General features: G+C 61.4%; 58 protein-coding genes (1 of these 58 only partly in view). 16 read left to right on the forward strand and 42 right to left on the reverse strand.

Annotated features, from left to right (window positions below):
- The first annotated feature begins 134 nt into the window (after window positions 1-134).
- The 3 genes from AMK05_RS30765 (at window position 135) to AMK05_RS30775 (ending at window position 3,332) form a co-directional block, all read left to right on the forward strand.
- On the forward strand, window positions 135-1,244 hold the full coding sequence (locus tag AMK05_RS30765; RefSeq protein ID WP_064843992.1) for a LacI family DNA-binding transcriptional regulator: 1,110 nt from the start codon (window positions 135-137) through the stop codon (window positions 1,242-1,244).
- Window positions 1,245-1,404: 160 nt separating this feature from the next.
- On the forward strand, window positions 1,405-1,842 hold the full coding sequence (locus AMK05_RS30770; protein WP_064843994.1) for a DUF2231 domain-containing protein: 438 nt from the start codon (window positions 1,405-1,407) through the stop codon (window positions 1,840-1,842).
- Entirely contained in the window at window positions 1,842-3,332 is a 1,491-nt protein-coding gene (locus AMK05_RS30775; RefSeq protein ID WP_082935804.1) for a PQQ-dependent sugar dehydrogenase, read from the forward strand. Before AMK05_RS30770 ends, AMK05_RS30775 begins: the two co-directional genes overlap by 1 nt.
- Window positions 3,333-3,512: 180 nt before the next feature.
- Here the strand turns inward: AMK05_RS30775 and AMK05_RS30780 are convergent, their stop codons facing one another.
- From AMK05_RS30780 to AMK05_RS30805, 6 genes are read right to left on the reverse strand one after another with little or no spacing between them, the layout of a single operon-like run.
- Window positions 3,513-4,394 carry an alpha/beta hydrolase gene (locus AMK05_RS30780; RefSeq protein ID WP_064844974.1) on the reverse strand — a complete coding sequence of 294 codons (882 nt, stop codon included), beginning with the start codon at window positions 4,392-4,394 and terminating at the stop codon, window positions 3,513-3,515.
- Window positions 4,395-4,435: 41 nt separating this feature from the next.
- Window positions 4,436-5,593: a glutathionylspermidine synthase family protein gene (locus AMK05_RS30785; RefSeq protein WP_064843996.1), complete on the reverse strand. Its 1,158-nt coding sequence runs from the start codon at window positions 5,591-5,593 to the stop codon at window positions 4,436-4,438.
- 1 nt (window position 5,594) lies between these two features.
- The gene (locus tag AMK05_RS30790) at window positions 5,595-6,188 is read right to left on the reverse strand and encodes a DUF1190 domain-containing protein (RefSeq protein ID WP_064843999.1); all 594 of its coding nucleotides are present in this window, start codon (window positions 6,186-6,188) and stop codon (window positions 5,595-5,597) included.
- 13 nt (window positions 6,189-6,201) lie between these two features.
- Window positions 6,202-6,603 carry a DUF350 domain-containing protein gene (locus AMK05_RS30795; protein WP_054185218.1) on the reverse strand — a complete coding sequence of 134 codons (402 nt, stop codon included), beginning with the start codon at window positions 6,601-6,603 and terminating at the stop codon, window positions 6,202-6,204.
- A gap of 33 nt (window positions 6,604-6,636) precedes the next feature.
- Entirely contained in the window at window positions 6,637-7,296 is a 660-nt protein-coding gene (locus AMK05_RS30800) for a YjfK family protein (RefSeq protein WP_064844002.1), read from the reverse strand.
- Window positions 7,293-8,348 (reverse strand): ion channel, encoded by a 1,056-nt coding sequence (locus AMK05_RS30805; RefSeq protein WP_064844005.1) that lies wholly within the window; start codon window positions 8,346-8,348, stop codon window positions 7,293-7,295. The genes AMK05_RS30800 and AMK05_RS30805 overlap by 4 nt, the downstream gene beginning before the upstream one ends.
- Window positions 8,349-8,453: 105 nt before the next feature.
- On the opposite strand from AMK05_RS30805, the gene AMK05_RS30810 reads away from it, so the two are divergent.
- The 4 genes from AMK05_RS30810 (at window position 8,454) to AMK05_RS30825 (ending at window position 10,504) form a co-directional block, all read left to right on the forward strand.
- Window positions 8,454-8,900: a YjfI family protein gene (locus AMK05_RS30810; protein WP_064844007.1), complete on the forward strand. Its 447-nt coding sequence runs from the start codon at window positions 8,454-8,456 to the stop codon at window positions 8,898-8,900.
- A complete protein-coding gene (locus AMK05_RS30815) occupies window positions 8,897-9,631 on the forward strand; it encodes a PspA/IM30 family protein (RefSeq protein ID WP_064844009.1) in 735 nt (244 codons plus the stop codon). Before AMK05_RS30810 ends, AMK05_RS30815 begins: the two co-directional genes overlap by 4 nt.
- A 244-nt stretch (window positions 9,632-9,875) precedes the next feature.
- On the forward strand, window positions 9,876-10,133 hold the full coding sequence (locus AMK05_RS30820; protein ID WP_064844010.1) for a ribbon-helix-helix domain-containing protein: 258 nt from the start codon (window positions 9,876-9,878) through the stop codon (window positions 10,131-10,133).
- Window positions 10,133-10,504 (forward strand): type II toxin-antitoxin system RelE/ParE family toxin, encoded by a 372-nt coding sequence (locus AMK05_RS30825; protein ID WP_064844012.1) that lies wholly within the window; start codon window positions 10,133-10,135, stop codon window positions 10,502-10,504. The genes AMK05_RS30820 and AMK05_RS30825 overlap by 1 nt, the downstream gene beginning before the upstream one ends.
- A gap of 139 nt (window positions 10,505-10,643) precedes the next feature.
- Here the strand turns inward: AMK05_RS30825 and AMK05_RS30830 are convergent, their stop codons facing one another.
- The 10 genes from AMK05_RS30830 to AMK05_RS30875 all read right to left on the reverse strand — a co-directional run bounded on the left by AMK05_RS30830 (window position 10,644) and on the right by AMK05_RS30875 (window position 19,618).
- Window positions 10,644-11,369, reverse strand: coding sequence for an amino acid ABC transporter ATP-binding protein (locus AMK05_RS30830; protein WP_064844014.1), 726 nt, complete (start codon window positions 11,367-11,369; stop codon window positions 10,644-10,646).
- Window positions 11,347-12,006 carry an amino acid ABC transporter permease gene (locus tag AMK05_RS30835; RefSeq protein WP_064844016.1) on the reverse strand — a complete coding sequence of 220 codons (660 nt, stop codon included), beginning with the start codon at window positions 12,004-12,006 and terminating at the stop codon, window positions 11,347-11,349. Before AMK05_RS30835 ends, AMK05_RS30830 begins: the two co-directional genes overlap by 23 nt.
- The gene (locus tag AMK05_RS30840; RefSeq protein ID WP_064844018.1) at window positions 12,003-12,674 is read right to left on the reverse strand and encodes an amino acid ABC transporter permease; all 672 of its coding nucleotides are present in this window, start codon (window positions 12,672-12,674) and stop codon (window positions 12,003-12,005) included. The genes AMK05_RS30835 and AMK05_RS30840 overlap by 4 nt, the downstream gene beginning before the upstream one ends.
- A 79-nt stretch (window positions 12,675-12,753) precedes the next feature.
- Window positions 12,754-13,539: a transporter substrate-binding domain-containing protein gene (locus AMK05_RS30845; protein ID WP_064844020.1), complete on the reverse strand. Its 786-nt coding sequence runs from the start codon at window positions 13,537-13,539 to the stop codon at window positions 12,754-12,756.
- Entirely contained in the window at window positions 13,533-14,285 is a 753-nt protein-coding gene (locus AMK05_RS30850) for a GntR family transcriptional regulator (RefSeq protein WP_064844022.1), read from the reverse strand. The genes AMK05_RS30845 and AMK05_RS30850 overlap by 7 nt, the downstream gene beginning before the upstream one ends.
- A gap of 202 nt (window positions 14,286-14,487) precedes the next feature.
- Window positions 14,488-15,258 (reverse strand): amino acid ABC transporter ATP-binding protein, encoded by a 771-nt coding sequence (locus AMK05_RS30855; protein WP_064844024.1) that lies wholly within the window; start codon window positions 15,256-15,258, stop codon window positions 14,488-14,490.
- A 10-nt stretch (window positions 15,259-15,268) separates the two neighbouring features.
- Window positions 15,269-15,928, reverse strand: a complete 660-nt coding sequence (locus tag AMK05_RS30860) for an amino acid ABC transporter permease (protein ID WP_003591527.1) — start codon at window positions 15,926-15,928, stop codon at window positions 15,269-15,271.
- A 4-nt stretch (window positions 15,929-15,932) separates the two neighbouring features.
- On the reverse strand, window positions 15,933-16,595 hold the full coding sequence (locus tag AMK05_RS30865) for an amino acid ABC transporter permease (protein ID WP_064844026.1): 663 nt from the start codon (window positions 16,593-16,595) through the stop codon (window positions 15,933-15,935).
- Window positions 16,596-16,661: 66 nt separating this feature from the next.
- Window positions 16,662-17,501 carry a transporter substrate-binding domain-containing protein gene (locus AMK05_RS30870; protein WP_064844028.1) on the reverse strand — a complete coding sequence of 280 codons (840 nt, stop codon included), beginning with the start codon at window positions 17,499-17,501 and terminating at the stop codon, window positions 16,662-16,664.
- Window positions 17,502-17,866: 365 nt separating this feature from the next.
- The gene (locus AMK05_RS30875) at window positions 17,867-19,618 is read right to left on the reverse strand and encodes a methyl-accepting chemotaxis protein (RefSeq protein WP_064844030.1); all 1,752 of its coding nucleotides are present in this window, start codon (window positions 19,616-19,618) and stop codon (window positions 17,867-17,869) included.
- 454 nt (window positions 19,619-20,072) lie between these two features.
- Between AMK05_RS30875 and AMK05_RS30880 the strand changes: the two genes are divergently transcribed.
- Complete coding sequence (locus tag AMK05_RS30880) at window positions 20,073-21,890, forward strand: methyl-accepting chemotaxis protein (protein ID WP_064844032.1); 1,818 nt, start codon at window positions 20,073-20,075, stop codon at window positions 21,888-21,890.
- A 24-nt stretch (window positions 21,891-21,914) separates the two neighbouring features.
- On the opposite strand, the gene doeB is transcribed toward AMK05_RS30880, so the two are convergent.
- The 10 genes from doeB to ehuR form a co-directional block, all read right to left on the reverse strand.
- A complete protein-coding gene (doeB, locus tag AMK05_RS30885; protein ID WP_064844035.1) occupies window positions 21,915-22,922 on the reverse strand; it encodes a N(2)-acetyl-L-2,4-diaminobutanoate deacetylase DoeB in 1,008 nt (335 codons plus the stop codon).
- A gap of 7 nt (window positions 22,923-22,929) precedes the next feature.
- Entirely contained in the window at window positions 22,930-24,111 is a 1,182-nt protein-coding gene (gene doeA / locus AMK05_RS30890; protein WP_064844037.1) for an ectoine hydrolase DoeA, read from the reverse strand.
- Between the two features lie 28 nt (window positions 24,112-24,139).
- The gene (gene eutC / locus AMK05_RS30895) at window positions 24,140-25,132 is read right to left on the reverse strand and encodes an ectoine utilization protein EutC (protein WP_064844039.1); all 993 of its coding nucleotides are present in this window, start codon (window positions 25,130-25,132) and stop codon (window positions 24,140-24,142) included.
- Window positions 25,129-26,130 (reverse strand): hydroxyectoine utilization dehydratase EutB, encoded by a 1,002-nt coding sequence (eutB, locus tag AMK05_RS30900; protein WP_064844041.1) that lies wholly within the window; start codon window positions 26,128-26,130, stop codon window positions 25,129-25,131. Before eutB ends, eutC begins: the two co-directional genes overlap by 4 nt.
- Before the next feature lie 4 nt (window positions 26,131-26,134).
- Window positions 26,135-26,914: an ectoine utilization protein EutA gene (eutA, locus tag AMK05_RS30905; RefSeq protein WP_064844043.1), complete on the reverse strand. Its 780-nt coding sequence runs from the start codon at window positions 26,912-26,914 to the stop codon at window positions 26,135-26,137.
- A 1-nt stretch (window position 26,915) separates the two neighbouring features.
- Window positions 26,916-27,575: an ectoine/hydroxyectoine ABC transporter permease subunit EhuD gene (gene ehuD, locus AMK05_RS30910; protein ID WP_064844045.1), complete on the reverse strand. Its 660-nt coding sequence runs from the start codon at window positions 27,573-27,575 to the stop codon at window positions 26,916-26,918.
- Window positions 27,576-27,579: 4 nt separating this feature from the next.
- Window positions 27,580-28,239 carry an ectoine/hydroxyectoine ABC transporter permease subunit EhuC gene (gene ehuC / locus AMK05_RS30915; protein WP_064844048.1) on the reverse strand — a complete coding sequence of 220 codons (660 nt, stop codon included), beginning with the start codon at window positions 28,237-28,239 and terminating at the stop codon, window positions 27,580-27,582.
- 75 nt (window positions 28,240-28,314) lie between these two features.
- Complete coding sequence (gene ehuB / locus AMK05_RS30920; protein ID WP_064844050.1) at window positions 28,315-29,163, reverse strand: ectoine/hydroxyectoine ABC transporter substrate-binding protein EhuB; 849 nt, start codon at window positions 29,161-29,163, stop codon at window positions 28,315-28,317.
- A 59-nt stretch (window positions 29,164-29,222) separates the two neighbouring features.
- Window positions 29,223-30,008, reverse strand: coding sequence for an ectoine/hydroxyectoine ABC transporter ATP-binding protein EhuA (gene ehuA / locus AMK05_RS30925; protein WP_064844052.1), 786 nt, complete (start codon window positions 30,006-30,008; stop codon window positions 29,223-29,225).
- 122 nt (window positions 30,009-30,130) lie between these two features.
- Window positions 30,131-31,516, reverse strand: a complete 1,386-nt coding sequence (gene ehuR, locus AMK05_RS30930) for a MocR-like ectoine utilization transcription factor EhuR (protein ID WP_064844976.1) — start codon at window positions 31,514-31,516, stop codon at window positions 30,131-30,133.
- Window positions 31,517-31,617: 101 nt separating this feature from the next.
- On the opposite strand from ehuR, the gene AMK05_RS30935 reads away from it, so the two are divergent.
- Window positions 31,618-32,115: an Lrp/AsnC family transcriptional regulator gene (locus AMK05_RS30935; RefSeq protein WP_064844054.1), complete on the forward strand. Its 498-nt coding sequence runs from the start codon at window positions 31,618-31,620 to the stop codon at window positions 32,113-32,115.
- Between the two features lie 179 nt (window positions 32,116-32,294).
- Here the strand turns inward: AMK05_RS30935 and AMK05_RS30940 are convergent, their stop codons facing one another.
- From AMK05_RS30940 to AMK05_RS30980, 9 genes are all read right to left on the reverse strand, one after another.
- Window positions 32,295-33,038: an amino acid ABC transporter ATP-binding protein gene (locus tag AMK05_RS30940; protein ID WP_064844056.1), complete on the reverse strand. Its 744-nt coding sequence runs from the start codon at window positions 33,036-33,038 to the stop codon at window positions 32,295-32,297.
- Window positions 33,035-34,009, reverse strand: a complete 975-nt coding sequence (locus AMK05_RS30945) for an amino acid ABC transporter permease (protein WP_064844058.1) — start codon at window positions 34,007-34,009, stop codon at window positions 33,035-33,037. The genes AMK05_RS30940 and AMK05_RS30945 overlap by 4 nt, the downstream gene beginning before the upstream one ends.
- A 61-nt stretch (window positions 34,010-34,070) precedes the next feature.
- Window positions 34,071-34,904 carry a transporter substrate-binding domain-containing protein gene (locus AMK05_RS30950; protein WP_064844061.1) on the reverse strand — a complete coding sequence of 278 codons (834 nt, stop codon included), beginning with the start codon at window positions 34,902-34,904 and terminating at the stop codon, window positions 34,071-34,073.
- 143 nt (window positions 34,905-35,047) lie between these two features.
- Window positions 35,048-35,437, reverse strand: coding sequence for a carboxymuconolactone decarboxylase family protein (locus AMK05_RS30955; protein ID WP_064844063.1), 390 nt, complete (start codon window positions 35,435-35,437; stop codon window positions 35,048-35,050).
- On the reverse strand, window positions 35,430-36,239 hold the full coding sequence (locus tag AMK05_RS30960; protein ID WP_064844065.1) for an alpha/beta fold hydrolase: 810 nt from the start codon (window positions 36,237-36,239) through the stop codon (window positions 35,430-35,432). The genes AMK05_RS30955 and AMK05_RS30960 overlap by 8 nt, the downstream gene beginning before the upstream one ends.
- A 2-nt stretch (window positions 36,240-36,241) precedes the next feature.
- On the reverse strand, window positions 36,242-37,324 hold the full coding sequence (locus AMK05_RS30965; protein WP_064844067.1) for an LLM class flavin-dependent oxidoreductase: 1,083 nt from the start codon (window positions 37,322-37,324) through the stop codon (window positions 36,242-36,244).
- A 38-nt stretch (window positions 37,325-37,362) separates the two neighbouring features.
- On the reverse strand, window positions 37,363-38,877 hold the full coding sequence (locus AMK05_RS30970) for an aldehyde dehydrogenase (RefSeq protein WP_064844069.1): 1,515 nt from the start codon (window positions 38,875-38,877) through the stop codon (window positions 37,363-37,365).
- Between the two features lies 1 nt (window position 38,878).
- Window positions 38,879-39,871, reverse strand: coding sequence for a flavin reductase (locus AMK05_RS30975; RefSeq protein WP_064844071.1), 993 nt, complete (start codon window positions 39,869-39,871; stop codon window positions 38,879-38,881).
- Window positions 39,872-40,034: 163 nt separating this feature from the next.
- Entirely contained in the window at window positions 40,035-41,837 is a 1,803-nt protein-coding gene (locus tag AMK05_RS30980; RefSeq protein WP_064844073.1) for a helix-turn-helix domain-containing protein, read from the reverse strand.
- 307 nt (window positions 41,838-42,144) lie between these two features.
- Between AMK05_RS30980 and AMK05_RS30985 the strand changes: the two genes are divergently transcribed.
- The 6 genes from AMK05_RS30985 (at window position 42,145) to AMK05_RS31010 (ending at window position 47,914) form a co-directional block, all read left to right on the forward strand.
- Window positions 42,145-42,747, forward strand: a complete 603-nt coding sequence (locus AMK05_RS30985; protein WP_064844075.1) for an amino acid synthesis family protein — start codon at window positions 42,145-42,147, stop codon at window positions 42,745-42,747.
- Between the two features lie 33 nt (window positions 42,748-42,780).
- Window positions 42,781-43,263, forward strand: coding sequence for an Lrp/AsnC family transcriptional regulator (locus tag AMK05_RS30990; protein ID WP_064844078.1), 483 nt, complete (start codon window positions 42,781-42,783; stop codon window positions 43,261-43,263).
- Between the two features lie 225 nt (window positions 43,264-43,488).
- Window positions 43,489-44,985 (forward strand): NAD-dependent succinate-semialdehyde dehydrogenase, encoded by a 1,497-nt coding sequence (locus AMK05_RS30995; protein WP_064844081.1) that lies wholly within the window; start codon window positions 43,489-43,491, stop codon window positions 44,983-44,985.
- A gap of 26 nt (window positions 44,986-45,011) precedes the next feature.
- Window positions 45,012-46,391: an aspartate aminotransferase family protein gene (locus tag AMK05_RS31000; protein WP_064844083.1), complete on the forward strand. Its 1,380-nt coding sequence runs from the start codon at window positions 45,012-45,014 to the stop codon at window positions 46,389-46,391.
- Between the two features lie 14 nt (window positions 46,392-46,405).
- Window positions 46,406-47,479: an alcohol dehydrogenase family protein gene (locus AMK05_RS31005; protein WP_064844085.1), complete on the forward strand. Its 1,074-nt coding sequence runs from the start codon at window positions 46,406-46,408 to the stop codon at window positions 47,477-47,479.
- A gap of 42 nt (window positions 47,480-47,521) precedes the next feature.
- Window positions 47,522-47,914: a DUF4112 domain-containing protein gene (locus tag AMK05_RS31010; protein WP_064844087.1), complete on the forward strand. Its 393-nt coding sequence runs from the start codon at window positions 47,522-47,524 to the stop codon at window positions 47,912-47,914.
- 47 nt (window positions 47,915-47,961) lie between these two features.
- Here AMK05_RS31010 and AMK05_RS31015 read toward each other — a convergent pair whose 3' ends face one another.
- The 6 genes from AMK05_RS31015 to AMK05_RS31040 all read right to left on the reverse strand — a co-directional run bounded on the left by AMK05_RS31015 (window position 47,962) and on the right by AMK05_RS31040 (window position 54,138).
- Entirely contained in the window at window positions 47,962-48,999 is a 1,038-nt protein-coding gene (locus AMK05_RS31015; RefSeq protein WP_064844090.1) for a Gfo/Idh/MocA family protein, read from the reverse strand.
- 104 nt (window positions 49,000-49,103) lie between these two features.
- The gene (locus AMK05_RS31020) at window positions 49,104-49,889 is read right to left on the reverse strand and encodes a ThuA domain-containing protein (RefSeq protein ID WP_064844093.1); all 786 of its coding nucleotides are present in this window, start codon (window positions 49,887-49,889) and stop codon (window positions 49,104-49,106) included.
- A gap of 62 nt (window positions 49,890-49,951) precedes the next feature.
- On the reverse strand, window positions 49,952-50,977 hold the full coding sequence (locus AMK05_RS31025; protein ID WP_064844095.1) for an ABC transporter ATP-binding protein: 1,026 nt from the start codon (window positions 50,975-50,977) through the stop codon (window positions 49,952-49,954).
- Window positions 50,978-50,989: 12 nt separating this feature from the next.
- Window positions 50,990-51,820 (reverse strand): carbohydrate ABC transporter permease, encoded by an 831-nt coding sequence (locus AMK05_RS31030; protein ID WP_064844097.1) that lies wholly within the window; start codon window positions 51,818-51,820, stop codon window positions 50,990-50,992.
- Window positions 51,820-52,806, reverse strand: a complete 987-nt coding sequence (locus tag AMK05_RS31035) for a carbohydrate ABC transporter permease (protein WP_064844099.1) — start codon at window positions 52,804-52,806, stop codon at window positions 51,820-51,822. The genes AMK05_RS31030 and AMK05_RS31035 overlap by 1 nt, the downstream gene beginning before the upstream one ends.
- Before the next feature lie 66 nt (window positions 52,807-52,872).
- On the reverse strand, window positions 52,873-54,138 hold the full coding sequence (locus AMK05_RS31040; RefSeq protein ID WP_064844102.1) for an ABC transporter substrate-binding protein: 1,266 nt from the start codon (window positions 54,136-54,138) through the stop codon (window positions 52,873-52,875).
- 269 nt (window positions 54,139-54,407) lie between these two features.
- Between AMK05_RS31040 and AMK05_RS31045 the strand changes: the two genes are divergently transcribed.
- Window positions 54,408-55,421, forward strand: coding sequence for a substrate-binding domain-containing protein (locus tag AMK05_RS31045; RefSeq protein WP_064844104.1), 1,014 nt, complete (start codon window positions 54,408-54,410; stop codon window positions 55,419-55,421).
- A 37-nt stretch (window positions 55,422-55,458) separates the two neighbouring features.
- On the opposite strand, the gene AMK05_RS31050 is transcribed toward AMK05_RS31045, so the two are convergent.
- Window positions 55,459-55,595, reverse strand: partial view of an ROK family protein gene (locus AMK05_RS31050; protein WP_064844106.1) — the end only. 829 nt of this gene lie beyond the right edge of the window; the window shows 137 of its 966 coding nt (coding positions 830-966); the start codon falls outside the window, past its right edge — the gene reads right to left on this strand; it ends in the stop codon at window positions 55,459-55,461.

Below are 55,595 nucleotides of genomic sequence, written 5' to 3' on the forward strand. Positions count from 1 at the left end.
CAGAATGCAATTTTGTACTGGCAATAGTCAGTAATCAGGTGAAATTGCAGCAGTTGATGCAATTGCCAGCGCTTTCAGATAGATGCTAATAGTAATTACCAAAACAGCGAACCCAAGCGAGACAGTTTTCGCGAATGCGACAAGCCAAGACCCATAAGAGCAATAAGTCCGCCGTGGACAAGCCTGCCCGCGTGACCATGATGGATATTGCCGCGGCGGCCGGCTGTTCGCAGGCGGCAGTCTCCTTCGTTCTCAACGACACACCCGGAACCCGTATCTCGCAGCAGACTCGCGACCGCGTATGGGAGGCGGCGCGGGCGCTCGGCTATACCGGGACGACTTATACAGCGAAGGCCTCTTATTCGGGACTGGACAATGTGATCGGTTTTGCGGTGGATCAGCTTGCCACCAGCCCGGAAGCGATCGTTGCGATCGAAGGCGCGCGGCAAGCCTCCTGGAACGCCGGCAATGTCTTGTTAGTCGCCCAAACGCTCAGTGATCCCATCATGGAGCCGAGAGCCATCCAGGCGTTGACGAGCGGCGGCATATCGGCGCTCATCTATATGACGATCTATACCCGCCAGGTCGAGCTTCCCTCCTATATCGGCAAGCTCAACATCCCGACGGTCCTCTTGAATTGTTATACGGCGGACCATGCTTTTCCAGCCGTCGTGCCAAGCGAGATCGCGGGAGGCCAGAGTTCCACCCGGCATCTAATCACGCACGGACACCATCGCATCGCGACGATCACCGGCGAAATCTGGATGCAGGCCGCGCAGGACCGGCTGACGGGATATCGCCGGGCGCTGGCGACCGCCGATATCCCCTTCGATCCGGAATTGGTCATCGAAGGCGACTGGTCAGCCGGCGCCGGCTATGCCGCCACGATGAAACTGCTTGCGCTGAAAGAGCCGCCGACCGCGATCTTCTGCCAGAACGACCGCACCGCCATCGGCTGCTACGAAGCGCTCAAGGATGCAGGGCTTCGCATTCCCCAGGACATGTCGGTGGTGGGTTATGACGACGAGGAAATTTCACGGCATCTCGTCCCCCCGCTGACCACTTCGGTCCTTCCGCATCTTGCCATGGGGCAATGGGCGATCGAACACCTCAACCCGGAAACCATGCCCGGCAAGCGCTATCCAATTGCCAAGCTCGAATGCTCGCTCGTCAAGCGCCATTCCGTCGCCGCGCCGCGGGCCGCGGCGCAGCAGATCCTCGATGGCGTTCACGCCTCGCCGTAGGATCGTCTCGCCCCGCGGCCCTGTATCGGTCACGCAGGAACGGCCAGCCGACCATACTTCGCCTAGGCCGTGCCACAGTCGTTCCACGAATACGGAACCATCTCCTGCCGCGGCGGTTTGGTAGGCACTCTCCAAGCACTTTGCCCCATGGAGCATGCTCATGGCTATACTTTCCTCCAGGGATAGAGACGCGGCCGCCTACCCGCTACAGTCGCTCTTTGTGCCTTTTCCCTTCGTCTGCTTTACGCTCGCACTCGCGACCGATATCGCTTTCTGGCGGAGCGGCAATTTGATGTGGCAGAATTTTTCCGCTTGGCTGCTATTCGCCGGACTGGTGTTCGGTGGGTTTGCGATTCTGGCCGGATTAATGGATCTGCTGCGTCCGCGCACCCGCCCGCTGCGGCCTCCCGTCCTGTCTGCCCTCCTCTACCTGATCATACTGGCACTCGCCTTTGCCAATAGCCTTGTCCATGCGGGCGACGGTTGGACGGCCGTGGTGCCTTATGGACTGATGCTCTCGGCTGCGACTTTTCTGTTCTGCCTCGTGGCTGCAGCCGTTTCTGCCCACAAATATGCCAGACTGGCCTGGAGGATATGATGATGAAGCCCCAGATCCTCGGCGCTTCCGTTCTGTCGTTATCAGTGGCCGTGAGCCTTGCGGCTTACGCGCAGAGCGGAAATTTTGATATTTCTCAGCAAATCGGACCAAACCCGGTCCTCCCGGATCCGGCTTTCTCCCTGCTTCCGGACCTAAAGGTGGCGGAGGTCGTCGGGTGGAAGGATGGCGAGGCGCCGGCCGCGCCGGAAGGCTTGACGGTCACGGCCTATGCCAAGGGCCTCGCCAACCCTCGGACGGTCCATACCTTGCCGAATGGCGACGTGCTGGTGATCCAGTCCCGCGGACCGTCTGTCGAACCGACCTCACGGCCGAAGGATTTCATCCGTGGCTGGATTATGTCCATCTCCCATGGCGATGTTGGTGAGAAGAAAGAAAGCAACATCATCACATTGCTGCGTGACACCAACCGCGACGGCACGGTGGACGAGACGCACGATCTCCTGAAGAAGCTGGATTCGCCGTTCGGCGTGGCGTGGATCGACAACACTCTTTATGTCGCTTCAACAGGTGCCATCCTCGCCTACCCCTACGAACTTGGGCAGAATGAAATCTCAGCCCAACCGAAGCTCCTGACCCCGCTTCCAGGTGGTCCGATCGATCACCATTGGACAAAGGATCTGGCGCTCAGTCCGGATGGAAAAATGCTTTACGTCTCGGTCGGCTCTAACTCAAACATTGTCGAGAACGGCCTTGAAGCCGAAAAGGGACGCGCGGCGATCTGGCAGGTCGATCGACAAAGCGGCGCAGCGCGCGTCTTCGCTTCCGGTTTGCGCAATCCGAACGGCCTGACCTTCAACCCCGAGACGGGCGCGCTGTGGACCGTCGTCAACGAGTGGGACGAACTTGGTCCGAACCTTGTTCCTGATTACATGACCTCGGTGAAGGAAGACGGCTTCTACGGCTGGCCTTGGAGCTATTATGGCCAACATGTCGATGCGCGTGTGCATCCGCCGCGGCCGGACATGGTCGATAAGGCGATCCCGCCGGACTATGCTCTGTCAAGCCACGTCGCGGCGCTCGGACTGACCTTCTCGATGAATTCGGCGCTTCCAACCGCCTATGCCAATGGCGCCTTCATCGGCGAGCACGGCAGTTGGAACAGGGACAGCTTCAACGGCTACAAGGTGGTGTACGTGCCATTCGAAAACGGCAAGCCATCCGGCAAGGCGCAGGATGTGGTAACGGGCTTCATCCAGGGTGACCAGGCAAAAGGACGGCCGGTCGGCGTCGGGATCGATGGGACCGGAGCCCTCCTGGTTGCCGATGACGCCGGCAATACTGTTTGGCGCATTGCTTCCTCCGACGGCAAAATCTCGCCGCAGCCAATCGGCACGGACCAGCTGTCGGCAAATCCGCAGGCCTCGACTGATGCGACCGGCAATCTGAATCCGGGTATTGGAACAGAAAAGACGAGTTCGACAGCGCAATCTCCTGCGCAAATGCAGATCGCCCCCGCTTCAGGACCTTAGAGCATGTCCGCTTATTTTCCGCTGGGCCGACAGATGAGGAGTCCGTCGGCCGAACTACCCTAACCGACCAAGATCGCAGCAAGATCCGCGGCGGTTCGTTCGTGAGCCCAGCCATGGAAAGTTTTCGATACGGGGCATTCCGAGTAACGGAGCCGATCGATGAAGTCTTTACAGAGAGCGTCACCTGACGTCCAATCCGTCGACGGCAAACGCGATGCTGACCGCACGGTTCACAGCCGCAGCAAGAACCGACATGTGGGTCTCGCCGGCATAAAGTTCGAACTCGGCACGCAATCCGTCGGCCGTGCTGCTCAATCGCTCCGCCATCTCCTGCGCCAAAAGGACCGTCCGCTCCGTCTTCCTCTTCTCCAGGCGTAGGGCGGCATCCTCGTTGCGATACTGAAAGGGCGCCAACTCGTCGCCCTCATATTCGCCGGCGGACAAATGCAAGAAGGCCGCATTTCTCGGAATGAGTTGACGTCGCGCCTCATTGTTGAGGATTTCACTGTTCTCCCAATAGATGGTCGGGCTGGCCGCGATCCAGTTGGCAAACAGACCTGGACGCTCGAACAGGGCATAAAGGGTAAAGAGGCCGCCGAAGGAATGGCCGAAAAGCGATCGGCGCTGCGGATCCAGGGTCACCATCTCCGCAATCCGGGGGATCAACTCGTTCTCGATGAAATCCACCAGTTTACCGGTCCCTCCGATGACCACCGGGGGGCCGCCCTCAACGAAGGGCGGATAAGATTTGACCGGTGGAGGACCGAGGTCCCAAGACCGGCGGAGCGCATCATAGGGCTCGTCGGTGGGATAGCCGATCGCCGCGATCACCCCCCAACCGACATTCGTTCCCGTGGGATAAGGCGCCTGCGTGACCAGACTGGCAGCCGCGAAGGGGAAAGTAGCGTTGCCGTCGGTCATCACCAGAAGCGGCCATCCTGCCGGCGGCGGCGTCTGCGCCGGAATCGACAGGAATATGCGATAGGGCTCGCCGCCTGCAGCCGGAGCCAGATCGAAAAAGCAGGTTCCGGGCATTGAATAGGCGCCGACGGGATCAGTCATGAGAACGGTTTCTGATGTTTGCATAAGAGGATCTGTCCCTCTCAATCGATAATGACGTGCGGCACGAAACGCGACAGGTTGGCGGTAATGCGCGAGCGGTCTTCGCGCACGGCAAGGCCGCAGGCGCGATCACCGACGACCCAGCTGCCGAGCACGGCGAAGCCGCCTTCGCTTTCGAAAAGCGGGGCATAGGCCTGGACGACGAAGCCTTCGTCGCCGTAATCGCCGGGAGCGGAAACAAATTCCCGGCCATCGCGGAATATCGTGACGTTCTCGCCCTCGCGTGACAGCAGCGGTTTGCGCACATAATCCGTCAAGGCAGAAGCCGCCGGGTCGTCGGCGAAATAGCTCGCCAGCAGGTTGGGGTGATTGGGGTGGCGCTGCCAGAGCAGAGGCAGAAGCCCCTTGTTGGAGAGCACGGCCTTCCAGGCGGGCTCGATGAAGACATCGCCGGAGCGCGCGAGTTCGCGGGCGAACGGCTCGCGCAGCATGAATTCCCAGGGGTAGAGCTTGAAGCAGCGGTCGATCACGCGATCCTGCAGGTCGGTATAGCGGCCCTCCGCATCGATGCCGATCTCGCCTATGTCGAGAAGCTCGACGCGATGACCGGCCTGCACTGCGCAGTCCATCAAATAAACGGTCGTGCCTCGATCCTCCTCATTGTCGGTCATCACGGCGAAGTGGAAGATCGGCCCTTTCGGAAATTGCTCGAACGCCTCGACAAGGCTTTCCTGCAGGGAATTATACTGATCCGCATCATTGGGCAGGGCACCCAAAGCCATCTGGTCGGTCAGCCAATTGTATTGGAAATAGGCTGTCTCGAACACCGAGGTCGGGGTATCGGCATTATATTCGAGCAACTTGGCCGGACCGGTGCCGTCATAGGCAAGATCGAACCGGCCGTAGAGGTGCCGGTCGCGGCGCTGCCAGGAGCGCTGCACCACATCGCGTAGATCCTCCGGAATGGCCAGCCGGTCGAGCGCCTCTTCGCTCCCAACGATATCACCGACCATATCCATGCACATGTCGTGCAATTCCTGGCTCGGCTCTTCGATCTGCGTCTCGATCTCATCGAGCGTAAACGTATAGGCGGCATCGTCGAGCCAGTAGGGCTCGCCATACATGACGTGAAAACCGAAGCCGACGGCCCGCGCCTTGTCACGCCAGTCGGGACGGGCCGGAAGGGTGATACGCTTCATGTCAACCGCCGAAACTGAACGACGAACGCCCCCCGAAGCCCTGACGGGCGACGGTGCGGGTGTTGACGTTGACAGGCTTGACGCTCTGGCGCGAGGGCGCGGTCACACTGTCGCTGCCCGCCCCGCCCGAGCGAACCGTCGTTGTCAACGTCTGCCCTGCGCGATTGCGATAAATCGGCGTCGAACCGTAGTAGTAGCCGTTCGCCTCCTGGCGCCGGCGATAATCGGAATAGTCGGTGATGTTGTTCAGTGCCGAAGACAGCATGTAGCCTGCCAGGAACGGCGTGAAGAAGCTGCCGCTATTGTTGGGAACTGAATTGGCCGGCTGTTCCGTGCATTGGCCCACGCCGTATTCGGCCTCGCAGGCCGCCATGCCGTTGAAACGTGGCGCGGTGGCGAGATGAGCCCGCATGGCATCCTGATAGCCGGCCTGGCAGACCTGCCGGTCCATGCCTGAGGTCACGCATTGGTCGACGGAGGTGAACATGACCTCCGAAGGCGTCTGGTCGCCGCAACCGGATAGCGCCAGGGTCGAGGCAGCGATAGTGCCAAGGGCGAGGAAAGGTCGTCTGTGCCCGCTCTTACGTCTGCGCATCGTTCCCCTCCCCTCAATAGGTCATGCAGGCGGCATTGAGAATACCGATGACCAGTGCGATGCCGCCGCCCCATATGCCCGCGGCGATATTGTCGGCCGTGATCTTCTCATGCAGGTCCGGCATGGTGAAATTCGCTATATAGAAAGCAAGGATCTGCGCCAGAATGCCGATCGCCGCCCAGATGATGTAGTCGATGATGCTGACCGAATTGGCCGCAGCCGACGCCAGCGGCAGGCTGAAACCGACAAGCGCGCCAAGGAATGCCGTGACGGCGGCGAGATTGCCGGCACGAATGAGCTCGACTTCCTTTTGCGGCGTCAGGAATGTGTAGATCACCGCGAAAACAGCGTAGGCGCCAAGACCGATGGCGAAATAACCAAGGAAGGCAGGCAGACCCGCCACGTAATCGAGCATTGAAAAACTCCTCCGTCAGAAATTGATAGGGTGTCAGACGCGGCGGACATCGGCGGGAGCCAGTCCGTAACCGATCAGAAATTCCACCGAGCTTCCCGCCTGGCTTTGTCCGAGGTCGAGGTCGCGCTCGACGTTGATCAGCAGCATTTCGCGGGTCGAGCCAAGCGGGCGATAATACAGCATGCAGGTCTGGTGAATGGAGCGCTGCACGTCGCCGTCGTCGACCTTTTCGACAAATTCCACCAGTTGCGCGCGTTCCGGCCCTTCGCCCCAGAAGCGGCTATAAAGGATACCGTCGGCATCGTAGGATGGCTGGCCGATCAGGCCGCCCGGCCCGGTCCAGCGGTGCCATTCGCTCTGCCCGGCAGGCACGACGCTGTCCCAGGATTGATAAAAGCTGATGTCGTCGACGGCGGCGCCCGGCTGGCCCGACGCCGACATCACCTGGATCATCCGGTGGTCTTCATCGTAGTAACGTGACAGAACCGTTGCGGCATCGAGCGAAATCTCGCCATAGCCGGCGATTATGAAGGGGCCGCTCCGCGGCAGCGGCATGGCCGGCTCGCCCCCTAAAGCCTCCGCCTCGAGGGAGAGGAAATCGATCTCCAGAGCTCCACCGATGGCGGCGCCCAAGGGGCCGAGTTCTCTGGGCAAGGGCTTTTCGTTCTTGTCTCTGCCGAACCAGCCGATCATGATGCGTCTCCCATTCGAGCCCAAGCGATGGCAGCGGGATCTAGCCGCATTCCACTGATGTAGTAAAGGGTCTCGCCGCCCCGCATCAGCACCTCGTCCCGGCAATTGAGGTCGGTGATGCCCTGGCTCATCAAGCCCACCAGTGTCACGTGATGCTCACGCTTGAGGCTTAAAAACACGTCTCCGTAGAGCAGCGGCCGTTGCAAAGGCGGCACCGGCAGCGAAAAGGCCGTGTCGGTGGAGGCAGCCGACAGCAGCCGTGCGGTGATCTCCGAAGAGCCCGGATCGCGGGCTGCACGCGACAGCAGCTCCTCGGCGAGCGAACCCACCGCCTCGACGCGCGGCCGGAGCTGTTTGACCATCTGGGCTGTGCGGTCATCGGCGAAATAAGCGACGATATGGGCATTGGGCGCATGGTCTTCCGCAATCAGCACGGCGGCCAACGTCTCGTCGTCATTTGCTCCGCGCGCGATGATCGCGCGGGCCTGCGCTACCCCGGCCCGCATCAGAGCGTCTGCATCGGCGAGCCGCTCGGTTCTGATATAGTCGGCGTAGTCGCTGGCGGGATTTTCGGAAAGCTCCTTGGCAACCAGAACGCTCATCGGTTCGTTGGCCTGCCGTTCGGCATGCAGCAGCCGCAGCGTCTGATGTGTCTGCCCCTCCTGCCAACCGAGGACGATGATATGGCCGGTGCGTTCGCTGTAGTCACCCAATCCGCGCATACGGTTCCTCCAGATCGTGCCGATCGTTGTCAACAATTTGCCAAGAACGGCGGTGAAGATGGCAATGCCGCCGGGAAGAACGAACAGGACAGCAATGATCCGGCCAAATCCCGATTTGGGGGAAAGATCTCCATAGCCGACAGTCGTTGCGGTCACCATATAGTAGTAAATAAAATCGATCGGATTGCCGACGAGATCGCCTTCGCCGACCAGCACAAAGAGCAGGTAGGAGGCGGCCAGGTGGATCACGAGAAGAATAAAAAGGGCCGACCAGGCCAATTCGCTGAGCGAGAGATATACACGCCGCAGTAATGAAGCGATAAATGGCACCCGATTCGCCCCCGTTCCCGATGCGTAACCTAGCGAAATTTATTTAGCGCGCCACCCCTTTAAGTGGCATATCGAATACCCAGATATTTTTCGAAATTCTAACCGATGGAGGACTTTTTGGAGACCTGGAACCTGACCACCTTAACGCGCCTGTTCGCCGCCGATCCGGAGGCACTCGGCGATGTCGACGTCGCCGTGCCCGAACAGGGCGACGTGATATGCGTCACCCTCAAGGAAAAAGGCGATCTCGACGTCTTCGTCGCGGTGAGCGGTGAGCGCGACATCCTTGTCAGCGCCGTTCTGTTGCCGTGCAAGGACGTACCCAATCGCCAGGCCTTCGAACGCATGGTGCTTAAGACGCACAAATTCGTGCCGCTTTCCAGCTTCGGCATCACCACCATCGACGGTGAGGAATGGTATGAATTGTTCGGTTCGCTGTCGGCACATTCGCCGGCCGACACGGTGGTCGAAGAGGTGGCGATTCTGGCGGCCAATGCCGTCGATGCGGCACATATGATTGAAGAATGGAAAAGCGGGGAGATTGCAGCGTGAGCACCTGGGGAAAGATTTTCACCGCCATTCGCGGCGGCATCAACGAGGCAGCGGAAGCCGCCGCCGACAACCAGTCGATGCGCATTCTCGACCAGGAAATCCGCGACGCCGAACAGTCGCTGCGCCGGGCGCGATCCGATCTGGCCGGCATCATGGCTTCCAACAAGAGCGTCATGCGCCGGCTTGAAGAAAACCGCGCCAAGGAGACCAAGGATACCGACAGCGCTCGCGCTGCGATCTCGGCGGGCCGTACGGATCTCGCCCAGGGTCTGGCGCAGCGCATCGCCACCAGCCGTGCCGAAGTGCAGCGCGACCAGGAAGAGCTCGATCGGCTGCTCCCCCGCCAGCAACAGATGCTGCGCACGATCCAGGACACCGAAGCCCGCATTGCGCAGATGAAGCGCGAGGTGGAGAACGTCAAAGCCAACGAGTCGCTGCTGCGCGCTCAGTCGGCGATCGCCCACAACCAGTCGGGCATCAACACCCGTCTCGGCAGCGCCGTCGAAAGTCTCGAACGCATCAAGAAACGCCAGGAAGTCACTGCCGGCCGCATCGAAGCCGGTGCCGAGCTCGCCGCACTGGAAAATGGCGGCGATCTCGATCGTCAGCTGCGCGAAGCCGGCATTGGCGGCTCCAGCCATTCGGCCGACGACATTCTGGCTCAATTGATGCTGCCGAGACAGCAGGCCGAGCCCGTCCTGCTGCCCGCCCCCACCGGCAAGAAAGACTGACAATCCCTGGGAACGGCAGCCTTGCCTGCCGTTCCCAGCACGTCTGCGGATTCGAGCGCGGGCTTGTTGGTTCTGGCAGCGGGAGGAGTTTATCGTCGTTATCGCGGCTGGATGCCCTTGTCAGACGGCTTCCCGTATCTTTTGGCGAGTTCCTACCTGCAAGTGATCCATCCCTCAATGTCAAATATTGACATTGAGGGATGGATACAGAACAATTTATTCAGAAATTTGAGGAGGGCACGGCATGACCAGCAGCCTGCATGTGAGCTTGCCCGATGAAATGCGCGCCTTCGTCGATATGCGCGCCAACGGGAAGAACCAGTACACAACGCCGAGTGAATATGTGCGTGCCCTTATTCGCGAAGATATGGCACGCGAAGAGGACCGCCGCTATGCCATTCGCTCGCTGCTGCGGGCGGAAGACGAATTCCGGCGCGGAGAGCTGCTGCCCCTTTCGGCACTGGATGCCGTCGACGCGGAACTGGATGAAGAATTGCGCTAGTGGCTCCGCGCATTCTCATCCTGCCGACCGCACTTGATAACTATCGGCTGGCGATCCGTGAAACGACACGCAAATGGTCCCCCGAACAGGCAAAGGTGTACGGCCGCCTGCTGCGGACGGGATTTGAAGACATTCCCGAAGCCTATGCCCGCATGAGGACAAAGAGCGACGAGCGCGTCGGGAATTCGCTCTTCCGATTGCACAAAATCGAGCACCATTACGCAGTCTACATTGTCGCTGACGATGCAACCTTCGTCATTGCCGCAGTCTTGCACGAGCGGATGGATATTCCCGCACAGTTGCGGACAACCGAACGAGTGACCGACAGAGAGTATGAAGCGTTGATGGGATATCCTCGGTCGAAGTCCTGAGCACGGTCGACATGAGCAGCCCACCGGACACAATAGTCTGGCATTCGCGGCCTCTTCCTCGTCTTCTTCCGCACGGGAAAGCCGCGCGCCATCCCCGACGACGACGCCGGCGGGCATAAGCGAGAGTATGTCGTCGTTTCTAATTGACGCCGAGAAACTGCTTCAGCTCTGCGGTCTGCGGATTGGCGAAGACCTCCTCCGGCCGGCCCACCTCGTGGACCCTGCCCTGATGCATGAAGACGACCCGGCTGCAGACGTCGCGGGCGAACTTCATCTCGTGGGTGACCATCAGCAGCGTCATCCCTTCCGCGGCAAGCTCGCGCACGACGGCCAGAACCTCGGCGACCAGTTCCGGGTCGAGCGCCGAGGTGATTTCGTCGCAAAGAAGGGCTGCCGGCTGCATGGCGAGCGCGCGGGCGATGGCGACGCGCTGCTGCTGGCCGCCCGAGAGTTCGTCGGGATAGGCGTCGAACCTGTGACCCAGCCCCACCCGCTCCAGCATCTTGCGGGCGATGGCCTCGGCTTCGGCCTTCGGGGTCTTCTTGACCACCGTCTGCGACAGCATGACGTTGCCGCCCGCCGTCAGGTGCGGGAAGAGGTTGAACTGCTGAAAGATCATGCCGATCTTGAGGCGCAGGGCCTTCAGATGCACTTCGTCATCGAGGAGCTGCGCGCCGGCCACGGAAATGGAGCCGTCGGTGATGGTCTCCAGGCCGTTGATGCAGCGAAGCAGGGTCGATTTGCCCGAACCGCTTTTGCCGATGATGGCGATGACCTCGCCGGCCTGCACATCGAGATTGATGCCTTTCAGCACCTCGGTGGCGCCGAAGCTCTTGCGAACTTCAGTGATTTCGATGAGCGACATTGAGCTTCCTTTCCAGGATCTGGCTGCTTTTCGACAAAGGCCAGCAGAGGGCGAAGTAAATAAGGGCGACGAGGCCGTAGACAGTGAAGGGCTGGAAGGTGGCGTTGGTGACCACGGTGCCGGCTTTCGACAGTTCGACGAAGCCGATGATCGAGGTCAGCGCCGTTCCCTTGACGATCTGGACGGAGAAGCCGACCGTCGGCGGTATGGCGACCCTCAGCGCTTGCGGCAGGATGACGTAGCGCATCTGCTGCAGCCTAACCATGCCGAGGCTGGCGGAGGCTTCCCATTGGCCTTTGGCGACCGATTCGACGCAGCCTCGCCAGATCTCGGCGAGAAAGGCAGCGCTCCACAGGGTGAGCGCCAATCCCGCTGCAAGCCATGCCGGCACGTCGATGCCGAAGAGGCCGAGACCGAAAAAGGCGATGAAGAGCTGCATCAGCAGCGGCGTACCCTGGAACAGCTCGATATAATATTTCGCAAGCAGCCTGAATGGCTTGCGCTTGCTGATGCGCAGGAACAGCAGTCCCAGCCCGACCGCGCCGCCGCCGGCGAAGGAGACGAGCGAAAGCAGGATCGTCCAGCGGGTGGCGAGCAGCAGGTTGCGCAGGATGTCCCAGAAGGTGAACTCGATCATCGTGCTTTTCTCCTCGGGAAAATCAAGCCGCCGACCACGCCCAGCACCTGCCGAAGCAGGATCGCCATCACCAGATAGATGGCTGTCGAGACGATGTAGGCCTCGAAGGCGCGGAAGGTTCGCGATTGTATGAAGTTCGCGGCAAAGGTCAGATCCTCGGCGGCGATCTGCGACACGACCGACGAGCCGAGCATGACGATGACGACTTGCGACGACAGCGCCGGCCAAATGCGCTGCAGCGACGGCACGAGAACGACATGGCGGAAGGTTTCGAAGCGCGTCATGGCGAGGCTCTCGCCTGCCTCGAACTGACCCTTCGGGGTTGCCTGGATGCCGGCGCGAATGATTTCGCAGCTGTAGGCGCCGAGATTGATGACCATTGCGAGGTTGGCGGCGGTCAATTCGGGAAGCTGGAGGCCGAGCGACGGCAGGCCGAAGAAGATGAAAAACAGCTGGATCAGGAATGGCGTGTTGCGGATCAGTTCGACATAGGCGGCAACGACAGGTTTCAGCCAGGCCGGGCCGAGTGCGCGCACCCACGCACAGACGATGCCGAGCAAAATGCCGAGCACTCCGCCGATCGCGATCAGCTCCAGAGTGACCAGTGTGCCCTTGATGATCTCAGAGTAATATTGAAGCAGCCAGCCGAATTCGAAATGATAGCTCAAGGAATTGTCCCCTCTTGCGGTGACGAGCGGATGTCATCCCGCCTGCGGGCGCGGGATGACATCCGGAAGACCGGGTCGTTCAGAGATCCGACGGGAGATCGGTGCCGAGCCACTTCTGCGATATGGCGTTCAGCGCGCCATCGGTTTTGGCGGCAGCGATGATGCCGTTCACCTTCTCCAGAAGAGCCGCCTGCTCCTTGTTGAGGCCGATATAGCAGGGCGAGTTCTTGATCAGGAATTTGAGCTCCGGGCGCTTGGGGGGATTTTTGGCGAGGATCGCCGCCGCCACGACGTTGCCGGTAGCGATAGTGTCGACCTGGCCGGAGAGGAAGGCCGAGATCGTGCCGTTATTGTCCTCGTAACGCTTGATCGTCGCGTCGCCCGGCGCGATCTTCGTCAGCTCCAGATCCTCGACCGAGCCGCGCGTGACGCCGATGCTCTTGCCGGCGAGATCTTCCGCCTTGGCGATCGAAACATCGGCCGGCGCGAACACGCCATTGAAGAAGGGAGCGTAGGCTGCGGAGAAATCGATCACCTTTTCGCGCTCCGCATTCTTGCCGAGGCTCGATATGACCAGATCGACCTTGTTGGTCTGCAGATAGGGCACGCGGTTGGCGCTGGTGACCGGCACGAGTTCGGTCTTGACGCCCAGCTTTTCGGCAATGAGATTGGCGACGTCGATATCGTAGCCCATCGGCGCCATATCGGTGCCGACGCTGCCGAACGGCGGGAAATCCTGCGGGACCGCGACACGCAGCGTACCGCGCGCCGTGATGTCAGCGAGAGCATCGGCATGAGAAGCGGAGCCGAGGCCGAGGCCTGCCGCCAGGGTCGCGATTGCGAAGAAAACTCGTCTTGTCAGCATGCGTTCATTACTCCTTTGAAGTTGCGTTTTGGGGGCTGAGAGGTGGGGACACGGTCCTGGGTCGGGAGCGACAGGGAATTGCGCAGATCCGAAAGCGGATCCGGGCGGGCGGTGAGGTCGAGGCCCATTTCCACGTCGTCGAGATGCTCGACGGAGAGTTCCGCAGCTCTGACGAAATCGCCCGCCTGCATGGCCTCGAAGATGCGGCAGTGCCCCTCGTGGGATTGTGCGGCGTGAAATTCGGATTGATAGAGCATCGAAATGAGGATCGTCCGCGCGGTCAGGTCGCGCAGGATATCGACGATGATGGCGTTGCCGCTCAATTCGGCGATGCGGATATGGAAATCGCCCATCAGATAGGTCAGGCGCTGGCGGTCGCCCGCCGCCATGGCATTTCGCTCCTCGGTGAGATGGGCGTCGAGCGCCTTGCTGCCCTCGTCCGTCAGCGTCCGCATGCTGCGCAGCAGCCCGGCCTCGACGATCCGCCGCGCCTCATAGACCGCGATCGCATCTTCGGCGGACGGCTCGACGACAAACCAGCCACGCCGAGGGCTGACATGCACGATGCCGCGTGTCTCCAGCCGCATCATCGCTTCCCGGACGCGGGTTCTGGACACGCCGAAGAGCGCTGCCAGCTGGTTTTCGCCAAGACGCATACCAGGCCGGATCTTGGCAGAAAGGATGCCAGAGACGATCGTCGCCTCGATGGATTTCTGCGTGGTCTCGGATGTGTGGCTATCTTGCATACAAGACAGAAAGCAAAGCGCATGCCAAAATCCTGTGTTCAGGATTTTCAAGATGCCGCGAATGCTGTGCGGGAAATTTGACTGCCGGGAATGCAGATTGAATGTAATTTGTGCGGGCGTCGGCGCCCGCAGACGCCGGTTGGTTCGACCGCGATCTTTCAGATCTGCGGTCGAACTGCCGCGCCGATCGTCTTTGCGCTTTTTAGTTGAAACTCGAGGTTTTGAGGAATTCCGCGAGCCGTTCGGTCTTCGGCCGCACGAACATCTCCTTCGGATCGCCCTCTTCGCAGATGACGCCCTGGTTCATGAAGATGACGCGCGACGAAACCTCGTAGGCAAAGCGCATTTCATGGGTGACGAGCAGCATGGTCATGCCGTCGGCGGCAAGCCCCTTGATGACCTGCAGCACTTCGCCCACCAGTTCCGGGTCAAGCGCCGAGGTCACTTCGTCGAACAGCATCAGTCTCGGCGACATGGCAATGGCGCGGGCGATGGCGACGCGCTGCTGCTGGCCGCCGGAAAGCTGACCGGGATAATGGTTCGCGCGGGCGGAAAGGCCGACGCGATCGAGCCATTTTTCCGCGACGGCGCGGGCATCCGGCTTCGTCATTTTCTTCACCTTGACGAGGCCGAGCATGACGTTTTCGGCGGCACTCATATGCGGGAAGAGATTGAACTGCTGAAAGGCCATGCCGGTCAGCGCGCGCTGGCGGGCAATCTCCTTCTCGCCCTTGCGGCGGCGTGTTGCACCGTCGACGCGGTAGCCGATCTCTTCGCCGTCGAGGCTGATCGTGCCCCCCTGGAATTCTTCCAGCATGTTGACGCAGCGCAGCAAGGTGGTCTTTCCGGAGCCGGACGAGCCGATGATGGAAATGACCTCGCCTTCTTCAACGGCGCAATCGACGCCTTTGAGGACTTCGTGGATGCCGTAAGTCTTGCGCAGACCCTTGATGTCGAGAATGGTCTTGGCCATCGGGGGCTCCTTAGGACGGCAGGGCGGTCTTGCGCTCGACATATTTGCCGAAGTGCTCGATACCGTAATTGACGATGAAATAGAGACCGCCGGCCAGGAAATAGAACTGGAGGCTCATGAAATTGCGGGAGATGATCTCCTGCGTGCGCAAGAGAAGCTCGGCGACGCCGATGACGGAGAGCAGCGTCGAGGCCTTTACCATTTCGGCCGCCGTATTCACCCAGGCCGGCAGGCACTGGCGCATCGCCTGCGGCCACAGCACCGAGGTGAAGGTCTGGGTGAAGGTCAGGCCGATCGCCTTGGCGGCTTCGGTCTGCCCCTTCGGGATCGCCTGAAGCGCGCCGCGGACGATTTCACCGACATGCGAGGAGCAGAAGATCGCCAGGGCGAGCACGCCGGCGGAGAACGGTCCGAGATCGAGCCCGACGGCGGCGGAGACATAGTAGCTTGCCAGCACCAGCACGAGCACCGGCGTGCCGCGGATGATATCCGTATAGGCGCGCACGATCAGACGCAAAACAACGCCGCCATAGACGAGCGCCAGGCCGACGAAAACGCCGAGCACGGACCCGGCCAGAATGGCCAACAGCGAGATGGACACGGTGACGCCGATGCCGTTGATGATGACGTAGCGGGCGATCCAGAGCTGTTCGAGAAAGGTGTGGGACATTGATCTATCTCGGCAGGGCCAGACGGCGCTCGACGAAGCGCATCACGGCGGCGATGAGGAAACAGGTCACGACATAGAGGGCCGAGGTGACCATCCAGGTTTCGATGACGCGGAAACTTTCGACATTGATCTTGCGGGCAGCAAAGGTCAGTTCCGGCACGGCGATGGCGGCGGCAAGCGAGGTGTCCTTGAACAGCGAGATGATCGTCGAAGACAGCGACGGCAGCACGTTGCGCAGCATCAGCGGCGCGATGATCGAGCTGCGGATCTGCATTCCCGTCAGACCGATGGCGAGGCCGGCTTCGGTCAGCCCTCGCGGGATCGACAACAGGCCGGCGCGGAACACCTCGGCCAGATAGGCGCCGGAATAGAGGGAGAGAACCAGCACGAAGCTTTTTATCTTGTCGAGGCGCACCCCCATCTGCGGCAGCGCGAAAAAGGCGAAAAGCACCAGGACGAGGATCGGCAGGTTGCGAATGACCGTGACATAGACCCGCGCCGGCACCACCGCAAAGCGGTTTTTGGAGGTCAGCGCAAAGGCCACGACGAGACCGATCGCAGCCCCGATCAGGATCGAGATCACGGCCAGGCCGAGACTGAGCGCAAGCCCGCTCAAAAGAAAATCGAAGTTGCGCCAGACGGCAGCAAAATTCAGCGTGTAACCCATGCGGGCCGCCCTTTCAGAATACGGCGCGTCAGCGGAGCGGGAGAACAATCCCGCTCCGCATGACCCTTACTTGAACTCAACAGGAAAGCCGATCTGCGGCGGCGTCAGATCCTTGCCGAACCAGGTCTTGAAGGACTTGGCGTAAAAGTCGAATTCGACGCCGGTCATGGCTTCATGGAGGGCGGTGTTGACGAAGTTCAGCCAGTCCTGGTCGCCGCGCTTGACGGCGCAGGCATAGGTCTGCGGATTCCAGCCGTAGCCGGCATCTTTGTAACGCCCCGGGTTCTGCGTCATGTACCAGGCAAGCGACGACTGGTCCGTGGCGACGGCATCGGCACGTCCCGACTCCAGAGCCTGATAGATCAGGTCGACGGAATCATACTGATCGACGGTCGCCTCCGGCAAGGCCGCATGCACCATCGTCTCGGCATAGACGTTCTGCAGAACCGAGATAGTGACGGAGGAACCGGCGGCCTTGAGCGCCGCGAAGTCGGCATATTTTCCGTCCGCCTTGAGCATCAGGCCGACACCCTCGCGATAATAAGGAATGGTGAAGGCGACCTGTTGGGCGCGTTCGCCTGTCACGGTCATGAACTGGCAGGTGATGTCGACCTTGTCGGTGGTGATGTTCGGGATGCGGGCGTCGGAGGACTGGTTCACATATTCGATCTTCTCAGGATCGCCGAAGAGTGCCTTGGCGATGATATGGCCCATGTCGACGTCGAAACCCTGAAGCTTGTCGTCGGCGCTCTTGAAGTGCCAGGGCGCATTGGTGCTGCCCGTGCCGAGCACGAGGTGGCCACGGGCCAGCACTTCATCGAGCTTGCTGCCCTCGGCCAGCACAGGCGTGGACAACAAGGCGGCGGCGACCAGCGACATCACGCCGGTGCGAAAGGAAATGGTCATGGCGTTCCCCTTATGGATACTTTCCGATTATTCCAGTATAATGGACGCATGTCTGTTTTACTGGAATAACGTATCAAGTGCCGTCAGGGATGAATTGTCAATGGGCCATGCCGAAAAAACGCGCAGAAACGCGCGTGGCGATAATTTTGGCAGTGCAGCATTTTCCACCCGCCTACAGGCTGGTCGCCTGGCTGCGCTCCGATCGTTTCGGTGAATGGATAGGGAAGCCGCGTCGTAGCCGTCGGCGATCTCCTCGTTGTTGGAAACGAGGAAGAAACCGACATCCCGCGAAACGGTTCTCAGCCCCTCAGCGCCACGCCCTTTTCAGACGTGCAAAGGACGCTGTAGCTTTGATTTGAGCTGGATCAGAATTCTTCCCAATCGGACTTCAGTGCGCCAGCCGCTGATCCGTGAGCCGAGGCCGTGCGGACGACTTTCAAAACCGCCGGCGTTGACGAAGACCGTGATTTCGGCGCGTCCTCGAAACGGAACTGCTCGAGAAGCTTGAAGAGTGCGGCAGCCTCCCTGGCAAGGCCATGGCTTGCGGCAGTCTGCTCCTCGACCATGGCGGCATTTTGCTGCGTTCCCTGATCGACAGTGTTGATGGCATGGCTGATACCGCCGAGCGCCGTCGATTGTTCGCGCGCCGCCTCGACGATCGCCGTGACATTGGTATTGATGTCGTGAACCTGGCTCGTGATTTCCCGCAGCGCCGATCCGGCATTCGTGACGAGGGCGACACCGTTGGCGACATGCGAACCGGACGCGGTAATCAGGCTCTTGATCTCTTTCGCGGCTTTCGCCGACCGCTGGGCCAACTCACGGACCTCCTGAGCAACGACCGCAAAACCCTTGCCGGCCTCCCCTGCCCGCGCCGCCTCTACGCCGGCATTGAGCGCCAAAAGATTCGTCTGGAAGGCGATTTCATCGATGACGCCGATAATGTTTGAAATTTCGTGTGACGAGTTTTCGATCTGATCCATCGCTCCGATCGCATCCCGCACCACCTGGCCGGAATGCTCCGCATGGTGTTTGGTGCGCGCCACCAGCTGACCGGCTTCCTCGGCGCGGCGGCTCGAATCCTTGACCGTGGTGGTAATTTCCTCCAGCGCGGCCGCCGTCTCTTCGACCGATGCCGCTTGCTGCTCGGTGCGTTTTGCCAGGTCATCGGCTGCCGTGCGGATTTCGTTGGAACCAGCCGAAATCGCCTTGGCATTTTCGGCGACCGTTGCCATTGCGTCCTTCAGTTTTTCCGAGGCGCTGTTGAAGTCGGTGCGCAGCCGCTCCAGTGAGGGAATGAAAGGCTTCCGGATCGTCTGCGACAGATCGCCGTCGGCAAAATTTGTCAGGCAGTAGGCAAGTTGTTCGACATTCTCGACGCGCGCCGTGACATCGGTGGCAAACTTGACGACTTTGAACACTTGGCCGTTCAGGTCGAAGATCGGATTGTAGGAGGCCTGGATGTAGACCTTCCGTCCGCCCTTTCCGACACGCATGAATTCGTCGGCGATCAACTGGCCGCTCGCAAGCTTGCGCCAAAATTCCTTGTAAGCCTCCGATCTCGAATAGTCGGCTTCGCAGAACATCGAATGATGTTTGCCCTGGATCTCAGAAAGCGAATAGCCGAGGGCGGCGAGGAAATTTTCGTTGGCGTTCAAAACTTCGCCGGTCGGCGTGAATTCGATGATCGCCTGAGCGCGCGACAATGCGTCGATCTTGCCCGCATCCTCGGCGGATTTCAGCTTCTGCGCAGTGATATCGGTTGCGATCTTGATGACCTTGACCGGTCTGCCGCGCCGGAACACCGGATTGTAGGATGCTTCGATCCAGACCTCGCGGCCGCCTTTTCCGAGCCGCTTATATTGCTGCTGATCGAATTTCCCGGCTGACAGCTTCGTCCAGAAGGCCTTGTATTCCGCCGAGGACGCATAGGCGGGCTCGACGAACATGCGGTGATGTTGTCCCGCGATCTCCCGCAACTCATAGCCGAGCGCCCTGCAGAAATTTTCGTTCGCGGTGAGGATCGTGCCGGACAGGTCGAATTCGATCATGGCTTGCGAGTTCGATAGAGCGGCAAGAGCCGCGACAGCATTTGCACCACGATCAAGAATGCTCACTCGTAAATCCCCCCAGATTTCATCGCAGTCAATTCGGACAGGTCGCGAATATTTGCCCATGCTTATTAATGGGGATTTAATGATTAATATAAGGTTTAGCGGCCTGCTTTCGTCCTGAAATGAATGTTGCGCTCATCGACTGAGCGATTTTCGCGGCGAGCAAGCCGTCGTGCCAGATCAGACGCCTTTGCGCTTCGTACGGTAAACCGGGCTTCGGTCATATCTCCTTTCAGATGAATATACCGCTCATCATCCGCTTCAGCGCGTCAGCGAGACTAAAACAGCCACTGCCTCGAATCACCCCAATTTTGGACGCCTGCCTCCGCCCCAGGCAGGCCGATCAACTTCTGATACCCAAAAGAATTAACCATATTTCAGCGTTCGTGCGAAATAATGCGGTACGTAGATCAGGCCTCTCGACGCGGAAAGGCCACAAGTTATTTGGAGAATAGCCTTGGCTTTTACTATTGCCCGTAGCCTGGTGGCGTTTGGTGTCGCCGTTTCAGCAGGCCTTTTCATGTCGATCGGATTGCAGCAATCGGCGCTCGAACGGCTGAAGGTCAACGGCCCGGTTTACGAGCAGGTCGTCTATGGCAAGGACCTGATCGCCGATATTCTGCCGCCGCCGCTGTTTGTGGTCGAATCCTACATGCTTTCCTTCGAGGCGAGCAAATTTCCCGAACTCACCGACACCAATCTTGCCAAGATCGCCAATCTCAAGGCCGCCTACGACGACCGCCGCGCCTATTGGAAAACCACCCGGCTGCCGCAGTCTTTGAAGGACGAGCTTGAAAACGATGTGCTTGCCAAGGGTGATACATTCTGGGACGTGATGGACCGCGAAATCATCCCTGCCCTGAACGCCAAGGACGAGGACAAGGCGCACGGGGCGATCGAGCAGTTGCGCGTCGCCTTTCATTCGCACCAGGACGCGGTCGAGAAACTCGTCGCCAATTCCGACGCCTTCCTGAAGGGCGAGGAACACAATGCCGCCTCGGAAATCGTCACCTGGACGATCTACGCCGGTGGCGCCGGCCTCGGATCCTTCGCTTTGTTGCTGGTCGGGCTCTATCTGCTGCGCCGCCGGGCGATCGTGCCGCTCGACGGCATGAAGGCCTATATGGGCAACCTCGCAGACGGCGATTTTTCAACCGAGGTTCCCTATGCCAGCCGTTCCGACGAGATCGGCGCCATGTCCAAGGCCGTGGCGGTTTTCCGTCGCAACGCACTCGAGCGGCAGGACGCGCAGAAGCGCGAGACAGCGCTTCGCGATGCGGAATTTGAACGCGAACGCAGCCAGATGGCCGACAAAGCCGCCGACGAGCAGATCCGCGAAACGGTGATCGCTCAGCTGACCTATGGCCTGGACCAGCTATCACACGGAAATCTCGATTGCCGGATCGCCACGCCCTTTGCCGCCGCGTACGAGACTTTGCGCGCCAAGTTCAATGACAGTATGGACGCGCTTTGCGCCTCGATGGCCGAAATCGCCCAGACCTCCAAACAAGTGGATAGCTCCTCGGCCGACATTACGGGTGCAACCGAGAGTCTCGCTTTGCGCACGGAACAGCAGGCTGCCATGCTCGAAGAGGCCACAACCGCACTCGACAAGATGAATGCCAAGGCGAAAGACGCCGCCGAACATGCCGGCAAGGCAACCGGCATGATGACTGAGACCCGCACCAGCGCCGAACGTTCGGCGGCCGTCGTGCGCGAAGCGATCGCCGCCATGGAACGGATCGAAGGCTCGTCGTCGCAGATCGGCGACATCGTCAACGTCATTGATGAAATCGCCTTCCAGACCAATCTCCTGGCGCTCAATGCCGGCGTTGAAGCTGCCCGCGCCGGTGAGGCCGGCAAGGGTTTCGCCGTCGTGGCGCAGGAGGTGCGCGAACTCGCCATGCGCTCGGCCAACGCCGCCAAGGAGATCAGGGCGCTGATTTCCACGTCCTCGTCTCAGGTTTCCACCGGCGTGGAGCTTGTCAACCGCACCGGCAAGGCGCTTCAGGAAATCGAAGGACAGGTCGAGCAGGTTGCTGGGCTCATCGCCCGGATCGTTTCTGTATCCTCCGAACAGGCGGTCGCGATCCGCGAGATCAACGCCGCCGTCAACGCCCTCGACCAGGTGACGCAACACAATGCGGCCATGGCCGTCGAAACCGCTTCTGCCTGCCGCGCGCTCGGCGCCCAAACGCAGAGATTAGAAGGCGTCGTCAGGCGCTTTCAGATCGATGCGGCAAGCAGCATGTCAAGGCCGCGTCAAGCCGCTTGACCACTCGGCCGAGATCCTTTCACCTCACTTGTCGACAGTTGCAACGACGGCAACGCAATCGCCCGATTTGACCAGGCCCGGGAAATGCCGAGCACAGAGAATGCCGTCCATGCCGGCGCGGATTTCGTGGGGGGGCATGCCGGTTGTTCCGGTCGGATAGATGCGGGCGATCACAGCATGCTCCGTGACGGCCTCACCGAGATCGATAACCGGTTCGATCAATCCGCCCTCCTCCGCAAAGGAGAAACAGCGGCCGTCCGGCATGTCGAGCCAGGTCGTCGGAACGGCATCGACAGCGCCGGCGACGATCCCGGCATGGCGCAGCACGTTAATGGTGCCGCGTTTGGCGATCGCCGCAGTTTTGGCCGTGGCGGTGCCGCCGCCACCGAGTTCCGTGGTGATGAAGACCTTGCCCATCTCCTCGGCGGCGGTGTCGTACATGCCGACCGCATCGATCTCCAGCATCTTCATCGAATAGGGTGCGGCAAAGGCCGTGACGAAATCGAAAGCCTTCGCCTCCTGCTGCTTGTTCGGCAGGATATGGGCTGCGCAGAACGGCAGAAAGTCGAGCGTCTTGCCGCCGGAATGAAAGTCGAGCACGAGATCCGCCATCGGCAGAAGCACACGCTGAAAATAGTCGGCAATCTTCTCGGTCACCGTGCCGTCCGGCCGGCCCGGAAAGCTGCGATTCATGTTGCCCCTGTCGATCGGCGACGTCCTGGTTCCCGCCAGGAACGCCGGATAATTCATCGCCGGCACGATGATGACAGCGCCGCTCACCTCCTCGGCCTTCAGCGTGCGGGCAAGATCGAAGAGCGCGATTGGTCCTTCATACTCGTCGCCGTGATTGCCGCCGGTCAGAAGCGCTGTCGGTCCCTTGCCGTTCCGGATGACCGTTATCGGGATCATCACCGAGCCCCAGGCGGAATCGTCGCGGCTGTAAGGCAGACGCAGGAAACCGTGCTGGACGCCCTCGGCGGCGAAATCCACCGTCGCGCTGATCGGCGACGGTCGCAAGCCAATCTCAGTCATGACAGCCTCAATCCTTGACCATCAGTCTGCGCGGCACGTTTGCGAAGCATTCGACGCCGCTTTCGGTGATGAGAATGCTTTCGGTCGTCTCGAAACCCATGTCGTCGAGCCAGAGGCCGGTCATGAAATGGAAAGTCATGCCGGGTTTCAATTCCGTCCGGTCGCCGGGACGCAAGCTCATGGTGCGCTCGCCCCAGTCCGGTGGATAGGACAGGCCGATCGGGTAACCGGTGCGATTGTCCTTGACGATGCCGTATTTCTTCAGAACCGCGAAGAAGGCATTGGCGATGTCCTCGCAGCTATTGCCGGGCTTGGCGACAGCAAGACCGGCCTCCATGCCTTCGAGCGTCGCCTTCTCCGCGTCGAGAAAAGCCTGGGTCGGCTTGCCGAGGAAGACGGTACGCGACAGCGGCAGGTGGTAGCGGTTGTAGCAGCCGGCAATCTCGAAGAAGGTACCCTCGCCCTTCTTCAGCGGCCGATCGTCCCAGGTCAGATGCGGCGCGGATGCTTCGACACCGGACGGCAGCAGCGGCACGATGGCCGGATAGTCGCCGCCGATGCCATCGACGCCGCGGGTGCCGGCATCGTAGATTTCCGCCACCAGATCGCATTTGCGCATGCCGACCTCGATCCTGTCGAAGATGCGCGCGTGCATGGCTTCGACGATCCGGGCGGCATTGCGCATATATTTGATTTCGGTCTCGCTCTTGACCGCGCGCTGCCAGTTGACCAGCGCGGTCGCGTCGACGAAGCGCGCATTCGGCAGGTGCTTCTGCAGCGCCGCAAAGGCGGCCGCCGAAAACCAGTAATTGTCCATCTCGACACCGATCGTCAGCTTGCCGAAGCCGCGCTCGGTCAGGATGCCGGCGAGATAGTCCATCGGATGGCGCTCGGTCGACTGCACGTAGTGATCGGGATAGCCGACGATGTTGTCGTGCTTCAGATAGGTGGTGAACTTGGCGCCGTTGGCATCCTGGCCGCGGCCGAACCAGATCGGTTCGCCCTGCGGCGGCACGATCACCGCCTGGTGCACGTAGAAGGACCAGCCGTCATAGCCGGTCAGCCAGGCCATATTGGACGGATCGCTGACAATAAGCAGGTCGACACCCTTCGCCTCCGTGGCGCGCCGTGTCTTTTCCAGCCGCGCGGCATATTCGCCGAGCGAGAATTTGAGATTGGGCTGGGTCATGTTTCTTCCCTTCTCCGGCAAATGCCGGTCAGCTTTCGAATGGGGTCCCGGCATTCGCCGCACCGGCGCGGGCAAAGGCGAGGGTGGCGATGGCGGTGTCTTGGATGCCGGTCCCGGTGAGGTCGGCGATGGTGATCTGGTCGTCGCTCGTCCGTCCCGGCACCCTGCCGGCGACGATCTGGCCGAGCTCGGCGAAGACCGCGTCGGCCGCGACCAGCCCGGCATCGATTGCGTGATGCAGCTCGCCGAGACGCCGCGTCTGCTTCAGGCTGTCGGCGACATAGAGGCCGGCGTCGGCGATGACCGCCGGGTCGATCTCGTTCTTGTGCTCCGCATCCGAGCCCATGGCCGTCAGATGCTGCCCGGATTCCAGCCACCCGGCCTTAATGACGGGGCTTTCCGCGGGCGTGGTGGTGACGATGAGATCGGCGCCGGAGATTGCCTTTCTCGGGTCCGACATCGCAGTGACGGGAAACCCGAGATTTCCGCTCAATTCCCCCGCGGCGGCTTCGGCCTTTGCGGCATCCCGCGCCCATATCCTCGCTTCGCGGATCGGCCGCACCAGCCTCAACGCTTCAAGCTGCAGCCGCGCCTGCATGCCTGCCCCGAAGATGGTAGCCACCGACGCATTGTGCCGCGACAGATGTTTAGCAGCGACGGCACCGGCTGCCGCGGTGCGTATGTCGGTGAGATAGCCGTTATCCAGCAGCAGCGCCTGCACCAGGCCGGTCCGGCTCGACAGCAGCACCATCATGCCGTTGGTGCTCGGCAGGCCGATCTTTGGATTGTCGAAGAAACCGGGGCTGATCTTGATCGCGAAGCCGTCGACGCCGGGGACATAGGCGGTTTTCACATCGATCTCGCCGCGATAGTCCGGAATGTCGAGCCGCAGGATCGGCGGCATGGCGACGGCTTTGGTCGCAAGCGCTGCGAAAGCCTCTTCGATGCAGGCGACCGCATCGCGGTCGAGCCCGACGATCTCTCGCAATTGCGCCTCCGTCAGAATGATCATCCGGCTCATCGGCCATCCTCCCCGAACATTGCCGTCTCACCGTTGATCACCCGGCGGTGCTGTTCCATGTCGACATTTCGCCCGGACAGGATCGCAACGACGGGGCCGCTGGAGCCGATCTTTCCCGCAAGCAGCGCCGCGACGCCGACCGCGCCCGCGCCCTCCAGAATCTCGCGTTCGGCGGCATAAGCGTGGCGCATGCCGGCGGCGATTTCCGCCTCCGTCAGCAGGATGACGTCGTCGAGAAGGGCGCGGCACATGGCGAAGGTCACACGATTGTCGAGGCCGATGCCGCCGCCGAGCGAGTCGGCAAGGCTGGGTAGTTCCTCAACCTGCACCGGCCGCCCGGCATCGAGACTCGCCTTCATCGCCGCGCCCCGCTCCATCGTCAGGCCAATCACCTTCACCTTCGGATTGACGCCCTTGATCGCGGCGGCGACGCCTACCGCCAGGCCACCGCCCGAGAGCGGCACCAGCACCGTCGCCGCTTCCGGCAAGGCGTCGATGATCTCTAGCCCCAGCGTCCCCTGCCCGGCCACCACAGCCGGATGGTCGAAGGGCGGCACCATCACCAGTGCCTCCTCATCGACCAGCCGATCGACCTCCTGCTGCGCTTCGTCCTGTGATTGCCCGACGATGCGGATCTCGGCGCCGAGGCGGCGGATTTCCGCAACCTTGTTCTCCGGCACCAGCCGCGACATGCAGATCGTCGCGACGGCACCTTCAGCCTTTGCCGCATGGGCAAGCGCCCGGCCGTGATTTCCGGTCGAGGCGGCGACGACGCCGCGCGCACGTTCTGCCGGCGACAGCGCGAGCACTGCGTTGGTAGCCCCGCGCAGCTTGAAACTGCCGGTCGTCTGATGGTGTTCGAGCTTCAGCCAAACGGGAACGCCGGCAATGTCGCCAAGCGCTGCGGATTGCACCATCGGCGTTGCGACAACCCGGCCGGCGATCCGCCGCGCCGCTGCGCGAATATCCTCCAGCGAAACGGGCAAGGTGCTGACCATGATCTCAGCCTTTCCCGTAGGGTTTGGTCATCAATTGCCCGAGTTCGGGCCGCGCCTGGTCATCGCCGCAAAGCCTCAGGCAGGCCCAAGCGGTTGCCAGATTGCTGGTGACCACGGGCTTGCCGGTCTCGGCTTCGATGCGGGCGGCGACCTCGGCTGCGCGCACGGCGGTACACGAGATGAACAGCGCATCGGATTCCGGCGCCAGCGCCTGGCGTGCGAGGGATGCGATGTCATCCGGCGCAATCCGCGCCATTTCACGATCGTCACTCAGGCCGAGGCAGGTGAAACGGTCGATCGTAAAGCCGAGATCCGCGAAATAATCCGCCATCGGCCGGCTGGTCTCGATCGTATACGGCGTCAGCACCGAAATCCGCCTGGCGCCGAGCGTCTGCAGGCCTTTCACCGCCGCCGCCGTCGGCGTTACCACCGAAGCACCGGGTTTGGAGGCGTGGATCGCCGCTTCGATATTGCGGTCGCCGATGACGACCGAGGCGGAGGTGCAGGAATACATGACGGCATCGAGCATCTCATCCGGCAGGATCAGCGCAGCACCTTCCGTCAGAGACGGCTGCATTTTCAGAAGATTCTCCGGTGTGACCGGATTGGCGTAACGGATGCGGCTGACATAGACGCCGATGCGGTCGCTGGCGACCATACGCCGGAAATCGACTTCCGTCGTATGGTCCGTCGCCAGGATGATCAGGCCGATGCGCTTTTCGAGCGGCCGGTCGTCAAGTCGCGGCAGCCGGCCGGCGGGGATGATTTCGATCTTTGCTGTCATCTCAGTCATCCATCCTGGCGTAGCGCTCCTCGAGCCAGCGCAAGCCCGCGACCGAGATCAGGCTGATGACGAGGAAGAAGACGCCGACGAGCGTCATCGGTTCGATGTAGCGATAGTTGCTGTTGGCGATGCTCTTCGCCTGGTTCATCAGCTCGAGCACGGTGATCGCCGAAAGCAGCGGCGTCTCCTTGAACATGGCGATGAAATAATTGGCGAGCGCCGGGATCATCGGCGGGATGGCCTGCGGCAGGACCACGTGGATCCAGGCCTGGCGCGTCGTCAGATTGGTGGCCTTGGCCGCCTCCCATTGCCCGCGCGGCACATTCTCGATGCCGGCGCGATAGACCTCGGCGGTATAGGTCGCATAATGAATGCCCATGCCGATGACGCCGGCGGTGAGCGGCGACAGCCGAATGCCGATATCCGGCAGCACGTAGAAGATGAAGTAGAGCTGCACCAGCAGCGGCGTACCGCGGATGAATTCCGAGACGAAACCGACCGTCCTGGAAATGGCGGCGACCGGGGACCGTCGCGCAATCGCCAGACCGAGGCCAACGACCATGGCGACGGCAGCGCCGAGGACAGTGGCAAGAATAGTGATCTTGAACCCTTCGAGAAGGGTCGGCATGATCTGCCAGACGAAGTCCCAATCCCATTCCATCCGATCAGGTCCTTATGCCGTCGAGGCTGCGGGCCATGCGCCGCTCCAGCCAGCGCATCGCCGCCGAAATCGCCAGGGCCATGAGGAAATAGAGAATGAGGATGGTCGCGAAGGGCACCAGCGTATTGCCGGTCTGCGCCCGCACCACCTGCGCCTGAAAGGTCATATCCGTCAGCGAGATCAGCGATACGACGGCCGTGCCCTTCAAGAGCTCGATCGCATTGTTGCAGAAGGTCGGCAGCATCAGCGGCAGCGCCTGCGGCAGGATGACGTGGCGCATACGCTGATAGCGCGACAGGTTGAGCGCAACACAGGCTTCCGATTGTTCGCGCCCGACGGCCTTGACGGCGCCGCGCACCACCTCCGCCGCATAGGCGCCGACATTCAGGCCGAGCGCCAGCACGCCTGCCTGCAGCGGCGTCAGGGTCAAGCCGGCAAAAGGCAGCACGAAATAGACCCAGAAGAGCTGGACGAAGATCGAAGTGCCACGGAAAAACTCGATATAGGCGGTCGCCAGAGCCCGAACGGCAAAGAAGCGCGACAGGCGGCCGAGGCCCGCCAGGAAGGCCATGACAAGCGCCAGCGCCGAGCCCATGACCGTCAGTTGGAGCGTCACCAGGGCGCCCTCGAGGATCAGTGTCAGATAGCCGGACCATACCGCCATCGGCAACTCGCTTCTTTGGAGATTATTTCGCGATAATCCGGCCACGCCCATGACATGGCCGGATACGCACGTCGATTACTTGGCCGCGGCGCAGAGCTTGTCGCGGCTGGTCGACATCGCCGCCTTGGCCGAGAAGCCGTAGGGCTCGATGATCTTGGCGAATTCGCCCGATTCCTTCAGCTTCTTCAGCTCGACGTCGAAGGCATCGCGCAGAGCGACGTCCTGCTTGCGGAAGGCGGCGCCGTCGCAATAGACCGGTGCATTGACGACGGGGGCGACGGTTTCGAGGTTCGGATCCTTCGCCTTGGCCATCAGATCGTGGATCGACAGAACCGGCAGCGAATAGACGTCGATGCGGCCGTCCTGCAGCATCTTGATGCCGCTCTGGCCGTCCGGAACGACGATGACGCGGTCACGCGGCACGCCGGCCTCGAGCGCCAGCTTTTCCTCAGTGCCGCCGCCCGGCGCACCGATCTTGGCATCCGGATTGTCGGCAATATCCTTGTAGCTCGTCAGCTTCAGCGGATTGCCTTTCTTCAGGGCAAAAGCTTCGGCGTCGCAGAGGATCGGTTCGGAATAAGCGACGGCATTGCAACGCTCGGGTTTCATGAACAGGCCGGCGGTGATCGCGTCGTGGCGGCCCGCCTGCAGGCCGGGGATCATCGCGCCGTATTCCGAGATCGAGGCGACCACTTCCTTGACACCGAGCTTTTCGAAGATGACACGCGCGACATCGGGGGCAGCGCCCGAAACCTTGCCGTCGGCACCGACGGCGGTGAATGGCGGCTCGTTGGCGATGGCGATGCGGGCAAAGCCCTGTTCCTTCAGCTGTTCGAGCTTGTCATCGGCGGCGGATGCCGGAGCTCCAGCCGTCACCAGAAGCACCGACAGGCTGACGGCGCTTAAAACATGTCCTGCTTTCATCGTTCCCAACTCCTCTGGCTTTCTCTTTGAGTTTTGTTGTCCGCGGGCAATGTCTCAGGTCAGACGCGGTGCCCCGCCGCGATGATCTTGCGCAGGAAGGTCTGCGTCCTCTCCTGCGTCGGATTGCGGAAGATGTCGCCGGGCTTACCTTCCTCGACGATCCTGCCGCGATCGAAGAACAGCACGCGGTCGGCGAAATCATGGGCGAAACCCATCTCGTGGGTGACGAGAAGCATTGTCATGTCGGTCTCCGAAGCCAGCCGCCGCATGACGTTCAGCACTTCTTCGACCAGTTCCGGATCGAGCGCCGAGGTCACCTCGTCGAACAGCATGATCTTCGGCGACAGCGCCAGCGCCCGGGCGATGGCGACACGCTGCTTCTGCCCGCCGGACAGCTGCGCCGGGACGCTTCTGGCCTTGTCGGCAAGGCCGACCATCTCGAGAAGCTCCATCGCCAGCTTCTCGGCTTGCGGCCGCTTGATGCCCTTGGTCAACATCGGCGCCAGCGTCACGTTGTCGAGGACGCATTTGTGCGGAAACAGGTTGAAGTGCTGGAAGACCATGCCGATCTTCTCGCGCATGCGATGCAGATGCCGCTCATCGGCCGGCACCAGTCCGCCACCATTCGGCATATGGTAGAGCTGTTCGCCGTCGACCTCGATATGGCCGCCGCTGATCGTCTCCAGCGTCATCAGGATGCGCAGGATCGTCGTCTTGCCGGAGCCGGACGGCCCGATCAGTGCCAGCTTCTCACCCGGCATGACATTCATCGACAGCCCGTCGAGCACGGTCAGCGGACCGTATTTCTTGACGATGTTGTCGATGCGGATGATGGGCTGAGGCATTCATGTCTCTCCTTGTTGAGACAAGCAATGTCCTAACGATGACGGCCCATCGAAATCATGTCAATTCGCAAAATAATATCATGACAATTATTCTGCGCCTGCTGGAGAATGCGGCGGCCACCTCAGATCGCGAGCAGCAGCTCTTCCGGATTTCCCTGCGCCAGGGAGGCGACGATCCCGAGTCCGGTTCGCAATTCGCCTTCGGTCGTCGAACCGAGCGAGATACGCACTGCCGGCGTCCAGCCGTGATCGGCGGTGTGGAAGGATTTGCCCGGCGCGATCGCCACGCCGCGCAGCCTCGCCTGCGACACGAAGCCCTCCTCCGTATGGCTGCCGGAAAGCGGCAGCCATACATGCAGGCTTTGCGGATGCGCCCGGTGGCTGAGACCAGCCAGCATCTCCGCCGCGATTGCGTGGCGGTCGGCAAGGGCGCGGCGCTGCCAGTTGACCAGTTCCATCGCCGTGCCGTCACTGACCCAGCGGGTGGCGATCTCGGCCATGGCGGGCGTCGCCATCCAGCTGGAAACGAGATGCCGGTTGGCGACGGCGGCGACATAGCGGTCGGGGGCGACGAGGTAGCCGATCCTGAGACCGGGAACAGTGATCTTGGTGAAGCTGGTGACGTAGAGGGTCCGCTCCGGCGCGAACGCCGCCATTGGCGGCGCCCGGTCCTCGATCAGCGGACCGAGAATATCATTTTCGATGATCGCAATGTCATGCTTGGCGGCGACAGTGGCGAGCGCCTGCCGGCGCTCGGCGCTCATCAGCGCCGCCATCGGATTGATCACCGAGGGCTGCAGGAAGATCGCCCGGATCGGCCCCGTGCGGCAGGCTTCATCCAGCGCTTCGGGGATCATGCCTTGCTCGTCGATTGCCAGCCCTTCGAGGTGCAGGCCGAGATAACCACAGAGCGGCACCAGCGTATGGTGGCTGACCGCCTCGGTCGCAATCGTCGAGCCGGGCGGCGCGACGCTCATCAGCGCCACCGTCATGCCCGAGGTCGCGCCATTCGTCACGCTGACATTCAGCGGCGATACCTCGAGCCCGCAGCGCGCCAGCCATTCGGTGGCGACCGTGCGGTGACGGGGAAAGACCATGTTCGGCCGGAACGACAGGGCCGAGCTGGAGGGCAGGTTTTCCGAAAGCCAGCCGAAGGCCTGGCGCAGCCTTTCCAGATGGATCTGTTCGCAGACCGGCTTCAGGATCGACAGGTCGATTACCTCGCCCAGCCGCTCCGGCAGATAAGGCGGCTCCGGCTCGCGCGGCCTGGTCTGGACGAAGCTGCCGCGGCCGATCTCGCCCGATATCAGCCCGCGGCGGCTGAGCTCATCATAGGCGCGGCTTACCGTCTGCACGGACAGATGCAGCTCATCCGCCAGCTTGCGATGCGGCGGCAATTGCGCCCCGTCGGGGAGCTTGCCGTCGGTGATCGCATTGGCGATCTGCTCGGCGAGCGAGAGGTAGGCCGGCCGGCGGAGTTGCGAGGGATCAGGGCGCCACTTTGTCATGATTTCAACACTGCTGAAAATCAGTTCAATTGACAATGCCAAAATGCGCTCCCATTGTCTTTTCGCTGCGTTTGAAATGATTTCTTTCTAAAGAAAGCACCATGAAGCTCGACGCCATCGACCTGCGCATTCTCGACGCCGTCCAGCGCGACGGCCGCATCACCAAGCTGGCGCTCGCCGAAAAGGCCGGGCTGTCGCCGACGCCATGCTGGATGCGGCTGCGCAAGCTCGAAAAGGCAGGTGTTATCACCGGCTACCACGCCCGCATCGCTCCACGGCGCATCGCGCCGGTCGCCAGCGTCATGATGGAGGTGACGCTCGCCAATCATCGCCAGGCCGATTTCGAACGCTTCGAACGCGCCGTTGCCGCAATCCCGGAGATCGTCGCCTGCTGGTCGGTCGGCGGCGGTGTCGATTACATCCTGAAGATCATGACGGCCGATATCGACGCCTATCAGCGGCTGGTCGACGGGCTTCTCGACCGCGAACTCGGCATCGACCGCTACTTCACCTACATCGTCACCAAGACGGTGAAGGAGGAAATAGTGCTTCCGGTCGCTTCCTTCACCGGATCCGACGAGGACCAGAGCGTGTCGTAGACAATCTCTCTGCCAGTCCGGATGGGAACTGCAGGCGTGTCCGTCGCCAAGTTATATCGCGACGAGAGATCCTATAATCTGCCGACGCTGCCTGAGCGTGGCGTAATCTGCAGCGAGGAACGCGGCACAGGATGATCGCTCAACAGTCTTCGGACCAGCCGCGCTTCCGCCGCATGTTGCTAGTGCTTAAGGATTTGACTGAGGAACAGCTTGGTGCGCTCATGCTGCGGATTGTCGAAGAATTCTTCGGGCGCCCCCTGCTCGACGATCTGCCCTGTATTCATGAAGATCACCCGGTCCGCAACGGCGCGGGCAAAGCCCATTTCGTGGGTGACGCAAACCATGGTCATGCCGTCCTTGGCAAGACCGGTCATGGTTTCGAGCACCTCCGAGACCATTTCGGGATCCAGCGCCGAGGTTGGCTCGTCGAACAGCATGACTGCCGGCTGCATGCAGAGCGACCTGGCAATGGCGACGCGCTGTTGCTGGCCCCCCGATAGCTGGATCGGATATTTGTTGGCCTGTTCGGGGATACGCACGCGCTCCAGAAATTTCAGCGCTGTCTTCTTCGCCTCGGCCGCCGGCACGCCCTTGATCCACATCGGCCCGACCATGCAGTTCATCAGCACCGTCATATGCGGGAAGAGGTTGAAGTGCTGGAACACCATGCCGACATTCTTCCGGACGTCGCCGACATTGCGCATCTTGTTGTGCAGGGTGATGCCGTTGACGGTGATCTCCCCCTCCTGATGCGCCTCCAGCCGGTTGAAGCAGCGGATCAGCGTTGACTTGCCGGATCCCGAAGGACCGCAGACGACGATCCGCTCGCCCTTGCTGACCGTAAGATTGATATCCTTCAGCACCTGAAAGGCGCCGTACCACTTCGAAACGTTTTTCGCTTCAATGATCTTGTCGCCGTTCATCGGACTTTGCTCCTGGCATAATGACGTTCGATACGCGCTTGGATAAGCTCGAGGCAGATCGACATGATCCAGTAGAGCATGGCGGCGGAAATCAGCATCTCCATGTGCTGGAAGGTCTTCTGGCCCAGCGTGCGGGCCAGGAACATGAGTTCCCAGACGCCGATGACGGAGACCAGCGAGCTGTCCTTCAGCATCGAGATAAACTGGTTGCCGGTCGGCGGAATGATGACGGGCAGCGCCTGCGGCAGGATGATCTTGCGCATGGTGATGCCGAAGCCGAAGCCGATCGAGCGCGAGGCCTCCCACTGGCCGCGATCGATGCTCTGAATGCCCGAACGGAAGATCTCGGTCATATAGGCGCCGTAGCAGAGCGAGAGCGCAAGAATACCGGCGGGCACTGCGTCGATGACGAAGCCCAGCTGCGGCAAGCCGAGATAGATCAGATAGACCTGCATCAACAGCGGAAGGCCACGGAAGAACGAGGTGTAGAAACTGGCAATCGCATAGGCGAAGCCGTTGGTCGAGAGCTTGGCGACGGCACCCAATATGGCAATTGCCGAGGCGATCACGATCGAGACCGCAGAGACGTAGATCGTCGTCACCAGGCCCTGGGTGATCATGAACGGCAGTTTTTCGGCGATGAACGGCAGGCTCAGATGGAATGTCGCAAAGAACGCCAAAAAGAGGCCGAGCAGTTCCAGCCAGACAATGGCGATCTGCACCCGCAGGGACGCAAAGCCGATCAGCACGACATTAAAAACGAACAGCAAGGCGATGACGAAAGCGATGGCGAAACGACCGTAAAAGCCGCTGGCAGCGGGATCGCCGATGACGGGACGCATCAATTCGCCCATCGTTGTACCGGTCATATTAAACATCAGGAAAAACGCCAGCGCCACGGCAAACAGCGTCGCGACGAACCACGGCTTATGGACGAGTACTTCGGATTCGACTGTATCGGGATAAAGCATGTCTTGCCCCTTGCGGCAAATCGACGGTCCGGATGTCCGGACCGTCTGGGTCTGGCGGCGGTTATTTTACGACCGTGTAGTCCACGCCGTACCATTTTACCGAAAGCTTGCTCAGCGTGCCGTCGGACTGCATGCCCTTCACGGCTTCGGCGATCTTGTCGTTGAACGCCTTGTCGCCATGTTCGATGGCAACGGCGAGCGGTTCGTAGAAGACGGGGTCGCCGATCTGTTTGATCGGGTAACCGGCTTTGACGGCGTCGAGAATGCTCGGCAGCGACGAGACGACGGCATCGAGACGGGTGCCGTCGCCGAGGCGCAGATCGTCGAAGGCGGTGGTCGAATTGGCGTAGGACTTCACTTCCTTCGGCTTGAACTCGTATTTGAAGGCAGGCGCACCGGCGGCATCGAGCGTCAGGTCGCCTTTCGCATAGGCTTCGAAGGTGGAGGTGGCCGTGGTCCCGACGACCTTGCCGTCAAGATCGGAGAGCTTGGTTGCCTTGCTGTCATTGTGCGCGGCGACAGCAGCCGGCGTGTAATAATAAACGGCCGGGAAGTCGAAGATCTCGGCACGCTTTTTGGTCGGCGTCATCGAACCGACATGCATGTCCCAACGGCCCGCCCAATTGCCGGCCGTGATGATGTCCCAGCCGGGTGTTACGAATTCGACCTTCACACCGAGACGCCTGCCGATATCCTTGGCAACGTCGATGTCGAAACCGTCAAGTTCGTTCTTGTCGTTCATGAAGGATTGCGGCGCCCAGTTGGCGTCGGTCGCGACCTTCAGGTCCTTGGCCGCCAGCACGCGGTCGAGTACGGCGCCGGCATTGGCCGGAACGGCAGCCAGCACAATAGCGAGCGACGCGGCGGCCGCAGTCATCTTGGTCAGTCTGTTCATGCGATGGTTCCCTTTATTGTCATTCTTGGTTTTGGCCCGGGCTCATTCCCGTACCGTCATGCAATCTTGCAGTCGGAGAGACCTTTTCGTCTTCCGGCGATGGGAAGCAGCGGCAGACCGCTCGTTCCTTCAAACCGGGGAAGTCAGAACTCTCCTTTCTGGCGCATCTCGTCGCGAACGGAGCGGGCAACCCGGAAGGCTTCTACGCCGGCGGGAATGCCGCAATAGATTGCGATTTGCACGAGAGCGGCCCGCAATTCGTCGTCCGTCAGCCCGTTGCGAATGGCGCCGCGAAAGTGGATGCCGAATTCATGCATGCGGTTAAGCGCCGCGAGCATGCCGAGATTGAGAAGGCTACGCTGCTTGAGATCGAGCCCTTCGTCGGTCCAGGCCGCACCCCAGCAATATTCGTTGAGAACGTCCTGGAAAGGAGCGGAAAAGCTGTCGGCATTGTTCATCGCCCGGTCGACATAGTCGTCGCCGAGAACCTTGCGCCTGACGGCCTCGCCATTCTTTCTGAGTGTCTCATCCATGGGTCGTCTCCTCGCGAGTCAGGAAGCCGCGCATCAAATTCGCAACCGTTTCCGGCGCCTCGATCAGGATGGAGTGGCGCAATCCAGGCAGGATGCTGAGCGTCGAGCCCGGGATGCGCTCGTGCATGTAGCGGGCCATGCGTGGATTGGATCCGGCATCCTCCTCGCCCGTTGCAATCAGCGTCGGGCAGCGGATCTGGTCGAGGAAGCCGCCGAAATCCGTCTCCGCCAGCACCCGGTAGGCGGCGGCGTAACAGTCCGGATCATTCTCCGCATCGCGCTCACGAAGCCGCGCGATCACCGCGGGGTTGTTCTCCTGAAATTCTTCCGTCAGCCAGCGCGACAGCGAGGCATTGTGGTGGTCGGCAGGCGTCCCTGCCTGCAGTGCCGCCAGCCGCTCCAGCACTCGCGTCCGTTCCTCCGGTGTGCGGCCGGCGACCGTCGACAGCAGCATCAGCTTGCGCAGCCGGTCGAGATGGGTCAGCGCCAGACGCTGGGCGATCAGGCCACCGAGCGAGAAGCCGGCGAGATTGAAGGTCTGGAACCCAGCCTTGTCGGCCAGCGCCAGCGCCTCGTCGACGAAATCGTCGATCTCATAGCGGCCCTTGATCCGGCTCGAATGGCCATGGCCACGCAGATCGAAGGTCAGGACCGTGAACTGGTCCTTGAGACGTTGGACGACACCCGACCAGGCTTCGAGATAGGATCCGACGCCGTGGATGCAGACGAGCGGATCGCCGCTGCCGTCGATGCGGTAGTTGAGCGTCACATCTCCGACGGTATGGCGCTGTGCCTCTCCCATGATCAGTTCGCCGCTGCCGTGCGCTTCTGTTCCTTCTCTTGCTCGCGCGCCGCAAAGAAGGGCATGATTTCCCTGATGAACAGCTCCAGCGTCCGCTTCTGCAGTTCGAACGGCAGATTGAAGGTGAGACCGAGGCAATATTGATCGACGCCGGCGGCTTCGAACACCAGCAGCTTCTCGATCGCCTCGTCGGGCGTACCGAACATCAGGTTCTTGCGGATATTGTCCGGATTGTAGTTGTCCTTGCCCTTCACCGCCTCGTAGGGCACGGCCTCCGGAAAGCCTTCGCGCACCCTGCCGATATTCTGCATCAGGTTTTCGAAAGCACGGCCGTAATCCATGCTGTGCTTGACGGCTGTCTCCCAGCCATCCGGTTTGTCGTAGACGCAGGTGCGGCGTTGCATCATGAAGCGGGGGCGTGGCACTTCCGGATGATCGGCTACCGCCTTGTGAAACTTGTCGGAGAGAACCTGGATCTCGGCTGCCGGCGCCGAAAGCGGCGTCGAAAGGATGCTGGCGCCGTTGGCGATCGCCCAGTCGAAGGTGCCAGGATCGCGCGCCGCAACCCAAATCGGCGGATGCGGCCGTTGCAGCGGCTTCGGCACCGAGGTGGCGGTCGGGAAATTCCAGTAGTGACCGTCATGGGCATAATCGCCGGCCCAGAGCTTCTTCACCGCCGGCACGATCTCCTTCATATAGGCGACGCCTTCCTGCTGGGGCATACCGCCTGCCATGCGGTCGAACTCGTACTGGTAGGAACCGCGGGCGATCCCGAATTCCAGGCGGCCGTTGGTGAGATGGTCGCAGAGCGCCGATTCCCCGGCCAGCCGGATCGGGCTCCAGTAGGGCGCCACCAGCGTCGAGGTGCCGAGGCGGATCTGCTGCGTATGCTGCGCCAGCCACACCAGCGTCTGGAACGGGTTCGGCGAAATCGTGCATTCGATCGTGTGGTGCTCGGCGGTCCACAGCGCCTCGAAGCCACCCTCGTCGGCCATGCGGGCGAGCGCCAGAAGGTTGTGCTTGGCCGTCGACATCGGGACGTCGGGCGAGAAGCGTTCCATGGTCAGCGATACTGCGAATTTCATCTGCTAGCCTCCCTTTCGGGTTCGTTTCTTGTGTGTCGTCACTTCAAGCGGATGACGAACGGATCCTGCATCGCCCCGGAATAATCGATGATCACGTTCTTCAGCCGCGTGAACTCGTGCATCACCTCGAAGCCGCCGCGCCGTCCGTAACCGCTCTCCTTGAAACCGCCATTGGCGGACATGAAGGAGGCCGAGCGGTAGGTATTGACCCAGACGGTGCCCGCCTCGATCTGGTTGGCGAAGCGCAGCGCCCGGTCGATATCCTTGGTCCAGATGCCGGAGGCGAGGCCGTAATGACTATCGTTGGCGAGAGCGATCATCTCCGCCTCGTCGCGGAACGGCATGACGCCGACGACGGGGCCGAAGATCTCGTCGCGCATGAAGCCCATGTCGTTCTGCGCATCGACCATGACCGTCGGCTCGTAGTACCAGCCGCCGCTCGCCAGACCTTCCTTTTGCGGGCGGCGTCCGCCAGCGGCGATCTTGGCGCCTTCCTTGACGCCCCAGGCGACATAGCCCTCGACCTTCTGCAACTGGTCGGAAAGCGCCAGCGGGCCGATATCGGTATCGTCGGCGGTCGGCAGACCGACGCGGATGCGGCCGGTGCGTGCGACCAGCGCATCGATGAACTTGTCGTAGATGCCGGCCTCGACGAAGCAGCGCGAACCGGCAACGCAGGTCTGTCCGGCCGCGGCGAAGACGCCCGAGACGACCCCGTTGACCGCATGCTCGATTTCGACGTCGCCGAACACAACATGCGGCGACTTTCCGCCGAGCTCCATCGAGCAGGGCACGAGGTTCGCCGCCGCGTTGCCGGCAATGCGGCGGCCGGTGGCGGTGCTGCCGGTGAAGACATATTTCGAAACGCCGGGATGGCGAGTCAGGGCCTCACCGGCGATCTTGCCGGTGCCGGTCACGACGTTGACAACGCCCGCCGGGAAGCCCGCCTCGTGAATGAGTTCGGCCAGCGCCAGCGTCGAGGCGGTCGCGTGTTCCGACGGCTTGATGACGACGGTGTTGCCGATCGCCAGGCAGGGGGCCAGCGTGCCGGTCAGCAGCATGAGCGGCGAATTCCAGGGCGTGATCATCCCGACCACACCGAGCGGTTCGCGCAGATTGAAGTTCAGCGTGTCCATCCGGTTGATCGGGATCGTGTCGCCCTGCAGCTTATCGGCCATGCCGGCGAAATAGTGATAGCTGTCCGGCATCGAACGCATCTGCGCCCGGGTTTCCTTGAGAAGCTTGCCGTTGTCGCGCGTTTCGATTTCGGCGAGCGTGTCGGCACTGGCCCGCACCAGTTCGGCGAGGCGGCGGACAAGCGCGCCGCGATCGGTCTGCGTCATCCGCCGCCAGGCGGGATTGCGGAAGGCGGCGTTCGCGGCAGCAACGGCAGCGTCGACATCATCGGCATCGGCTTCGGCCAGATCGTACCACCGCTTGCCGGTTGTCGGATCGTAGCTGGCAATGTAATTGCCGGCCTTCGGCGCCACGAATTCGCCGTTGATGAACAGGCCCTGTCGCGAACCTTCGATGGAGCTGACTGTCGTCTTCATGTCACTGTCCTTGGTCTTGGGAGGCTTGGAGCCAGGCACGGGCTTCGCCGTCGATCATCGCGACGCGGCCGCCATCGTCGGAATCCATGTAGATGCCGAAGCGGCCCGCCTGCCGCTCGCGCACATAGCGGCGCAACATGGAGCGCAGTTCATGGGTGGCGATCGCCTCGTAGGGCAGATCATCGATGCCGAAGAAGCGGAGATCGGCAGGCAGGTTGACCTCTTCCCCCTCGCCTGCCAACCGGGCGCGATAGACGAGATAGCCGGGATCGCTGTCGGCAACGTCGAAGACGGAATAGAGGAAGGTCTCTTCCGGTACGAGGCGCAGCGCATCGCCGCCCTCGACCACCAGCTGGCTGTCGGCCTTGCGGCGGCGTGCCGATGGCAGCACCCAGCCGCCCCTCCCGTCCGAGCGCAGCAGCAGGCCGTCGCCGGCCTCGATCAAGTAGCCGATGATCATCCCGTGCGAGGCAAGCCAGCCCGCCGGCAGCGGATCCTTGACGCTGGCGTAACGGCCGCGGCAGAAGCCGAGCGGCGCGGTCGGGCTGGTGCCGAAGGCGCGGACCTGGCCGATGAGAACCGTATGGTCGCCAGCATCGACGGCGCTGTAGGTGGTGCAGTCGAACCATGTCAGACTGTCGGTCAGAACCGGCGCGCCGGTATGGATGTGATCGTGGGTGACCGACTGGAACTTGTCTGGAGACTTCGAGGCGAATGTGCCTGAGATATCGACCTGACCTTCATGAAGGATATTGACCGCAAAGCAGCCGGCATTGGTGAAGGCCCGATAGCTGGAGGCCGCCTTCGCGACGCAGACGAGAAGCAGCGGCGGATCGAGCGACACTGATGTAAACGAATTCGCGGTCATGCCGCGCGGGGTCCCGTCCTCGTCGCGCGTGGTGATGACGGTCACACCCGTCACGAAGGTTCCGAAGGCCCGGCGCAGTGCGATCGGGTCGATCGGGGCATCCGTCCTCGCCGCTGTCTCCGCCATGCCTTCGAGCCTCCTCTGCTTGTTGAAGGGAGGCTATCGCTGCCGCTTCGGCCGTTCTTCCCTGGCTTCGTAGGATGGGGTGGAAAACTTCTGCCTCGATCCAGAGGAGACAAAACGGCGCGAGGGGCAGCGCCTCGAACGAGCGTATATAAGGGGCGGAGAACTATCTTTGGGCGGTCGAGCGATTGTCGATGACGCCGTGCAGACGGATTGCCAATTCGACGGCAAAGCGCTTTTCCGGAGTCTCGACATCAACGCCGAAGAGCTCCTGAATGCGCGAGAGCCGGTAGCGCAGCGTCGTAACGTGCAGGCCCATCGTATCGGCGCAGGCCTGGCTGCGGCACCCCTCCTGCAGATAGGTGGAGAGCGTTTCCATATAGGGCGTCCCGTTTTCGCGATCGTGCTCGGCGATAGCGCCAACACTTTCCTGGACAAAACTACGCACGTCGCCGGCTTCCGAGGCTGCAACCAACATCGGAAGCGGCCCGAAGTCCTGAGCTGAAATAGCACCGGTCAATCCAAAGGAACGGCCGATGCGGATCATGCGGCCGCACCGCTCCCAAGCCGCCGGGTAATCGGGTAGCGTATCACAGCGGTTGCCTGAGACGACAACGGGCGCCTCGCCGAAATAGCGGCCGAGTTCCTCGGCGATGCGGCGGGTGAGCTTGGCCGTGCGCTCCTGACGCTTGCTCGTGTCATAGGGCATGAGGCAAACGACACCGCCGTCGATCGCGATCAGATTCGCCTGCACCGAAGCCTGTTGCATAATGCGCGTCAGCGTGTGTTCGACATCGACGGACGCCCCGCCGAAGGCCTTTGTCTTATCGGGGAAATCGACGACGATCATTTGCTGCGGGACGGCGAAGCTCAATCCGAGCCGCTGAGCCCGTTGCGCGACATCGCCGGCGTCCCCCCACCGGGCCTCGACGATTTCGAAGAACAGCTCGCTCTGCGTCCGGGTTTCAAAACGGAACCGGATGAAGCTGCGCATCATCTGGACGCTCAGCGCGAATTTGGCGCTGTCGAGCATCAGTAAGTCAAGATCGCTGAATTCCCGGGAGGTCGGGAAGATGATCAGCGCTCCGACCAGCTGATTGTCGACCATCAGCGCCTCGATGCGAGCGGAGATCTTGAAACGTTGTATGCCGTCGTCGAGAAAAAGGTTGGCCGCATTCGTCGTGCCGTGTTCGATCGCATCACGCGCCGCCTTCATCAGCGGCCGGGCGAGAGTCGTGGAAGCGGCTTCCGGCCAGGAGGTCTCGTCGTATAGCGCGTTCGGTGGGCGCCCGGCGATCACCTGATTGGCGGTGAAGTCGATCACCACCGTCGGGTTCGGCAGCATCATTCCGACCATCGCCGAAAGCGGTGCGACCGAGCCGTCGCTGAGCACATGCTCGAGCAGCGACGTATGCGCTTTCAGGGCTCGCTCGAGCCGCTGCGCCGACCGCTTCTCGGCTTCAAGCCGGTGTTCGCGCTCCACGGCGATTGCGCCCAGATGGATGATGGTGCCGAGGAAGGCAAGATCGTCCTCCGATACTTCGGTGATCTGTCGGGCGATGACGCTGAGGACCATCGGCCGGCCTTCCGCATCCTTGCAGTTCATGGGCAAGACCAAGACGGTGCGGTAGTCGCGATCGAAGGCTTCCGCCCGATAGCCGGGAAACTCGGCGGACTCGCGCGCATCGGGGATATAGACGGGCTCGTTTCGCTGCAGCGCGATTAAGGACGGGCTTGTCGCCAGTTCCCATTTGTCCGGCAGCTGCCGCTCTATCAGTGTCGGATCGTAGCGTACGATGACATAGGCGTAACCATGCGCGGCATCGATGCTCATGATCGATCCCAACGCCCAGTCGGCATGACGGCAAGCGGCGGCAATCAGCTGCTGGAGAACGGCCTGGAGATCGCCGCCGCTGTTGATCTGACTGGCGACGTCTCGCAGCGACAATACACGGAACCTCTGATCCAATCGTTTTCGCCTCGTTGACATCCGTCAGCGAGTATGCGCGCCCCCATCGGACAAAGCTACTTGGTTTCATAGGAAACAATCGATCTGTCTTCCGGCGAAAATAGGACGTCATACCCTGCAATCTTGAGCATCGCCGTTGCGCCGCCGCCGATTTCCGCAAAGGCATTGTCTGGCCCAGCAAGTCTCGGGACCGGTGTCCTGCTTGCTTTCGCAGGATCTTTCCGCAAGCTCTTCCTTCGGACATAGGAAGAAATTTTCCGCCGCCGCTGTAGCTTGGCGCAAGTTTTCATTTTCAGCGGTTTTTCACATGACCCTCGGCATCAGAAAATTCACGACTTTCCTGGAAGAAACCCTCATCGAAGGCGGCAGGGCCGCCTCACGGCCCGTCAATATCGTCGTGGTCGCAGCCGTGATCCAAAATCCCTGGGCCGGCCGCGGCTTTGTCGAAGATCTCAGGCCGGAGATCAGCCGCATTGCTGGGGAGCTCAGCCACGAAATGACCGGTCGGCTGTTGCGCCAGATAGGCCCCGAGCAGATAGAGGCTTGTGGGAAAGCGGCGGCGGTCGGAATCAATGGCGAAATCGAGCATGCCTCGGCAATGATCCACACACTGCGTTTCGGCAATCCTTTCCGCGAAGCGATCGGCGGCACAAACTATCTTGAATTTGCCAACACGCGCAATGCACCGGGGGCTCTCCTTTCCTTGCCGATGATGCACAAGAGCGAAAACGGCAAGCGATCGCATTTTCTGACAGCCAATTTCCAGATTGCTGATGCGCCTGGTCCCGACGAGATCATAGTGGCGATCGGCGCTTCGGATAGCGGTCGCGCCCATGCGCGCATCGCCGACCGCTTCCAGGATATCGCAGAGATGGAAGCGGAAAAGGCCGTGACGTTGTCGGGCATTTGACGAGCGCAGGAGCTGATCTTGGCGGGAGGTGGGATGAAGCTCGACGCCATCGACCTGCGCATTCTCGACGCCGTCCAGCGCGACGGCCGCATCACCAAGCTGGCGCTGGCCGAAAAGGCCGGGCTATCGCCGACGCCGTGCTGGATGCGGCTGCGCAAGCTCGAAAAGGCAGGCGTGATCACCGGCTACCACGCCCGCATCGCTCCACGGCGCATCGCGCCGGTCGCCAGCGTCATGATGGAGGTGACCCTCGCCAACCACCGCCAGGCGGATTTCGAACGCTTCGAGCGGGCCGTCGCCGCAATCCCGGAGATCGTCGCCTGCTGGTCGGTCGGCGGCGGTGTCGATTACATCCTGAAGATCATCGCGCCCGATATCGACGCCTATCAGCGGCTGGTCGACGGGCTTCTCGACCGCGAACTCGGCATCGACCGCTACTTCACCTACATCGTCACCAAGACGGTGAAGGAGGAAACGGTGCTTCCGGTCGCTTCCTTCGCCGGATCAGATGAATAACAGACCGCGCGCCAGAGCGCGTCCAAAAGGATGCGCTAAGGACGCGCTAACACTTTGAACTGGCGCATAAACCTTTCCGAATATCGATTTCGGGGTTATGCGCTAGACGATCTCTCTGCCACGCCACCCTTCTTTAGACCGTCTCTCTCTTTTCGCCTCCACCAACAGACAATCTCTCGCCCGCTCCCGTGGAAGACTTACGTCACCGCCACGAGGAGACTGGACATGACTGCCGTTTTTGCCCGCCCCGCCTATCATGATGCGCTGTCGCGACTTTCCGACCGCCATCTCCTGCGCGATCTCGCCTATGTCGGCGGCCGCTGGATCGCCGGCAAAACCGGCGAAAGTTTCGAGGTTACCGATCCGGCCTCCTCGGCGACGCTGGCTTGGGTTGCAAGCCTTGGCACGGACGAGATAGAGGCGGCGATCGATGCCGCGTCAGAGGCTTTTGCCGCCTGGCGTGCCATGCTGCCGCAGAACCGGGCGGCGATCCTGCGGAAGTGGCACGAGCTGATGCTCGCGGCCAAGGAGGATCTGGCGCTGATCATGACGCTTGAGCAGGGCAAGCCGCTGGCGGAATCGCGCGGCGAAATCGATTATGCCGCCTCCTTCCTCGAATGGTATGCCGAGGAAGGCAAGCGGTTGAATGCCGAAAGTGTCACCAGCCATCTGCCGGACGCGGAAATGATCGTCCGGCGCGAGGCGCTCGGCGTTGTCGGCATTGTCACGCCCTGGAATTTTCCCTCCGCCATGGTCGCGCGCAAGGCTGCCGCAGCCCTTGCAGCCGGCTGCACGGTCGTCGCCCACCCCTCCTCCGAGACACCGCTTTCAGCGCTTGCCCTTGCCGAACTGGCCGAACGGGCCGGCATTCCTGCCGGTGTCTTCAATGTCGTTACCGGCCAAGCCGCGCCGATTGTGGGCGCTCTCTGTGACGACATCCGGGTACGTGCTTTGAGCTTTACCGGTTCGACAAGCATCGGCAAGCTTATTGTCAGCCAATGCGCCCCCACCCTGAAGCGGCTGGTGATGGAACTCGGCGGCCACGCTCCGCTGATCGTCTTCGCCGACGCCAACGTCGATAAGGCGGTCGAGATGGCCGTCGACGCCAAGTTCGCCACATCCGGCCAGGATTGCCTTGCTGCCAACCGCATCTTTGTTCAGCGCTCGATCGCCGATGCCTTCGCCAAGGCCTTTGCCGCCCGCATCGCCGCGCTGAAGGTCGGCGCCGGGCTTGAGAATGGAAGCGAGATCGGGCCGCTGATGCATGAGCGCGCCGTCGTCAAGATCGAGGAGCAGGTCGCCGACGCGCTGGCGCAGGGCGCCCGGCTCGTCACCGGCGGCAGGCGCCATAAGGCCGGCCGGCTATTCTACGAGCCGACGCTTTTGACGGATGTGCCGGCAGGTGCCCTGATCATGCGCGAGGAGACTTTCGGGCCTGTGGCGGCACTGACCACATTCGACACCGAAGACGAGGTCGTCGCCCGTGCCAACGATACCGAATACGGCCTCGTCGCCTATGTCGTTACCGAGAACGGCGCCCGGCAGATGCGCCTCGGCCGGGCGCTGGAGTACGGCATGGTCGCGGTCAACCGCGTGAAGATCACCGGCGGCCCGATCCCCTTCGGCGGCTGGAAGCAATCCGGTCTTGGCCGCGAGGGCTCACGCCACGGGCTCGAAGCCTTCACCGAGCTCAAATATCTCTGCATCGACACCGCCGCCTGAGCACCATTTCAAGAAGAGGACAGGACATGCTCGAGAAAAGCAACGAACTCACCGCCTGGGACCGCGATCATTTCTTCCATCCCTCCACCCACATGGGCATGCATGCGCGCGGCGAGACGCCGACCCGCGTCGTCGCCGGCGGCGAAGGCGTCTACATCACCGACACGACGGGACGCAAAAGCCTCGACGCCTTTGCCGGGCTCTATTGTGTCAATGTCGGCTATGGCCGCCAGAAGATCGCCGACGCGATCGCCGAACAGGCGAAGGATCTCGCCTATTACCACGCCTATGTCGGCCACGGCACGGAAGCCTCGATTGCGCTTTCGAAGATGATCATCGACCGCGCGCCTGCTGGCATGAGCCGTGTCTATTTCGGTCTTTCGGGCTCGGACGCCAATGAGACCAACATCAAGCTCATCTGGTACTACAACAACATCCTCGGCCGGCCCGACAAGAAGAAGATCATTTCGCGCTGGCGCGGTTATCACGGCTCCGGCGTCCTGACCGGCAGCCTCACCGGCCTGGCGCTCTTCCACAATGCCTTCGACCTGCCGCGCGCACCAATCCTTCACACCGAAGCACCCTATTATTTCCGCCGGCCCGACCGTTCGATGGACGAGGAGCAGTTCTCGCAATATTGCGCCGACAGGCTGGAAGAGATGATCCTCACCGAAGGTCCCGAGACGATCGCTGCCTTCATCGGCGAACCGATCCTCGGCACCGGCGGCATCGTGCCGCCGCCGCAAAGCTATTGGCAGAAGATCCAGGCGGTGCTCGACAAATACGACATCCTGCTCGTCGCCGACGAGGTCGTCACCGGCTTCGGCCGTCTCGGCACCATGTTCGGCTCGGATCATTACGACATGAAGCCGGATCTGATCACCATCGCCAAAGGCCTGACCTCCGCCTATGCTCCCCTCTCCGGCAGCATCGTTTCGGACAAGATGTGGCAGGTGCTGGTCCAGGGTTCCGATGAATTGGGAGCGATCGGCCACGGCTGGACCTATTCCGCCCATCCAATCTGTGCTGCCGCCGGCATTGCCAATCTCGAACTGATCGACGAACTCGGCATTGTCGAAAATGCCGGCGCGACCGGCGCTTATTTCCGCTCGGAACTGGCAAAAGCGGTGGGCAGCCACCGCAATGTCGGCGACGTCCGCGGCGACGGGCTGATGGCGGCAATCGAATTCGTCGAGGACAGGGACGATAGAAAATTCTTCGATGCCGGGCGCAAGATCGGCCCGCAGGTCGCAGCCGCCCTTCTCGAACGCGGGGTCATCGGCCGCGCCATGCCGCAGGGCGACATCCTCGGCTTCGCCCCGCCGCTCTGCCTGACGCGTGAGGAAGCCGACATCGTGGTGAAGGCCGCAGTGGACGCGATCGAAACGGTCTTCAAGAGCAACTGAGGAGAACAGCCCGCATGACGATCCCGGAAAAGATGGCGGCCGTATTGCTGACCGGTCATGGCGGTTTGGAGAAGCTCGTCTACGACAGGGACGTGCCCGTCCCGACGCCGGCGGAGGGCGAAGTGCTGATCCGCGTCACCGCCTGCGGCATGAACAATACCGACGTCTGGGTGCGACAGGGCGCCTACGGCACCGAGGACGATCCCTCCGCCGTCTCCAGCTGGCGCCGGCAGGGCAATACGCTGACCTTCCCACGCATCCAGGGCACCGATACGGTCGGTCATATCGTCGGCGTTGGCGCCGGCGTCGATCCCCTACGTATCGGCGAACGCATCATGGTCGACTTCTCGATCTACAACCGTGACGACGACAGCCTTGCCGACATCGATTACATGGGCCATGGCCGCGACGGCGGTTATGCCGAATATATGGCGCTGCCGGCCGAGAACGCCCATGTCGTCGCAACCGATCTGACCGATGTCGAACTCGCCACCTTCTGCTGCGCCTATCTGACCGGCGAGCGCATGCTCGAGAGGGCGCGGCTTGCCGCCGGCGAACGCGTCCTCGTCACCGGCGCCTCGGGCGGCGTCGGCTCGGCGATCATCCAGCTTGCGCGTGCCCGCGGCGCCATCCCGATCGCAGTCGCCGGTCCCGGCAAGGAGGCGGCGATGCTCGAGATCGGCGCCGAAGCGGTCGTCACTCGCGGCAAGGGCGATCTGGTCGAAGCCGTGCATTCCGTCAGCCGCGGCCAGCCGATCGATGTCGTCGCCGATCTCGTCGGCGGGCCGCTGTTCAACGACCTCCTGAAGATCCTGCGCCCCGAAGGCCGCTATACCACGGCCGGCGCCATCGCCGGCCCGGTCGTCCAGCTCGACCTCAGGACCATGTATCTGAAGCAGCTGGAGCTGCACGGCTCGAGCCAGGGAAGCCGTGCCGATTTCCGCCGGCTCGTCGGCTATATCGAAAGCCGGAAGATCCGGCCCCTCGTCGGCGGCGTCTATCCGCTGTCGGAATTCCACCACGCCCAGACCGATTTCATGGCGAAGAACTTCGTCGGCAAACTGGTCGTGGTGCCCGATCAGAGATAGCAGCGCAGGCGAACCTTATCGGTTTTGCGGCGTTTCACGGCCATGGACACGGGCAAAACGACATACCTCACCTCTGCCGAACTCGGGCGAATTCGCCGCGCTGCCGGCATAGCCCGTCTGATGGATACGGCGGTTCGATTGCCGGTCGTCGGCGTGCGGATCGGCGCGGACTCAGTCCTCGGCCTCATCCCGGCCGTCGGTGACATTGCCGGATCGCTGATCGGGCTTTTCATCATCGACGAGGCAAGGCGGCTCGGCCTTCCCGCCCACAAGCTCGCCCGCATGGCGGTCAATCTCGGCGTCGACGCCGCCTGCGGCACGGTTCCCCTGATCGGCGATATTTTCGACGTCTATTTCAAGTCTCACCGCCGCAACGTGGCCATCATCCTCGACCACTTCGGCGTGAGCGAGGACGAGCTGAACCGGCCCATCTGACGAAGCCGAGCAATCTGCAGAAGCCGCCCATGCCGTAGCGTCTTTGCCTAAAGATCGGTCAGTGCGCCCGCCGTCTTCACGGCGTGATCAAGGACGAATTGCAGCTTGGCCGCGTGGCCGAAACCCGGCTCGTCCGGCTGCCCCTTTTGCACGGCGTTTGCAAATCGCTGGAAGTTCGTGAGGACCGGACCGACCTCGATCGCACGCCAGGTCGCCTTGTCGGCATCGGCGCCTACACAGACCCTAAGGGTGGAGCCTTCAGGCGTGTGCACGACCTCCAGGGCGCCCTTGTCTCCATGCAGGCGCAGGCGCAATTCGTTCAGATGGCCGGTCGCCCAGCGCGTCGCGTGGATGACGCCGGCTGCACCGTTTTCAAGCTCGGCCATCATCAGGAAGCTGTCGTTTGCGTCGAGATCATACTCGCCGATCCGGTTCCCGGGACTTTTGTCGAACACCTTGAGATGCGATGCGGCCGATTTGACATCGCTTCCGGCGGCAAAAACCGCGAAGTCGAGAATGTGGATACCGACATCGCCCAGCACGCCGTTCGAGCCGTGCTTCGTCGACAGCCGCCAGAGCCATTGCGATTCCTTGGTCCAGTCGCCCCAGGCCTTCGAGACCAGCCAGCTCTGCAGATAGGAGGCTTCGAAATGGCGGATGGCGCCGAGACGCCCGTCCAGCACCATTTTGCGCGCTGCCTGCAGCGGCGCCACATTGCGATAGGTCAGGTTCACCATCGTGACCTTGCCGGACGCGGCGGCGGCATCGGCCATCTCTTTGGCTTCGCGATAGTTGACCGCCAGCGGCTTCTCGCAGAGCACATGCTTGCCGGCGCCAAGCAACTTCATCGTCGTGGAATAATGCGCGCGATCTGGCGTGACATTGGTGACGGCGTCAAACTCTCCCCAGGCAAGGGCGTCATCGAGCGACGTGAACGTCAGCGGGATAGCATGCCTGAGCGCGAAGGCCCGCAGCCGGACCTCGTCCGTGTCGACGGCGGCAACAAGTTTGACGCCGGCGATTTCCGAAAAATGCATGGCATGGGTATTTGCCCATCCTCCGGTACCGAGAATGATCAAGCGCATTCTTTTATCCTCATGGTTATCAATCAAAGCGTGAGCGGCCGCGAGATCATCGCGGCGTCTTGCGCGGCCGAGCGAGGCCGCTCGCGCCCACGGCGTCTCATCTCTTAGCGGTAACCGGCTTCGCCGGCCTGATGCAGTCTCGGGCCGCGTTCGACGATCGGCTCCAGTGCCTTTTCTACCGGCACATTTGGAGCGTCGACAATGCTGGTCAACGCGCCTTGAGGGTTATAGGCCCACTTGACGCCGTTGATCAGCACCTTCTGGACGGTGGCGTCGTGATAGGTCGGATAGGTCTCGTGGCCGGGGCGGAAATAGAAGATGTTGCCGGCGCCGCGGCGCCACGTCAGGCCCGAGCGGAACACTTCCCCGCCCTGGAACCAGGAGATGAACACCGTTTCAAGCGGCTCCGGCACCGAGAACTGCTCGCCATACATTTCCTCGTTCTCGAGTTCGAAATGCTCGCCGATGCCGGCGGCGATCGGGTGCCGCTGGTTGATCGTCCACAACCGCTCGCGCTCGCCGGCCTCCCGCCATTTCAACGCGCAGGGCGTGCCCATCAGCCGCTTGAAGATCTTGGAGAAATGGCCGGAATGCAGGACGAGCAGGCCCATGCCCTCCCAGACGCGCTTGGCAACGCGCTCGACGACGACGTCGGAGACCGCGCCGTGATCCTTGTGGCCCCACCAGGTCAGCACGTCGGTCTCGGCAATGCGGGCCTCGCTCAGCCCATGCTCCGGCTCCTGCAGCGTCGCCGTCGTCGCCGAGATCGCGGGATCGCTATTCAGCGCATTGGCGATCGTCGTATGCATGCCCTCGGGATAGATACCGCGGACGATTGCGTCGGTATTCTCATGAATGTTTTCACCCCACACGATGGTGCGAATGGTCATGTCATTCTCTCCTTGTCATAAAAACGGATCGAGCCTTGGGAGGAGCATCGATCCTGGTAAGATCAGGCAGCCTGCATCGATTGTCGCTCGAGCGCACGGCCCGAATGGTCGAAACGGTGGACGTGGCCGGCAAGCGGGGAAAGGCCAAGCGTCTGGCCCGGCTCATGGCGGGAAACCCCGGCTTCCCGCACGATGAGCGGCTCGTCCGTCCCGATATCCACGTAGACGAAGCTATCGGAGCCGAGGATTTCCGAATGGACGACCGTGCCGCTCCAAACCGGCGACTCGGGCGCGATGCGAACATGCTCCGCGCGCACGCCGACCGAATGGCTGCCGTAGGGCTGCGCCAGTTCGCCCGACAGAAAGTTCATTTTCGGCGAACCGATGAAGCCGGCCACGAAGAGCGAATTGGGGCTTTCGTAAAGTTCCAGCGGCGTACCGATCTGCTCGACGACGCCGTCCCTCAGCACGCAGATCCGATCGGCGAGCGTCATGGCCTCGACCTGATCATGCGTCACATAGATCATCGTCGTATCGTGCATGCTGCGATGAAGCTTGGCGATTTCCAGCCTCGTCGCCACGCGCAGCGCCGCATCGAGATTGGATAGCGGCTCGTCGAAGAGAAAGACCTTGGGATCGCGGACGATTGCCCGACCGATTGCGACGCGCTGACGCTGTCCGCCGGAAAGCTGTCGCGGCAGGCGCTCCAGGTAAGATGAGAGCTGCAACATGCCGGCCGCCTGTTCAACCCGCTTGCGGCATTCGTCCTTGGTGCGTCCTGACAGTTTCATGCCGAAAGCCATGTTGTCGAAAACCGTCATATGCGGATAGAGCGCGTAGGACTGGAACACCATGGCGATCCCTCTCTTCGACGGCGCGTGCTGGTTTACCATCTGGCTGTCGAAGGAAAGCGTCCCTGAGGTGATGTCCTCGAGGCCGGAGATAAGCCGGAGCAGCGTGGACTTGCCGCATCCCGACGGTCCAACGAACACCATGAACTCGCCGCGGCGGATGTCCATTGTCACGCCCTTGATCACCTCGAAGGCGCCGAAGCTCTTGCGGATATTCTCCAGTCGGATCTCTGCCATATTCCTACTCCCTCAACCCTTGACGCCGCCGGCGGTCAGCCCCGAAATGATCCGGCGCTGGAATATCAAAACGAGCACGACCACCGGCACGGTGAGAATCACCGAAGCCGCCATGATGTTGCCCCAGGGGATCTCGAACTCGCTGTTGCCCGAAAGCAGGGCGATGGCGACCGGGACGGTTCTCTGCGTATCCGACGACGTGAACGTCAGCGCAAAAAGGAACTCATTCCACGCGGTGATGAAGGCGAGCAGTCCTGTCGTCACCAGCGCCGGCCACATCAGCGGCATGAACACCTGTGTGACGATGACCCACGGTGAGGCCCCATCGACGATCGCCGCCTCCTCGATCTCGATCGGCAACTCACGCATGAAAGTCGTCAGCACCCAGACGGTGAACGGCAGCGTGAAGATCATGTAGGAAAAGATCAGCGCGAAGGGCGTGTTGAAGATGCCGATCCAGCGAATGAGCTCGAAGAGTCCGGCCAGAACGGCAATCTGCGGAAACATCGAAACCGAGAGGATGGTCAGCATCAACAGCGCCCGCCCGCGGAAATGCACCCGTGCCAAGGCGAAGGAAGCGGTGATCGAAAGCAATAGCGACGCCGAAACCACGACACAGGCAATCATCGCGGAATTCGCAAGACTGCGGACGAACCCGCCCTGGCCCATCACGGAGGTATAGTTGCCGAACGAGATCGAGGTCGGCCAGTAATCGACCTGGAAAAGGGCTGTGCCGGTCTTCAGGCTCGTGAGGATTGCATAGTAGAACGGAAAGACCGCAATGATGACGATGATCGTGACGAGCAGGTAGAAGAGCGTATTCCTGGTGATCGACAACAGCATCAGCCTTCCTCCCCGCCGAGCCTGACGCGGCCGAGCCAGATATAAAGGATGGTGACGGAGGCAATGATCAGGAAAAGCACCGTCGAGGCGGTGGCGCCGTAGGCGAACTTGTCGAAATCGAACAGGTTCTCGCGCGCCATGACCGACATGGTCTTCGTCTGCGCATTGTTGGGCGTCAGCACATAGATCAGATCGAAGATGCGCATCGCATCCAGCATCCGGAAGATCACGGCAACCATGATGGCCGGGCGGATCAGCGGCAGCGTCAGACGCCAGAAGACCTTGACCGGATTGACGCCGTCGATCTTTGCAGCCTCATAGATATCGCCCGGAACCATCTGCAGTCCGGCAAGGATCAGAAGCGCCATGAAGGGCGTCGTCTTCCAGACGTCGACGATCAGGACGGCGATCATCGCCGTTTCCGGATTGGCGGTCCAGGCAATCTTCTGACTGATCAGGCCGAAGCCGAGCAGGATGTCGTTCAGGATGCCGAATTGATCGTTGAGCATCCAGGCCCACATCTTGGCCGACACGATCGTCGGGATCGCCCAGGGAATGAGGATTGCGGCCCGAACGATCCCGCGCCCGACGAACCGGGCGTTCAGCACCAAAGCGACGATCAATCCTAGCACGGTCTCGATCACGACCGAAAGGACAGTGAACTTGACAGTGTTCCAGACGGCTTTCCACCAGACCGGATCGGCGAGCAGCCCGCGATAGACGGTCCTGCCGCTCTTCAGCGTCACCCACGACAAATAGTTGTCAAAGCCGACGAACCGAGCATTGCCGAGATCGTTGAGCGACGCATTCGTAAAGCTGAAATAGATCGTTCTGAACAGCGGCCAGCCGGCGACGATTGCCAGGATCAACAGCGTTGGTGCCAGAAACATCCAGGCGGATCGAACGCGTTCGGATCGCAGCTCCGTGGAGGTTCTGAGATGGGAAATCCTTGGTTCAGCTGCTTGCGAAACTACGATTTCAGTCATGAAACGCCTCTCCCCGTTCGCTCGTCCGAAACCGGGCCGGCGGCTTCACAGCCGCCGGCCGGAATCTTACCAGGCGTCGCCCTTGAGCGTCGTGAGGTCGGCTTCAAGAAGCTCGAGGTTCTCGGCAGCTGAGCCGCTGCCGGACAGCGTGTTGTGCACCGCGGTCCAGAACTTCGAAGACACTTCGTTGTACTTGACCTTAGCGGTCGCCGAAGGACGCGGCACCGCATCCTGGAAGATGGGTTTCCAGTTCGGCATGAAGGGCTGTGCGGCGGCAACATCCTTGTCGTCGTAGAGGTCGGTCAGTGTCGGCAAGTTGGACAGCTCGATGGCCCGCGCCTTTTGAACGTCCTTCGACGCCAGGAATTTTACCAGCGCGATGGCTGCGTCCTGCTTTTCGGAATATTTCGAAACCGCCAGATTCCAGCCGCCGAGCGTTGAGGACGGCTTGTCGCCGGCTGCGGCAACCGGCAGCGTCATGACATCAAACTTGCCCTTCACGGCGCTGTCGGCACCGTTGCCGAGGGAATAGGCATAGGGCCAATTGCGCATGAAGACGGCGTTGCCGGTCTGCCAGACGCCGCGCGATTCTTCTTCCTGATATGCGAGCACGCCAGGCGGTGAGATGGTGCCGATCCAGCCCTTGGCGCGTTCGAGCGCAGCCGCCGCCTTGTCGTTGTTGATCGAGATCGTCCCGTCCGGCTCGACGATCTGGCCGCCGCCCGAAGACTTCACCCACTCCAGCGCGTTGCAGGTCAGGCCCTCATAGGAGTTGCCCTGGAACACGTAGCCCCAGAGGTCCTTCTGTCCGGCCTGGCGTTCCTTATCCTGAACTTCCTTGGCGGTTGCGGCCATCTCGTCCCAGGTTTTCGGCGGCTGCTTGCCATATTTTTCGAGCAGGTCCTTCCGGTAAAACAACGCCGGAGCGTCGGTAAACAGCGGCAGCGCCACGAGCCGGCCATTGACGGTCTGCGAGGCGATGATCGACGGGAAGAACTGGCCGGCTACGTCCTTGGTGGCCTCCTTCAGATCGATGAACTGGTCGGCAAGCTGCGGCGCCCAGATGACGTCGGTCTGATAAACGTCGATGTCCTTGTTTCCGGCGGCGAGCCACAGGCGATATTGGGAGAACTGCTCGCTGCTCGATGAGGGCATGGTGACGAGCTTGACCTGATTGCCGGTCTCCTTCTCGAAAATCGCCAGTTGCTTGTTGAGGAATTCGACGTTTTTGCCCGTGGTGTTGGCGGCAAATGAAATTTCAGCGGCACGGATCGGACCGGCGACTGCGATGGCGACGCCGAGCGCCGACAAGCCTAATGCAAACTGTTTCATGATCTCCTCCCAGAAATTGAAATCGATTTGGCCGTCAGAACATTGCAGAAGGTACGGATGGCGTCAAGCCGCCAAATGAGCGCTTAAAAGTTGTGGTTATCGGGAATTTTGATGCCGTATACAGCTTATAAGAAAATTTTAAGGCTCCGCAGCCTACGCTCCAGTCGGGTATACTTGAAATCGATTTAAATTATCACCTGATTGGTTACGCGCCCGTTGCACATCGCGGACGCATCGTCCATTGATTGCCTGGACAAAGAAGACATCCGATGAAACTTCGTGAATTTGCAAAGCAGCTTGGGCTTTCTCCGACAACGGTCAGTCGTGCCCTCAGCGGCTACCCAGAGGTGAGTGAAGCCACGCGTGCCCGGGTTGCAAGCGAAGCAATGCGGCTTGGCTATCGCCCCGATATCAATGCCGTGCGGCTGAAGACCGGAAGAGCCGGAGCGATCGGCGTCATGATGGCGCGGTCGGGAGAAATCCATTTCGCTGAATTCATGTCGGGCATGGCGCAGCGCCTGGAAACCGCCGACACGGATATTCTCATCACGCCGATCACCGCGCACAATGACGACGACGAGATGCAGGCCTACCGACGCCTGGTCGAAAGCCGTCGCGTGGATGCGGTGATCATTCATTCGCCTCGTCCCAAGGACCCGCGGATCGAGCTGCTAAGCGGCCTGGGCCTGCCGTTCCTGGTCCACGGCCGGTCGGAGACGGAGCACGTTCATGCCTGGCTCGATATCGATAATGAAAATGCGGTGCGCAGGTCCACCGAACACCTGCTCGACCTCGGGCACCGTCGCATCGCCATGATCAATGGCCTCAGGGGCAAAACCTATTCGATCCATCGCGAGCAGGGTTTTCGGATCGCCCATCAGGAGCGTGGGCTCAGCGCCGATCCCAATATGATGGTCTGCGATAAATTCTCCGACGAGAGCGGTTTTCGTCATGCCCGCTCTTTCCTTGAGAGAGCGAATGCGCCAACTGCCATCGTTGCCGGCTCCACGATGACGGCGCTCGGCGTTTACCGCGCCGTCCGTTCGCTTGGAATGACGGTCGGGCGGGATGTTTCCGTCATCGCCCATGACGACGTCTTCCCTTATCTGACGGCCGAAAACATGGTGCCATCACTCTCGACAACGCGATCCTCGATGCGTGCTGCGGGCACACGTTGCGCCGAGCTAACGCTGCAGCTTATCGCGGGGCGCGCCGTGGACGAGGTCCACGAATTGTGGCCGGTCGAACTGATTTTAAGGGAAAGTACGGCGCCGCCGCCCTGACAGTAAAATCTGTCGATGCAGGCGGGATCGGAATTATCTAGAGATGATCGATCGAAGCGTCCTTGCCCGCCAGGAACGCCAGAGCCGCCGCGCCGACAAGGCCCGAGTTCTGATCCAATGCCGCCAGCATCACCCTGACGTCCTTGAACGCCGGCATAGCCCATTGGCTGATAT

This window comes from Rhizobium sp. N324 (genome assembly GCF_001664485.1).
GTDB lineage: Bacteria > Pseudomonadota > Alphaproteobacteria > Rhizobiales > Rhizobiaceae > Rhizobium.

Excerpts from the sequence above, each read along its gene's own strand:
- AMK05_RS30765 (WP_064843992.1), top strand. The coding sequence starts at position 135 with ATGCGACAAGCCAAGACCCATAAGAGCAATAAGTCCGCCGTGGACAAG.
- AMK05_RS30770 (WP_064843994.1), top strand. The coding sequence starts at position 1,405 with ATGGCTATACTTTCCTCCAGGGATAGAGACGCGGCCGCCTACCCGCTA.
- AMK05_RS30775 (WP_082935804.1), top strand. The coding sequence starts at position 1,842 with ATGATGAAGCCCCAGATCCTCGGCGCTTCCGTTCTGTCGTTATCAGTG.
- AMK05_RS30780 (WP_064844974.1), bottom strand. The coding sequence starts at position 4,394 with ATGACTGATCCCGTCGGCGCCTATTCAATGCCCGGAACCTGCTTTTTC.
- AMK05_RS30785 (WP_064843996.1), bottom strand. The coding sequence starts at position 5,593 with ATGAAGCGTATCACCCTTCCGGCCCGTCCCGACTGGCGTGACAAGGCG.
- AMK05_RS30790 (WP_064843999.1), bottom strand. The coding sequence starts at position 6,188 with ATGCGCAGACGTAAGAGCGGGCACAGACGACCTTTCCTCGCCCTTGGC.
- AMK05_RS30795 (WP_054185218.1), bottom strand. The coding sequence starts at position 6,603 with ATGCTCGATTACGTGGCGGGTCTGCCTGCCTTCCTTGGTTATTTCGCC.
- AMK05_RS30800 (WP_064844002.1), bottom strand. The coding sequence starts at position 7,296 with ATGATCGGCTGGTTCGGCAGAGACAAGAACGAAAAGCCCTTGCCCAGA.
- AMK05_RS30810 (WP_064844007.1), top strand. The coding sequence starts at position 8,454 with ATGGAGGACTTTTTGGAGACCTGGAACCTGACCACCTTAACGCGCCTG.
- AMK05_RS30820 (WP_064844010.1), top strand. The coding sequence starts at position 9,876 with ATGACCAGCAGCCTGCATGTGAGCTTGCCCGATGAAATGCGCGCCTTC.
- AMK05_RS30830 (WP_064844014.1), bottom strand. The coding sequence starts at position 11,369 with ATGTCGCTCATCGAAATCACTGAAGTTCGCAAGAGCTTCGGCGCCACC.
- AMK05_RS30835 (WP_064844016.1), bottom strand. The coding sequence starts at position 12,006 with ATGATCGAGTTCACCTTCTGGGACATCCTGCGCAACCTGCTGCTCGCC.
- AMK05_RS30845 (WP_064844020.1), bottom strand. The coding sequence starts at position 13,539 with ATGCTGACAAGACGAGTTTTCTTCGCAATCGCGACCCTGGCGGCAGGC.
- AMK05_RS30850 (WP_064844022.1), bottom strand. The coding sequence starts at position 14,285 with ATGCAAGATAGCCACACATCCGAGACCACGCAGAAATCCATCGAGGCG.
- AMK05_RS30855 (WP_064844024.1), bottom strand. The coding sequence starts at position 15,258 with ATGGCCAAGACCATTCTCGACATCAAGGGTCTGCGCAAGACTTACGGC.
- AMK05_RS30860 (WP_003591527.1), bottom strand. The coding sequence starts at position 15,928 with ATGTCCCACACCTTTCTCGAACAGCTCTGGATCGCCCGCTACGTCATC.
- AMK05_RS30865 (WP_064844026.1), bottom strand. The coding sequence starts at position 16,595 with ATGGGTTACACGCTGAATTTTGCTGCCGTCTGGCGCAACTTCGATTTT.
- AMK05_RS30870 (WP_064844028.1), bottom strand. The coding sequence starts at position 17,501 with ATGACCATTTCCTTTCGCACCGGCGTGATGTCGCTGGTCGCCGCCGCC.
- doeB (WP_064844035.1), bottom strand. The coding sequence starts at position 22,922 with ATGACTGAGATTGGCTTGCGACCGTCGCCGATCAGCGCGACGGTGGAT.
- doeA (WP_064844037.1), bottom strand. The coding sequence starts at position 24,111 with ATGACCCAGCCCAATCTCAAATTCTCGCTCGGCGAATATGCCGCGCGG.
- eutC (WP_064844039.1), bottom strand. The coding sequence starts at position 25,132 with ATGAGCCGGATGATCATTCTGACGGAGGCGCAATTGCGAGAGATCGTC.
- eutB (WP_064844041.1), bottom strand. The coding sequence starts at position 26,130 with ATGGTCAGCACCTTGCCCGTTTCGCTGGAGGATATTCGCGCAGCGGCG.
- eutA (WP_064844043.1), bottom strand. The coding sequence starts at position 26,914 with ATGACAGCAAAGATCGAAATCATCCCCGCCGGCCGGCTGCCGCGACTT.
- ehuD (WP_064844045.1), bottom strand. The coding sequence starts at position 27,575 with ATGGAATGGGATTGGGACTTCGTCTGGCAGATCATGCCGACCCTTCTC.
- ehuC (WP_064844048.1), bottom strand. The coding sequence starts at position 28,239 with ATGGCGGTATGGTCCGGCTATCTGACACTGATCCTCGAGGGCGCCCTG.
- ehuB (WP_064844050.1), bottom strand. The coding sequence starts at position 29,163 with ATGAAAGCAGGACATGTTTTAAGCGCCGTCAGCCTGTCGGTGCTTCTG.
- ehuA (WP_064844052.1), bottom strand. The coding sequence starts at position 30,008 with ATGCCTCAGCCCATCATCCGCATCGACAACATCGTCAAGAAATACGGT.
- ehuR (WP_064844976.1), bottom strand. The coding sequence starts at position 31,516 with ATGACAAAGTGGCGCCCTGATCCCTCGCAACTCCGCCGGCCGGCCTAC.
- AMK05_RS30935 (WP_064844054.1), top strand. The coding sequence starts at position 31,618 with ATGAAGCTCGACGCCATCGACCTGCGCATTCTCGACGCCGTCCAGCGC.
- AMK05_RS30940 (WP_064844056.1), bottom strand. The coding sequence starts at position 33,038 with ATGAACGGCGACAAGATCATTGAAGCGAAAAACGTTTCGAAGTGGTAC.
- AMK05_RS30945 (WP_064844058.1), bottom strand. The coding sequence starts at position 34,009 with ATGCTTTATCCCGATACAGTCGAATCCGAAGTACTCGTCCATAAGCCG.
- AMK05_RS30950 (WP_064844061.1), bottom strand. The coding sequence starts at position 34,904 with ATGAACAGACTGACCAAGATGACTGCGGCCGCCGCGTCGCTCGCTATT.
- AMK05_RS30955 (WP_064844063.1), bottom strand. The coding sequence starts at position 35,437 with ATGGATGAGACACTCAGAAAGAATGGCGAGGCCGTCAGGCGCAAGGTT.
- AMK05_RS30960 (WP_064844065.1), bottom strand. The coding sequence starts at position 36,239 with ATGGGAGAGGCACAGCGCCATACCGTCGGAGATGTGACGCTCAACTAC.
- AMK05_RS30965 (WP_064844067.1), bottom strand. The coding sequence starts at position 37,324 with ATGAAATTCGCAGTATCGCTGACCATGGAACGCTTCTCGCCCGACGTC.
- AMK05_RS30970 (WP_064844069.1), bottom strand. The coding sequence starts at position 38,877 with ATGAAGACGACAGTCAGCTCCATCGAAGGTTCGCGACAGGGCCTGTTC.
- AMK05_RS30975 (WP_064844071.1), bottom strand. The coding sequence starts at position 39,871 with ATGGCGGAGACAGCGGCGAGGACGGATGCCCCGATCGACCCGATCGCA.
- AMK05_RS30985 (WP_064844075.1), top strand. The coding sequence starts at position 42,145 with ATGACCCTCGGCATCAGAAAATTCACGACTTTCCTGGAAGAAACCCTC.
- AMK05_RS30990 (WP_064844078.1), top strand. The coding sequence starts at position 42,781 with ATGAAGCTCGACGCCATCGACCTGCGCATTCTCGACGCCGTCCAGCGC.
- AMK05_RS30995 (WP_064844081.1), top strand. The coding sequence starts at position 43,489 with ATGACTGCCGTTTTTGCCCGCCCCGCCTATCATGATGCGCTGTCGCGA.
- AMK05_RS31000 (WP_064844083.1), top strand. The coding sequence starts at position 45,012 with ATGCTCGAGAAAAGCAACGAACTCACCGCCTGGGACCGCGATCATTTC.
- AMK05_RS31005 (WP_064844085.1), top strand. The coding sequence starts at position 46,406 with ATGACGATCCCGGAAAAGATGGCGGCCGTATTGCTGACCGGTCATGGC.
- AMK05_RS31010 (WP_064844087.1), top strand. The coding sequence starts at position 47,522 with ATGGACACGGGCAAAACGACATACCTCACCTCTGCCGAACTCGGGCGA.
- AMK05_RS31015 (WP_064844090.1), bottom strand. The coding sequence starts at position 48,999 with ATGCGCTTGATCATTCTCGGTACCGGAGGATGGGCAAATACCCATGCC.
- AMK05_RS31020 (WP_064844093.1), bottom strand. The coding sequence starts at position 49,889 with ATGACCATTCGCACCATCGTGTGGGGTGAAAACATTCATGAGAATACC.
- AMK05_RS31025 (WP_064844095.1), bottom strand. The coding sequence starts at position 50,977 with ATGGCAGAGATCCGACTGGAGAATATCCGCAAGAGCTTCGGCGCCTTC.
- AMK05_RS31030 (WP_064844097.1), bottom strand. The coding sequence starts at position 51,820 with ATGCTGTTGTCGATCACCAGGAATACGCTCTTCTACCTGCTCGTCACG.
- AMK05_RS31035 (WP_064844099.1), bottom strand. The coding sequence starts at position 52,806 with ATGACTGAAATCGTAGTTTCGCAAGCAGCTGAACCAAGGATTTCCCAT.
- AMK05_RS31040 (WP_064844102.1), bottom strand. The coding sequence starts at position 54,138 with ATGAAACAGTTTGCATTAGGCTTGTCGGCGCTCGGCGTCGCCATCGCA.
- AMK05_RS31045 (WP_064844104.1), top strand. The coding sequence starts at position 54,408 with ATGAAACTTCGTGAATTTGCAAAGCAGCTTGGGCTTTCTCCGACAACG.